General features: G+C 70.3%; 37 protein-coding genes and 1 pseudogene. 20 read left to right on the forward strand and 18 right to left on the reverse strand.

What is annotated here, in order from left to right; translation table 11 throughout:
* The first annotated feature begins 144 nt into the window (after positions 1 to 144).
* The gene (locus J7I94_RS00490) at positions 145 to 1134 is read left to right on the forward strand and encodes an ABC transporter ATP-binding protein (protein ID WP_215164406.1); all 990 of its coding nucleotides are present in this window, start codon (positions 145 to 147) and stop codon (positions 1132 to 1134) included.
* A 178-nt stretch (positions 1135 to 1312) separates the two neighbouring features.
* Here J7I94_RS00490 and J7I94_RS00495 read toward each other — a convergent pair whose 3' ends face one another.
* The 7 genes from J7I94_RS00495 to J7I94_RS00525 form a co-directional block, all read right to left on the reverse strand.
* The gene (locus J7I94_RS00495; protein ID WP_215164407.1) at positions 1313 to 2458 is read right to left on the reverse strand and encodes an ABC transporter ATP-binding protein; all 1146 of its coding nucleotides are present in this window, start codon (positions 2456 to 2458) and stop codon (positions 1313 to 1315) included.
* Positions 2451 to 3509: an ABC transporter ATP-binding protein gene (locus tag J7I94_RS00500; protein ID WP_215164408.1), complete on the reverse strand. Its 1059-nt coding sequence runs from the start codon at positions 3507 to 3509 to the stop codon at positions 2451 to 2453. The genes J7I94_RS00495 and J7I94_RS00500 overlap by 8 nt, the downstream gene beginning before the upstream one ends.
* An 11-nt stretch (positions 3510 to 3520) precedes the next feature.
* Entirely contained in the window at positions 3521 to 4465 is a 945-nt protein-coding gene (locus J7I94_RS00505; protein WP_215164409.1) for an ABC transporter permease, read from the reverse strand.
* Positions 4458 to 5384, reverse strand: coding sequence for an ABC transporter permease (locus J7I94_RS00510; protein WP_215164410.1), 927 nt, complete (start codon positions 5382 to 5384; stop codon positions 4458 to 4460). The genes J7I94_RS00505 and J7I94_RS00510 overlap by 8 nt, the downstream gene beginning before the upstream one ends.
* A gap of 164 nt (positions 5385 to 5548) precedes the next feature.
* Positions 5549 to 7156 (reverse strand): ABC transporter substrate-binding protein, encoded by a 1608-nt coding sequence (locus J7I94_RS00515; RefSeq protein WP_215164411.1) that lies wholly within the window; start codon positions 7154 to 7156, stop codon positions 5549 to 5551.
* 533 nt (positions 7157 to 7689) lie between these two features.
* The gene (typA, locus tag J7I94_RS00520) at positions 7690 to 9606 is read right to left on the reverse strand and encodes a translational GTPase TypA (RefSeq protein ID WP_215164412.1); all 1917 of its coding nucleotides are present in this window, start codon (positions 9604 to 9606) and stop codon (positions 7690 to 7692) included.
* Between the two features lie 135 nt (positions 9607 to 9741).
* Positions 9742 to 12054: an ABC transporter family substrate-binding protein gene (locus J7I94_RS00525; RefSeq protein WP_215164413.1), complete on the reverse strand. Its 2313-nt coding sequence runs from the start codon at positions 12052 to 12054 to the stop codon at positions 9742 to 9744.
* 309 nt (positions 12055 to 12363) lie between these two features.
* Between J7I94_RS00525 and J7I94_RS00530 the strand changes: the two genes are divergently transcribed.
* The 4 genes from J7I94_RS00530 to J7I94_RS00545 are packed head-to-tail and all read left to right on the forward strand — an operon-like array spanning position 12364 to position 16236.
* Positions 12364 to 12657 carry a hypothetical protein gene (locus J7I94_RS00530; RefSeq protein WP_215164414.1) on the forward strand — a complete coding sequence of 98 codons (294 nt, stop codon included), beginning with the start codon at positions 12364 to 12366 and terminating at the stop codon, positions 12655 to 12657.
* 38 nt (positions 12658 to 12695) lie between these two features.
* A complete protein-coding gene (locus J7I94_RS00535; protein WP_215164415.1) occupies positions 12696 to 13532 on the forward strand; it encodes a hypothetical protein in 837 nt (278 codons plus the stop codon).
* A complete protein-coding gene (locus J7I94_RS00540) occupies positions 13532 to 15466 on the forward strand; it encodes a fumarate reductase/succinate dehydrogenase flavoprotein subunit (protein WP_215164416.1) in 1935 nt (644 codons plus the stop codon). The genes J7I94_RS00535 and J7I94_RS00540 overlap by 1 nt, the downstream gene beginning before the upstream one ends.
* Positions 15463 to 16236, forward strand: coding sequence for a succinate dehydrogenase/fumarate reductase iron-sulfur subunit (locus J7I94_RS00545; protein ID WP_215164417.1), 774 nt, complete (start codon positions 15463 to 15465; stop codon positions 16234 to 16236). The genes J7I94_RS00540 and J7I94_RS00545 overlap by 4 nt, the downstream gene beginning before the upstream one ends.
* On the opposite strand, the gene J7I94_RS00550 is transcribed toward J7I94_RS00545, so the two are convergent.
* The 8 genes from J7I94_RS00550 to J7I94_RS00585 form a co-directional block, all read right to left on the reverse strand.
* A complete protein-coding gene (locus tag J7I94_RS00550; RefSeq protein ID WP_215164418.1) occupies positions 16214 to 17599 on the reverse strand; it encodes a glycosyl hydrolase family 18 protein in 1386 nt (461 codons plus the stop codon). The two genes, J7I94_RS00545 and J7I94_RS00550, sit on opposite strands and share 23 nt — an antisense overlap.
* 109 nt (positions 17600 to 17708) lie before the next feature.
* Positions 17709 to 20543 (reverse strand): SpoIIE family protein phosphatase, encoded by a 2835-nt coding sequence (locus J7I94_RS00555; RefSeq protein WP_215164419.1) that lies wholly within the window; start codon positions 20541 to 20543, stop codon positions 17709 to 17711.
* Positions 20544 to 20739: 196 nt separating this feature from the next.
* Complete coding sequence (locus J7I94_RS00560) at positions 20740 to 21147, reverse strand: ATP-binding protein (protein WP_215164420.1); 408 nt, start codon at positions 21145 to 21147, stop codon at positions 20740 to 20742.
* Between the two features lie 191 nt (positions 21148 to 21338).
* A complete protein-coding gene (locus tag J7I94_RS00565; RefSeq protein WP_215164421.1) occupies positions 21339 to 21758 on the reverse strand; it encodes a (deoxy)nucleoside triphosphate pyrophosphohydrolase in 420 nt (139 codons plus the stop codon).
* A gap of 171 nt (positions 21759 to 21929) precedes the next feature.
* On the reverse strand, positions 21930 to 22118 hold the full coding sequence (locus J7I94_RS00570) for an SPOR domain-containing protein (RefSeq protein ID WP_215164422.1): 189 nt from the start codon (positions 22116 to 22118) through the stop codon (positions 21930 to 21932).
* Positions 22119 to 22503: 385 nt separating this feature from the next.
* Positions 22504 to 23256 (reverse strand): GntR family transcriptional regulator, encoded by a 753-nt coding sequence (locus J7I94_RS00575; protein WP_215164423.1) that lies wholly within the window; start codon positions 23254 to 23256, stop codon positions 22504 to 22506.
* 160 nt (positions 23257 to 23416) lie between these two features.
* Positions 23417 to 24529, reverse strand: coding sequence for a DUF4190 domain-containing protein (locus J7I94_RS00580; RefSeq protein ID WP_374198339.1), 1113 nt, complete (start codon positions 24527 to 24529; stop codon positions 23417 to 23419).
* A gap of 183 nt (positions 24530 to 24712) precedes the next feature.
* A complete protein-coding gene (locus J7I94_RS00585) occupies positions 24713 to 25294 on the reverse strand; it encodes a TetR/AcrR family transcriptional regulator (protein ID WP_215164424.1) in 582 nt (193 codons plus the stop codon).
* A gap of 157 nt (positions 25295 to 25451) precedes the next feature.
* Here J7I94_RS00585 and J7I94_RS00590 point away from each other — a divergent pair, with 157 nt between their 5' ends.
* The 4 genes from J7I94_RS00590 to J7I94_RS00605 all read left to right on the forward strand — a co-directional run bounded on the left by J7I94_RS00590 (position 25452) and on the right by J7I94_RS00605 (position 27307).
* Complete coding sequence (locus J7I94_RS00590) at positions 25452 to 26027, forward strand: hypothetical protein (protein ID WP_215164425.1); 576 nt, start codon at positions 25452 to 25454, stop codon at positions 26025 to 26027.
* Between the two features lie 77 nt (positions 26028 to 26104).
* Positions 26105 to 26494, forward strand: coding sequence for a CPCC family cysteine-rich protein (locus J7I94_RS00595; RefSeq protein WP_308114465.1), 390 nt, complete (start codon positions 26105 to 26107; stop codon positions 26492 to 26494).
* Positions 26491 to 26754 (forward strand): hypothetical protein, encoded by a 264-nt coding sequence (locus J7I94_RS38045; RefSeq protein ID WP_251074449.1) that lies wholly within the window; start codon positions 26491 to 26493, stop codon positions 26752 to 26754. Before J7I94_RS00595 ends, J7I94_RS38045 begins: the two co-directional genes overlap by 4 nt.
* A 361-nt stretch (positions 26755 to 27115) precedes the next feature.
* Positions 27116 to 27307: a hypothetical protein gene (locus J7I94_RS00605; RefSeq protein ID WP_215164440.1), complete on the forward strand. Its 192-nt coding sequence runs from the start codon at positions 27116 to 27118 to the stop codon at positions 27305 to 27307.
* Between the two features lie 183 nt (positions 27308 to 27490).
* Here the strand turns inward: J7I94_RS00605 and J7I94_RS38050 are convergent.
* Positions 27491 to 27740: pseudogene (locus J7I94_RS38050) on the reverse strand (ATP-dependent helicase); the annotation flags it as partial.
* A gap of 336 nt (positions 27741 to 28076) precedes the next feature.
* Here J7I94_RS38050 and J7I94_RS00610 point away from each other — a divergent pair.
* The 5 genes from J7I94_RS00610 to J7I94_RS00630 all read left to right on the forward strand — a co-directional run bounded on the left by J7I94_RS00610 (position 28077) and on the right by J7I94_RS00630 (position 34157).
* On the forward strand, positions 28077 to 28328 hold the full coding sequence (locus tag J7I94_RS00610) for a hypothetical protein (protein WP_215164426.1): 252 nt from the start codon (positions 28077 to 28079) through the stop codon (positions 28326 to 28328).
* Complete coding sequence (locus J7I94_RS00615) at positions 28328 to 28720, forward strand: DNA-binding protein (protein ID WP_215164427.1); 393 nt, start codon at positions 28328 to 28330, stop codon at positions 28718 to 28720. Before J7I94_RS00610 ends, J7I94_RS00615 begins: the two co-directional genes overlap by 1 nt.
* A gap of 327 nt (positions 28721 to 29047) precedes the next feature.
* Positions 29048 to 29620 carry a CPCC family cysteine-rich protein gene (locus J7I94_RS38055; protein ID WP_308114466.1) on the forward strand — a complete coding sequence of 191 codons (573 nt, stop codon included), beginning with the start codon at positions 29048 to 29050 and terminating at the stop codon, positions 29618 to 29620.
* 65 nt (positions 29621 to 29685) lie between these two features.
* Positions 29686 to 33228: an ATP-binding protein gene (locus J7I94_RS00625; RefSeq protein WP_215164428.1), complete on the forward strand. Its 3543-nt coding sequence runs from the start codon at positions 29686 to 29688 to the stop codon at positions 33226 to 33228.
* Positions 33225 to 34157 (forward strand): hypothetical protein, encoded by a 933-nt coding sequence (locus J7I94_RS00630; protein ID WP_215164429.1) that lies wholly within the window; start codon positions 33225 to 33227, stop codon positions 34155 to 34157. The genes J7I94_RS00625 and J7I94_RS00630 overlap by 4 nt, the downstream gene beginning before the upstream one ends.
* A gap of 44 nt (positions 34158 to 34201) precedes the next feature.
* Here J7I94_RS00630 and J7I94_RS00635 read toward each other — a convergent pair whose 3' ends face one another.
* Both J7I94_RS00635 and J7I94_RS00640 read right to left on the reverse strand, forming a co-directional pair.
* Positions 34202 to 34732: an NUDIX domain-containing protein gene (locus tag J7I94_RS00635; protein ID WP_215164430.1), complete on the reverse strand. Its 531-nt coding sequence runs from the start codon at positions 34730 to 34732 to the stop codon at positions 34202 to 34204.
* 1 nt (position 34733) lies between these two features.
* Positions 34734 to 36089 (reverse strand): tetratricopeptide repeat protein, encoded by a 1356-nt coding sequence (locus J7I94_RS00640; RefSeq protein ID WP_215164431.1) that lies wholly within the window; start codon positions 36087 to 36089, stop codon positions 34734 to 34736.
* Between the two features lie 223 nt (positions 36090 to 36312).
* Here J7I94_RS00640 and J7I94_RS00645 point away from each other — a divergent pair, with 223 nt between their 5' ends.
* From J7I94_RS00645 to J7I94_RS00670, 6 genes are all read left to right on the forward strand, one after another.
* On the forward strand, positions 36313 to 37062 hold the full coding sequence (locus tag J7I94_RS00645; protein WP_215164432.1) for a hypothetical protein: 750 nt from the start codon (positions 36313 to 36315) through the stop codon (positions 37060 to 37062).
* Between the two features lie 77 nt (positions 37063 to 37139).
* Entirely contained in the window at positions 37140 to 38051 is a 912-nt protein-coding gene (locus J7I94_RS00650; RefSeq protein WP_215164433.1) for a phosphotransferase family protein, read from the forward strand.
* Between the two features lies 1 nt (position 38052).
* A complete protein-coding gene (locus J7I94_RS00655) occupies positions 38053 to 38745 on the forward strand; it encodes a bifunctional 2-polyprenyl-6-hydroxyphenol methylase/3-demethylubiquinol 3-O-methyltransferase UbiG (protein WP_215164434.1) in 693 nt (230 codons plus the stop codon).
* A 35-nt stretch (positions 38746 to 38780) separates the two neighbouring features.
* On the forward strand, positions 38781 to 39326 hold the full coding sequence (locus J7I94_RS00660; RefSeq protein WP_215164435.1) for an HAD domain-containing protein: 546 nt from the start codon (positions 38781 to 38783) through the stop codon (positions 39324 to 39326).
* A 629-nt stretch (positions 39327 to 39955) separates the two neighbouring features.
* Positions 39956 to 42199, forward strand: a complete 2244-nt coding sequence (locus J7I94_RS00665; protein WP_215164436.1) for a hypothetical protein — start codon at positions 39956 to 39958, stop codon at positions 42197 to 42199.
* Positions 42196 to 42639, forward strand: a complete 444-nt coding sequence (locus J7I94_RS00670; protein ID WP_215164437.1) for a hypothetical protein — start codon at positions 42196 to 42198, stop codon at positions 42637 to 42639. Before J7I94_RS00665 ends, J7I94_RS00670 begins: the two co-directional genes overlap by 4 nt.
* The last annotated feature ends 381 nt before the right edge of the window (positions 42640 to 43020 follow it).

Here is a 43020-nt window from a genome sequence, read left to right on the forward strand (position 1 = left end):
ACCCGACGCGCACAGCACCCCCATCACCCCCGCACAGCCACCAGCCGCCGACAAGGACCAGGCACCCCCGCCCGAGAAGCCGCCCCCCGGCGCCGGCCGGACCGCTCCCGGCGGAGCACCGGCCGACCCCACCGGAAGGACAGCATGACGACCGCGCCCCCTCCCCCGCTGCTCGGCGTGAGCGACCTGCGCGTCACCTTCCCCGGGCGGCACGGCGCCCCGCCGGCCCGGGCCGTGGACGGGGTCGGCCTCACCGTGCGGGCCGGCGAGATCGTGGCGCTGGTCGGCGAGTCGGGCTGCGGCAAGAGCACCCTCGCCCGGGCCCTGCTCGGACTGGTGCGACCGGCCTCGGGGCGGATCGAGTTCGCCGGGCGGCCGTTGGAGTACGGCGCACGTGCCCTCAAGGCCCACCGCAAGCGCGTCCAACTGGTGCTCCAGGACCCCAGCGGCTCGCTCAACCCCCGGCACACGGTGTACGAGGCGGTCGCCGAAGGGCTGCGCGTCCACGGGTACGCCGGTGACGAGAAGGAGGCCGTCACCGGGGCGCTGGCGCGGGCGGGACTGCGCCCGCCGGAACGCTTCCTGCTGCGCCACCCGCACGAACTCTCCGGCGGCCAGCGCCAGCGGGTGGTGATCGCGGGCGCGCTGGTCCTCGCGCCCGAACTGCTGGTCGCCGACGAGCCGGTGGCCTCGCTGGACGCGTCGGTGCGCGGCGAGATCCTGGCGCTGCTGCTGCGCCTGCGCGCCGACCTGGGGCTGGCCGCGCTGATCGTCACCCACGACTTGGGGCTGGCCTGGAACGTCGCCGACCGGGTGGCGGTGATGTACCTGGGCCGGATCGTGGAGACGGGCGAGGTCGAGCAGGTGCTGACGGCACCCCGGCACCCCTACACCCGGGCCCTGTTGTCGGTGCTGCCGGACACCCCGGGGGACCCGGTCGTGCTGTCCGGTGAGCCGCCCGACCCGTCCCGGGTTCCCTCCGGGTGCCGGTTCCGGGTCCGGTGCCCGGTCCTCGCGGACGGGGAGGCCGAGCGGGCGGGGGTCGCGGAGCGCTGCCACGGCGAGGACCCGTCCCTCACGGACGACGGCGCACGGAGCCGGGTCGCCTGCCACTGGGCCGCCGCCCGCGCCTGACGGGCAGCGGTCGGCGGGCTGACGGGCGGCGATCCGCGACTGACGCGCGGCGATCCGCGACTGACGCGCGGCGATCCGCGACTGACGCGCGGCGATCCGCGACTGACGCGCGGCGGCCCCGGAAAACACCGGTTCCCGGCACCTGGGGCAGGTGCCGGGAACCGGGGGAAGAACGGGATCAGGCCGCGTGCACGACGTCCTTCTCCTCGGCGAAGTGGCACGCCGACTCGTGCGCCGCCTGCGAGTTCTCGCCCTTGAACCGCTCGGGGACGGCCAGCAGCGGTGCCTCCTGCGCGCACTTGTCCTGCGCCTTCCAGCAGCGGGTGCGGAAGGAGCAGCCCGACGGCGGGTCGGCGGGCGAGGGCACGTCACCGGTGAGGATGATGCGCTCCCGGTGATCGCGCGACTCGGGGTCGGGCACGGGCACCGCGGAGAGCAGCGCCTGGGTGTACGGGTGCGTCGGGTGGTCGTAGATCTGCACGTCGGTGCCGATCTCCGCGATCTTGCCGAGGTACATGACGCCGACCCGGTCCGAGATGTGCCGGACGATGGACAGGTCGTGCGCGATGAAGATGTAGGAGAGGTCGAACTCGTCCTGGAGCTTCTCCATCAGGTTGATGACCTGGGCCTGGACGGACACGTCCAGCGCCGACACCGGCTCGTCGCAGATGATGATCTCCGGGTTGAGCGCGAGGCCGCGGGCGATGCCGATGCGCTGGCGCTGACCGCCGGAGAACTGGTGCGGATAGCGGTTGATGTACTCCGGGTTCAGGCCCACCACGTCCAGCAGCTCCTGCACCTTGCGCCGCCGGTCGCCCTTCGGAGCCACCTCGGGGTGGATGTCGAAGGTCTCGCCGATGATGTCGGCGACCGTCATGCGTGGGTTCAGCGAGGTGTACGGGTCCTGGAACACCATCTGGATGTTGCGGCGGACGGCCTTGAGCGCGCGCCCGGACAGCTTGGTGATGTCCTGGCCCTTGTAGAAGACCTCGCCCGCGGTGGCCCGCTCCAGGTTCATCAGGAGCTTGGCGACCGTGGACTTGCCGCAGCCGGACTCGCCGACGATGCCGAGGGTCTCGCCCTGGTAGAGGTCGAAGGAGACGCCGTCGACGGCCTTGACCGCGCCGACCTGCCGCTTGAACAGGACGCCCTGGGTCAGCGGGAAGTGCTTCTTGAGGTTGCGGACCTGGAGGATCGGCTCGCCCCGGTCCACCGGCTTGTCCAGCGCGACGACCGACGCCTCCTCGGTGGCCGCGTCGACGACCTCGACGTCCGTGACGTTCGGCGTGGCGTCCACGGCCTCGTCCTTCTTGATCTCAGCCATGGATCGTCTCCTTCCAGAAATGGCAGGCGCTGCGCCGGCCCGGCAGGGCGGAGCCGTCCCGCTCCGTCACCTCGAACAGGGCCGGGGTGTCGGTGCGGCAGATGTCCTGCGCCTTGGGGCAGCGCGGGTTGAACGCGCACCCCGACGGCGTCCTGAGCAGGTTGGGCGGCAGTCCCTTGATCGCGTACAGCTCCTGGCCCTTCTGGTCCAGGCGCGGGATCGAGTCCAGCAGCCCCCGGGTGTAGGGGTGCGCGGGGCGCTTGTACAGCTCGTGCACCGGGGCCTGCTCCACGATGCGGCCCGCGTACATCACGGCGATCTTGTCCGCCACGTCGGCGACGACGCCGAGGTCGTGGGTGATCAGGATCAGACCCATGTGGTACTCGCGCTGCAACTCGGCGAGCAGGTCCATCACCTGGGCCTGGACCGTCACGTCGAGGGCCGTGGTCGGCTCGTCGGCGATGATCAGGTCCGGTTCCAGGGCCAGCGCCATGGCGATCATGATGCGCTGGCGCATACCGCCGGAGAACTGGTGCGGGTAGTCGTCGACGCGGGCCGCGGCGGCCGGGATCTTCACCCGGTCCATCAGCTCGATGGCCTTGGCCTTGGCCTCCTTCTTGCTCATGCCCTGGTGGACCCGGAACATCTCGCCGAGCTGGTAGCCGACGGAGAGGACCGGGTTGAGGGACGACAGCGCGTCCTGGAAGATCATCGCGATCTTCGCGCCGCGCAGCCGGCGCCGCTCCTCGGCGTCCATCCGCAGCATGTCCTCGCCGCGGAACCGGATCTCGCCCTGCGGGATCTTCGCCGGGGGCATGTCCAGGATGCCCATGATGGCCTGCGCGGTGACGGACTTGCCGGACCCGGACTCGCCGAGCACGGCGAGGGTCTCACCCGCGGACACGCTGTAGTTGACGCCGTTGACGGCCCGGACGACGCCGTCCCGGGTGTGGAACTCGACGTGCAGGTCGCGCACTTCGAGCAGCGGCGCGTCGTCGGCGCCGCCGTCGGCCGGTCCCGGTACGGAAGCGGTCTGGTCGATGATGGTCACGTACGCCTCCCTCAGCGCTGCTTCGGGTCGAGGGCGTTGCGGACGGCCTCACCGAGCATGATGAACGCCAGCACCGTGATGCTGAGCATGATCGACGGGTAGAGCATGATGTACGCCGCGACCCGGATCTGGTTCTGGCCGTCGGAGATGTCGTTGCCCCACGAGGCGCCCTCCAGGCCGAGACCGAGGTACGACAGCGTGGCCTCGGCGCCGATGTAGACACCGAGCGCGATGGTGGCGACGACGATCACCGGGGCGATCGCGTTGGGCAGCACGTGCCGGAAGAGGATGCGCGAGGTGCTCGCGCCCAGCGCCTTGGCGGCCTGCACGTAGTCCTGCGACTTGACCGTGATCACCGAACCGCGCATGACGCGGGCGGTCTGCGTCCAGCCCAGGAAGGTCAGCGCGAGGATGACGATCGGGATGGACCGCTCGGTGAACGAGTTCAGCATCACCATCGTGCCGAGCAGGAACGGGATGCCGAAGAACATGTCGGTGATGCGGGAGAGCACCGCGTCGATCCAGCCGCCGAAGTAACCGGCGAGCATGCCCACCAGACCGCCGAAGACCGTGACGGCCAGGGTGGTACCGCCGCCGACCAGCAGCGAGGCGCGGGTGCCGTAGATGGCACGGGCGTACACGCTGCGGCCCTGGGCGTCGTACCCGAGCCAGTCGGCGCCGAAGATGTGCCCGTACTCGGGCTTCTGGAGGTAGTGCGCCGCGAGGTCCTTGGCGTCCGGGCTGGCGCTGGTGAACAGACCGGGGAACAGCGCGATCACGAGCAGCAGCAGGATCAGCACCGAGGAGACGATGAAGATCCAGTTGGTGCGCAGGTCGCGCCAGGCATCGCCCCACAGGCTGCGGGCCTTCTCCTGGCCGGCCTCGGGCAGGCGCCGGCCGTCCGGGGCGGCGGACGTCGCGGACTTCTCCGCGGAGGTCTTGGTCAGCTCAGGCATAACGGATCCTCGGGTCCAGGACCGCGTACAGCAGGTCGACGATGAGGCTGGTGACGAGGTAGACGAGGACCAGGACCGTGACCAGGCCGACCAGTGTCGTTCCCTCGCGGCGGGTGATGGCCTCCGCGATCGTGCCGCCGACGCCCTTGATGTTGAAGATGCGCTCGGTGACGATCGCGCCGCCCATCAGGGCACCGAGGTCGGTGCCGAGGAAGGTGACGACCGGGATGAGCGAGTTCCGCATCAGGTGGACACCGACGACCCGGCGCCGGGGCAGACCCTTGGCGATGGCCGTGCGCATGTAGTCGGACCGCATGTTCTCGGCGACCGAGGTCCGCGTCAGCCGCGCCACATAGGCCAGTGAGGCGCTGGCCAGCACGATGGCCGGCATCAGCATCTGCCCGATGTCGGTGTCGTCGTTCACCGAGGGGGCGCCGCCCGCGTTGGTGACCACCGTCTGCAGGATCAGGCCGAGCACGAAGACCGGCACCGAGATGAGCAGCAGGGTCAGGATGAGGATCAGCGTGTCGGCCGTCTTGCCGGCGCGCATGCCGGAGATCAGGCCGAGGATGATGCCGAGGGCGGCCTCGATGGCGAAGGCCAGGCCGGCCAGACGCAGCGTCACGGGGAAGGCGTCACCGAGGATCTCGGTGACCGGCCGGCCGCTGGCGATCTGGTTGCCGAAGTCGAAGTGAAGGACGATGCCCTTCATGTAGTCCAGGTACTGGACCATGATGGGCTTGTCGAGCCCGTACTCGTGCCGCAGGGCCTGCAGCACTTCCGGGCTCGCGCCCTTGTCCCCGAAGAGTCCGCGCACGGGGTCGCCGGGCAGCGCGTAGACCATCAGGAAAATCAGCAGAGTCGTCCCGATGAACACCGGGATCATCTGGAGCAGTCGTCGTATGACGTAGCGCCCCATGGTGCCTCCATGTCAGTTACAGCGGCAGGCCCTTTTCACCGCGCACGCCTGACGGTTCCTCGCGGACGTCCCGTACGTACCCGGTGAAAAGGGCCCCCCGGCCGACCGGCCGACACCGTGCCGCACCTGATGAGGTGCGGCACGGCACACGCTGTGATCAGCGGTTACTTCGTGACCTGAACGCCGGTCAGGATCGGGTCGCCGTCCTGGGCGTACTTGACGCCGGTGACCTTCTCCGAGTAGCCCGCGTTGACCTTGTAGTACCAGAGCGGGATGCTCGGCATGTACTCGGGAAGCTTCTTCTCGATCTCCTGGTAGAGCTTCTCCGACTCCTCCAGCGTGGCGGCGCTGTCGGCCTGCTCGATGAGCTTGTCGATCTCCGCGTTGGAGAAGCCGCCCTGGTTGCCGTCCGACTTGGTGCCGAACAGGTCCCGGATGAAGTTGGCGATGAAGGGGTAGTCGAGCACCCAGCCGGAGCGGTACAGCGACTTGACCTGCTTCGCGTCACGGGCGTTGGTGTCGGCCTGGAAGTCGGCCTTGGAGTCGCCGGTGCAGGCCACGCCGGTGGCGTTGGTGATGGAGCCGCAGACGGCCTCCACCCACTCCTTGTGACCGCCGTCCGCGTTGAACTGGATGGAGATCTTGTTGCCCGGGACGCCGCCACCCTCCTTGATGAGGGCCTTGGCCTTCTTCGGGTCGTACGTGGTGACGTCCCCGGCGGCGTTGTCCGTGTAACCGAGCACGCCCTTGGCGACCCAGCCGGTGGCCGGCTCACGGGTGCCCTGGAGGACGGTCTTGGTGATGGTGTCGCGGTCGATCGCCATCGACAGGCCCTGGAGGACCTTCGGGTCGATGTCCTTCCACTGCTTGGTGTAGAAGGCGACGGCGAGGGTCTGGATCGAGGACTGCGACTGGTCCACGGCGCGGTCGCCGAGGTCCTGCTTGTACACCGGCAGGTCACGCGGGGCGACCTGGCGCATCACGTCGAGGTTGCCGGACTTGAGGTCCTGGTAGGCCGTCTCCAGCTGGGCGTAGTTCTTGAAGATCACGCCGCCGTTCTTGGCCTTGTCGTCACCCTTGTAGTCGTCGTTGCGCTCGACCACGATCTGCTTCTTGTGGTCCCAGCTGACGAACTTGTAGGGGCCGTTGCCGACCGGCTTCTCACCGGCGGCGTCCGGGTCCTTGTAGAAGGACTCCGGCAGCGGGGAGAAGACCTCGTAGCCCAGCTTGTAGACGAAGTAGGGCAGCGCCTTGCTCAGCTCGATCGTGAAGGTGGTGTCGTCGACGGCCTTCAGACCGGACATCTCGTCGGCCTTGCCGCCGGAGATGTCGTCGTAGCCCTTGATGTCGGAGAACCAGAAGCTGTTGGTCTGCTTGTTGTCCGGGTTCGCGGCCCAGTTCCAGGCCTTGATGTAGGACTCGGAGGTGACCGGGGTGCCGTCGTGGAACTTCCAGCCCGCCTTCAGCTTGACCGTGAAGGTCTTGTTGTCCTTGGTGTCCACCGACTCGGCGTTCACCATGGTGATGTTGCCCTTGGAGTCGTAGTCGACCAGGCCCGAGAACAGCGAGTTGATGACGATGCTGCCGTTGGACTCCATGGTGTTGGCCGGCTGCAGCGGGTTCTGCGGCTCACCCACCTCGACGGAGAACGTGCCGTCCGGGTCGATCGCGGCCTTGCTGTCGCCCTCGTCGCCGCCGCCGCCACAAGCGGTCGCGCTCAGCGCCACAACCGCGGCTATCGCGACCCACTTGGCGCTCTTCGCACCGCGCATGGATTCCTCCTAGGAGACCAATGGTTCATCGCACGGGCAGGCCCGCGACACGACACCGTCACCGGTGCCTGAAAAGGTTGGGTGCCCGTCACTCGTGAGTCGGCGCCGCGGCTGCGGACGCCCCGCTCGATCGAGTTCTACGCGCCTAACTATCTGCCATCCCCCACAGCCGAACCACACCCCAAAGGTCTCGGTTCGATCACACCTGGCGCTAACTTCTTCCAAAATCCGGACAAACCCTTTGCAGAAAGATCCCTGCGAAACGGACTTGTTACACATCTATCGAGGGAAGGTGTCCGCATTGCGGACACTCGGGCACAGAAATCCGCTTGCCCGAACGTGCGGAACATGCGGTGTGCGAACCGTCGGTGACCGGACGCGTGCGCAACGGGGTGTGGGGCAACTCTCGTTCCCGTCGCGTCCCCCTGGACGGGACTCCGCGGGAGCCGTGAAACGGCGTCGGGCACCCCTGTCCGTGACAGGGGTGCCCGACGCTCGTCCGTGGTCCGGCGGCCGAGGCCGCCAGAAGGGGATCAGCCGTGCTTGGCGCGGCTCGCGGCGCGGGCGCGCTCGCGGGCGTCCAGGTTCACCTTGCGGATGCGCACGGCCTCCGGGGTGACCTCGACGCACTCGTCGTCGCGGCAGAACTCCAGCGACTGCTCCAGCGACAGCTTGCGCGGCGGGACGATCGCCTCGAAGGAGTCGGCCGAGGACGACCGCATGTTGGTGAGCTTCTTCTCCTTGGTGATGTTGACGTCCATGTCGTCGGCGCGGGAGTTCTCGCCGACGATCATGCCCTCGTACACCTCGGTGCCGGGCTCCGTGAAGAGCACGCCGCGCTCCTGGAGATTCGTCATGGCGAACGCGGTGACCGCGCCGGAGCGGTCGGCGACCAGCGAGCCGTTGTTGCGCGTGGTCAGCGTGCCGAACCAGGGCTCGTGGCCCTCGTGGATGGAGTGCGCGATGCCAGTGCCGCGGGTCTGGGTGAGGAACTCGGTACGGAAGCCGATCAGACCGCGGGAGGGGACGACGAACTCCATGCGGACCCAGCCGGAGCCGTGGTTGGACATGTTGTCCATGCGGCCCTTGCGGACGCCCATGAGCTGCGTGACCGCGCCCATGTGCTCCTCGGGCACGTCGATGGTCATCCGCTCGACGGGCTCGTAGGTCTTGCCGTCGACCTGCTTGGTGACGACCTGCGGCTTGCCGATGGTCAGCTCGAAGCCCTCGCGGCGCATCTGCTCGACCAGGATGGCCAGCGCCAGCTCACCGCGGCCCTGCACCTCCCAGGCGTCCGGGCGCTCGGTGTCCAGGACGCGGAGCGAGACGTTGCCGATCAGCTCGCGGTCGAGGCGGTCCTTGACCTGGCGGGCGGTGACCTTGCGGTCCTTGACGACCGCCTTGTTGTCCGCGCCCTTGCCGGTGGCGCCGCGGCCGACCAGCGGGGAGGTGTTGGTGCCGATGGTCATGGAGATCGCGGGCTCGTCCACCGTGATCAGCGGCAGCGGGACCGGGTTCTCCGGGTCGGCCAGGGTCTCGCCGATCATGATGTCCGGGATACCGGCGACGGCGCAGATGTCACCGGGGCCGGCCTTCTCGGCGGGCTTGCGGGTGAGCGCCTCGGTCATCATCAGCTCGGAGATCCGCACGTTCTGCGTGGATCCGTCGCGCTTGAGCCAGGCGACCGTCTGGCCCTTCTTCAGCTCGCCCTGGTGGACGCGGAGCAGCGCGATACGGCCGAGGAAGTTGTCGGCGTCCAGGTTCGTCACGTGGGCCTGGAGCGGCGCGTCCTCCTCGTAGGTGGGCGCGGGGATGTGCTGGAGGATCGTGGAGAAGAACGGCTCCAGGCTGTCGGAGTCGGCCGGGACCGTGCCGTCCTCCGGCTTGGTCAGCGAGGCGACGCCGTCGCGGCCGCAGGCGTAGACGATCGGGAACTCGATCTGCTCCTCGTCGGCGTCCAGGTCCAGGAAGAGGTCGTAGGTCTCGTTGACGACCTCGTCGATGCGGGCGTCGGGCCGGTCCGTCTTGTTGATGCACAGGATGATCGGCAGCCGCTGGGCGAGCGCCTTGCGCAGCACGAAGCGGGTCTGCGGCAGCGGGCCCTCGGAGGCGTCGACCAGCAGGACCACACCGTCCACCATCGACAGGCCGCGCTCGACCTCGCCGCCGAAGTCGGCGTGGCCCGGGGTGTCGATGATGTTGATGGTGATGACGTCGCCGCCATCCTTCGGGTGGTACTTGACCGCCGTGTTCTTGGCCAGGATCGTGATGCCCTTCTCACGCTCCAGGTCGTTCGAGTCCATCATGCGGTCGTCGACGGAGTCGAGCTGGTGGGCGGCGAAGGCACCGGCCTGCTTCAGCATGCCGTCGACGATCGTGGTCTTGCCGTGGTCGACGTGGGCGACGATGGCGACGTTGCGGATGTCGTGACGCGTTACGGACACAGCCATGTGCGGCGTACTCCCGGAGTGGTGAGGACGGCCAGGTCTGCTGCGCTGGCCTCGCCGGGCTGGTGACGCCACGGCCTTTTCCCTTCCATGGTACGGGGCTGACGGCAGTGGCCTTGTTCGACCCTGTGGGGACGGTCACGAGGACGGGGCCGGGGTCGGGGTCGCGGAGCGCTGTCCGCCCTGCGCGCCCTTCTTCAGGAAGCCCATGTCCTCGTAGACCGGGGTGGCGAAGCCGAAGGCGCCCGCGTTGGCGAGGTTCTCGCGGGCGACGGTGAGCTGGGGGCGCTGGTAGAGGGGGAGGGAGCCGGCCGCCGCCCAGATCCGGGAGTCGGCCTTGCGGATCAGGGACCGGGCCTCCTTCTCGTCCAGGGTGGCGATGGCCTGCTCGAAGAGCTGGTCGACCTGGTCGGTGCCGACCCGGGTGTAGTTCTGTTCGACGTTGAGGGAGCCGTCGGCGGCGGGGACGGGCTTGGCGTAGACGGGGCGGGCGTCGGTGGCCGGGAAGGCGGTGCCGGGCCAGGAGTAGAGCGCCAGGTCGTAGTCGCCGCCCGCGATGTGGTCCCGGAAGTAGCTCTCGTCGGGGACCTTGGTGATGTCGGTGCGGATGCCGATCCGGTCCAGCATGCGGCTGATCCGGTCGGCGACGGTGCGCAGCGTGCCGGAGCCGGGGCCGGAGGGGAGCACGAAGCGCAGGGTGAGCGGCTTGCCGTTCCTGGCCAGCGGCGCCGCGGCGCCGGCCGGGGCGGCGGTGCCCTTGGGGGCGTAGGCACCGGGGGCGCTGCCGTTGGCCTTGTTCTTCTCGCCGTCGCCGTTTCCGTGGCCGTTTCCGTCGCCGTCGCCCTCGCCCTTGCCGTCGCCGTTTCCGTGGCCGTTTCCGTCGCCGTCGCCCTCGCCCTTGCCGTCGCCGTTTCCGTCGCCGTCGCCCTTGCCGTCCTCCCCCACGATGTACGTACCGTCGTCGCCGCCCGGGGAGTCGCTCTCGGACGAGCTGCCCTCGCCCTCCTCGGCGCCGGCCGCCTCCTCCGCCTCCCCTTCCTTCTCCTTGTCCTTCTTCACGGGCCCCCCGGGCACCCACCCCGCGTCCGCGAGCAGCGCCCGCGCCTCCTTGACGTCCGGTTCGCCGAGCGCGCCGCTGCCGTCGGCGTAGGCGTCCTGGCCGGCCAGCGCGAGGTGGCTGCCGAGGGGCTCCGCCGGGAGGCCGAGGGGCTTCAGCACCGCCTCGGCCAGTTCCTCGCGGTCGACGGCGCGGGCGACGGCCCGGCGCACCCGTTCGTCGGCGAGGGGGCCGTCCGCCCCGTTGAGGGCGAGCTGGGTGTAGGCGGGCTCCAGCGACTTGCGGACCTCGAAGCCGCGCAGGGCGGCCCGCCGGCGTTCGGCCCGGGCGAGGGCCGCCCGCCGCTCCTCGCGGGCGAGCGTCTCCTCGTACGCGGCCTCCTCGTCGGAGCCGTGGGCGACGGCCCAGGAGCGCAGGGCGTCGGCGGCGGACCGCCCCTGGCCGCTCTCCGGACCGGAGAGGGATGCGGCGTCCTCGGCGGCGGTGGAGCCGAGCGGGTTGCCGGTGCCGGGCGGGGCGCCGGCCCGGCCGACCTCCCGGGCGGTGGCCGGGTCGACCTCGGCGAGGTCGAGCTTGCCGGCGGTCAGGGCCGCGGTCCGCTCGCCGCGCTCCACGGCGCGCAGCACGATCCGGGACAGCTTGGCCGGCTCGCCCCACCAGCGCGGATTGCGCCCGAGGACGACCTCGTCGGCCTCGCGGTCCACCTTCTGGACGGCGAACGGCCCGGCGGTGATCTTGAGCTTGCGCCGCGCTCCGTCGTTGAAGGCGTCCGGGGTGCCCATGACCTCCCTCGGGTACAGCGGCGTGAACAGGGAGCGCCAGTCGGCGTAGGGGCGGCGGAAGGTGACCTTGACCTCCAGGTCGTTCTTGCCCCGCTCGATCTTCTCGACGCGGTCGTAGCCGGCGTTGCGGGCGGTCCAGTAGGCGCTGTCCTTGCCGGACAGGGCACGCCACTGGGCGGCGAAGTCGGCGGCGCCGATCTCCCGGCCGTCGCTCCAGACGGCCTGCTGGTTGAGCTTGTAGAGCACGACCTGTCTTGGCTCGGTGGCGACCACCTCGGCGGACTCCAGGTAGTCGGGGTTGCGCACCGGGCGGCCGGTGGCGTCCATGCGGAACATGGAGGGCAGTACGGCCTGGGCGACCCGGGTGGTGGTGGCGTCGGCGTCGGACTGGAAGACGTTCAGCGTGTCCGGCACGGAGTCCGCCGCCCAGCGCAGGGTGCCGCCGTCGGCGATCCGGGCCCGGGCCGCGACGGCGGTGTCGGGACCGGCGAGCGGCTCGCCCGCGGGGTCCTCGGAGCTGCACCCGGCGAGGACGGGGACCGCGAGCGCGCCCGCGGTGAGGAAGGCGACCGAGCGCGTGCGGGCGCGTGGTCCGACGCCGACGTGGGACATCTGTCTACCTCCGGAGAGCCGCGGGCGTTGTGTTCACTTCTGGCGGTATATGGAGTTGATCATTTGTATTCAGACGTATGCGCCCACTGAAGAGGAATCGGTTCGGCAACGACCGGCGACACGTCGGCCCCGCTCCATAAGCTCACCCGCCCGGGGGAACGCGCGCCCGGGGGTGCGCCCGCGCGCCTCGGCCAATCGCTGCACGTCCCTTCACAGGGACAGGTGTGACGCGCGACACTCTCAGGCGCATGAACGTCGCCATCCCAGGCCGGCCGGTGTGGCCGCGTCCGACGGAAGTGAGGTCACGTCATGTCCGTGCACGACGAACTGACGACGATCCGGCGCTGCCTCGACGATCTGTCGCGGGCCGTGAGCCGGCTGGAACAGCGGATCGGCCGCGACGGTCTGGAGGTCCGGCGGGTCCGCACCGACGCCGGTCACCTGCGGGAGAGCGTCGCGCTGCTGCACGCTGCCGCCGCCGCGGGGGACGCGCCGATACCGCGGCCGGACCTCGTCACCATCTCCGACGCCCCGTACGACCTCACCCTGTGGACGGACTCGGACGACGAGGGACTGGGCGCCCGCGACCGGCGCGCCCCCTGACCCGACCGCATCCGACCGGACCCCACCGGAGTCGCCCAGTGGCCACTGGAACGGAACCACCCCCCACCGACCCCCGTCCCCGGCGCGGCGGCGTCCACGCCCCGGCGCGCGCCGCGATCAGCGCCCCGCACCTGCGCACCGACCGCTGGTGGCTGGCCCCCGCCGGCACCGCCGCCGGGCTGCTCGCGTTCATCGTGTACTCGACGTGGCGGGCGTTCGCCGACGCCGACTACTACGCGGCCCCCTACGTCTCGCCGTTCTACTCCCCGTGCCTGGCCGAGCGCTGCGCGCCGATGCGCTCCGGGCCCAACTGGGAGGTCTTCGGCGCCTGGTGGGGCATCTCCCCCGCGATCATCATCCTGGTCTTCCCGCTCGGCTTCCGGCTGACCTGCTACTACTACCGCAAGGCGTACTACCGCGGCTTCTGGGCCTCGCCGCCCGCCTGCGCGGTGGCCGAGCCGCACAAGAAGTACACCGGCGAGTCCCGCTTCCCCCTCGTCCTCCAGAACCTGCACCGCTACTTCTTCTACGCGGCGCTGCTGGTGGCGGGCATCCTCACCTACGACACGGTCCTCGCCTTCCGCGACGAGCACTACGCGTGGGGCCACATGGGCCTGGGCACCCTCGTCTTCCTGGTCAACATCGCGCTGATCTGGGCGTACACCCTGTCCTGCCACTCCTGCCGGCACATCGTCGGCGGCAAGCTCAAGCACTTCTCCAAGCACCCCGTGCGCTACCGCGCCTGGCAGTGGGTGGGCCGGCTCAACGCCCGGCACATGCAGCTCGCCTGGGCCTCCCTGGTGAGCGTGGCGCTCGCCGACTTCTACGTGTACCTGGTCGCGTCCGGCGCCTTCGACGATCCGAGGTTCTTTTGATGTCCGTGGTGGACCGGCAGGAGTGGGACGTCGTCGTGGTGGGCGCGGGCGGCGCCGGGCTGCGCGCCGCGATCGAGGCGCGCGAGCGGGGCGCCCGTACGGCGGTGATCTGCAAGTCGCTGTTCGGCAAGGCGCACACGGTGATGGCCGAGGGCGGCATCGCGGCGGCGATGGGCAACGCCAACGAGCGCGACAGCTGGCAGGTCCACTTCCGGGACACCCTGCGCGGCGGCAAGTTCCTCAACCAGTGGCGGATGGCCGAGCTGCACGCCAAGGAGGCCCCGGACCGGGTCTGGGAGCTGGAGACCTGGGGCGCTCTGTTCGACCGTACGAAGGACGGCCGGATCTCGCAGCGCAACTTCGGCGGCCACGAGTACCCGCGCCTGGCCCACGTCGGCGACCGCACCGGCCTGGAGCTGATCCGCACCCTCCAGCAGAAGGTCGTCGCCCTCCAGCAGGAGGACCACCGCGAGACCGGCGACTACGAGTCCCGGCTGAAGGTCTTCCAGGAGTGCACGGTCACCCGCGTGCTGAAGGACGGCTCACGTGTCTCGGGCGTCTTCGCCTACGAGCGCGAGACCGGCCGTTTCCTCGTCCTGGAGGCCCCCGCCGTGGTGATCGCCACCGGCGGCATCGGCAAGTCCTTCAAGGTGACGTCGAACTCCTGGGAGTACACCGGCGACGGGCACGCCCTCGCCCTGCTCGCGGGCGCGCCGCTGCTGAACATGGAGTTCGTGCAGTTCCACCCCACGGGCATGGTCTGGCCCCCGTCCGTGAAGGGCATCCTGGTCACCGAGTCGGTGCGCGGGGACGGCGGGGTGCTCAGGAACTCCGAGGGCAAGCGGTTCATGTTCGACTACGTCCCGGACGTCTTCAAGGAGAAGTACGCCGAGTCCGAGGCCGAGGCCGACCGCTGGTACGACGACCCGGACCACAACCGGCGTCCCCCCGAACTGCTCCCCCGCGACGAGGTCGCCCGCGCCATCAACAGCGAGGTGAAGGAGGGCCGGGGCTCCCCGCACGGCGGTGTCTTCCTCGACGTGTCGACGCGGATGCCCGCGGAGGTCGTCAAGCGGCGGCTGCCGTCGATGTACCACCAGTTCAAGGAGCTGGCCGACGTCGACATCACCGCGGAGGCGATGGAGGTCGGGCCCACCTGCCACTACGTGATGGGCGGCATCGCCGTCGACTCCGACACCGCCGCCGCGCGCGGGGTACCGGGGCTGTACGCGGCGGGTGAGGTGGCCGGCGGGATGCACGGCTCCAACCGGCTCGGCGGCAACTCCCTCTCCGACCTGCTGGTGTTCGGGCGGCGGGCGGGGTGGCACGCCGCCGAGTACGCGCTCGGCCGGGAGCGGCCCCGCACGGCCGAGGAGGACATCGGCTCGGCCGCCGCCGAGGCGCTGCGCCCGTTCTCGGCGGAGTCGGAGCCGGGGGAACCGGCCGGCGGGCCCCCGGAGAACCCGTACACCCTCCACCAGGAACTCCAGCAGACCATGAACGACCTGGTCGGCATCATCCGCCGGGAAGCCGAGATGGAGCGGGCCCTGGAGAAACTGGCCGAGCTGCGGGTACGGGCCCGGCGGGCCGGCGTCGAGGGGCACCGGCAGTTCAACCCGGGCTGGCACCTCGCCCTGGACCTGCGGAACATGCTGCTGGTCAGCGAGTGCGTGGCGCGGGCCGCGCTGGAGCGCACCGAGTCGCGCGGCGGCCACACCCGCGAGGACCACGCCGCGATGGACCGCCGGTGGCGCAACGTCAACCTGCTCTGCCGGCTGACCGACCCGACGGGCGGCCTGGCGGCGACGGACCCGGTGCGCGGCCAGATCACCCTGCACCGGGAGACCACCGACCCGGTCCGTCCCGACCTGCTCGCCCTGTTCGAGAAGGAAGAGCTGGCCAAGTACCTCGCCGACGAGGAGCTGTACCGATGAGCGGTTACGAGGCGCGGTTCCGGGTGTGGCGGGGCGACACCGGGGGCGGCGCGCTGGAGGACTTCACCGTCGAGGTGAACGAGGGGGAGGTGGTCCTCGACATCATCCACCGCCTCCAGGCCACCCAGGCCCCCGACCTGGCCGTCCGCTGGAACTGCAAGGCCGGCAAGTGCGGCTCGTGCTCCGCCGAGATCAACGGGCGGCCCCGGCTGCTGTGCATGACCCGGATGTCGGTCTTCACCCGCGAGGAGACGATCACCGTCACCCCGCTGCGCGCCTTCCCGGTCGTACGGGACCTGGTGACGGACGTCGGCTTCAACTACGCCAAGGCCCGCGAGGTCCCGGCCTTCGTGCCGCCCGCCGGGGTCGGTCCCGGCGAGTACCGGATGACGCAGGAGGACGTGGACCGGCCGCAGGAGTTCCGCAAGTGCATCGAGTGCTTCCTGTGCCAGGACACCTGCCATGTGGTCCGGGACCACGAGGAGAACAAACCGGCGTTCGCGGGCCCGCGCTTCCTGATGCGGGTCGCCGAACTGGACATGCACCCGCTGGACGCGGCCGAGTCCAGCGGTCTGGACCGCAAGAAGACCGCCCAGGACGAGCACGGCCTCGGCTACTGCAACATCACCAAGTGCTGCACGGAGGTCTGCCCCGAGGGCATCAGGATCACGGACAATGCGCTGATCCCCTTGAAGGAGCGGGCCGTCGACCGCAAGTACGACCCGCTGGTCTGGCTCGGCTCGACGATCAGGAGGCGCCGGGAGCGCTGACCCAGCCCTCGCGGTACGCCCGCCAGTCGGCCTCGGTCGCGGCGAAGTCGACGTACAGGGCGACGCCGAAGTTCTCCCGGCCGGGGTCCGTGCGGGACAGGCCGAGGCGGACGCCGCGCACGGCGGCGGGGACGGTCTCGGCGTGGCCCCAGTGGGAGGGGTCGCTCTCGTAGTAGAAGGGCAGGCCCATCAGCAGGTCGGTGGTGGGCGGGGTGACCTCCAGGGCGAGCGAGGTCTGCCGGGCCACATAGCCGCCGTAGGTGCTTTGCAGGGGCTGCGCGGTGTCGTACGACATGACGGCGATCTGGTCGACCCGGCGGGCGACCTGGCCGAAGTACTCCTGCGACCACCACTTGGGGTGGCCGGTGAGGGCGCCGGCGACGGAGTGCAGGGCCGGCAGCGGGTCGATCTGGTGGGCGGCCACGGAGAGTACGACGTTGCGCGCGTCCGTCACCCGGCGCACGGCGTCGAGGAGGGCGAGGTAGCCGCCGTTGCCGGAGCGGGCGGGTTCCAGGTCGAAGTGGACGCCGTCGAAGCCCTCGTCGAGGATCTGCCCGGCCGAGCGGACGACGGCGGCACGGGTCCCGGCCCGCTCCAGCCGCATGCCGTCCGGGGTCTCGGTGGCGAGGACGTCGCCGAGCCAGGCGTGCACGCGGACGCCGGGCAGTTCCTCGTGGACGGCGTCGGTCAGCCAGTGGGCCTTCGGGTAGCGGCCGCGGGGGAGGGTGCCGTCGTGTTCCAGGGGGCCGGTGTGGACGTAGAGGTCGCGGATGCCGGTGGTGGCGAGCCGTCGGCCGAGGGCGGCGAGGTCGGCGTCCGTCTTCCGCCCGTCGACCCAGGCGTGACCGAGCCAGACGGCGTCCTGGTGCCGGGTCCGGGTGCCGTCGGCCGGGTCGCCGGCGTAGCTGACGCGCAGGGCGGCCTGGGTGGCGAGGACGGGGACGAGGAGGACGAGGGCGAGCACCAGGGCGGTACGGCGCAGGCGGCGGAGCCAGGGTCTTCGGGGGGTGTCGGGGGTGGGGGCCTCGGGCTCACGGGCACCGGGGGTGTCGGGCTCGCACGCCTCGGGGGTGGGGGCCTCGGGCTCACGGGCACCGGGGGTGTCGGGCTCGCACGCCTCGGACTCACGGACCACGGAGTCACGCGCCCCGGACTCACGAACCACGCACTCACGGACCACGCACTCACGCGCCCCGGACTCACGGACCTCGGACTCACGGACCACGGACTCACGCGCCCCGGACTCACGGACCTCGGACTCACGCGCCCCGGGAACCTCGGTCTCCGTGGCCTCGGCGGGCGCGGGCGCCTCCGTCCGCTGTCCCCGGCGCGGGGTGCCCGTGCCGTCGGTCGGCTGTTCCATGCCGCGCCCTCCGTCGCCCGCCCCGGTGGCAGGTGTCACCGGCGGGGACGACGGACGCGGCGGTACCGGTTGCGGCCCGGGACACGGCCCCGGCGGGACCGGCACCGGCTCAGAACAGGCTGAGCAACGCCTCCGCCGGGTCCGGCAGGCCGGAGTCGCCGCCCGGCAGCGGGAGTTCGAACCACACCGTCTTGCCGCGCGGCGTACGCCGTGACCCCCACGCGGCGCTGAGCAGCCCGACCAGTTGCAGGCCCCGGCCGCCCTCGTCGGTGTCGCGGGCGCGGCGGCGGCGCGGCTGGACCAGGCCCGAGTCCCAGACCTCGCAGACCAGGGTGCGGTCGAGCAGGAGGCGGAGCCTGATCTCGCCCTCGCCGTACCGCAGGGCGTTGGTGACCAGTTCGCTCACCAGCAGTTCCGTGGTGTCGACGAGCGGTTCCAGGTCCCACTCGGTCAGCTGGGCGCGGGCGTACTCCCGGGCCCGGCCCACGCTGCGCGGCTCGCGCGGCAGCGCCCAGTCGCCGACGGACTCTGCGGGCAGCCCCTGCACCCGGGCCATGAGCAGCGCGATGTCGTCCTCGCCGTGGTGCGAGTCGAGGGTGTGCAGGACGTGGTCGCAGACGTCCTCCAGGTCCCGGTGGGTGTTGGCGCGGGGCGGCGCGGCCGAGGGGCGGGCCGGGCCGGTCAGCGCGCCGACGAACGCCTGGAGCCCTTCGTCCAGCGGGTGGTCGCGGCTCTCGACGAGTCCGTCGGTGTAGAGCGCGAGCAGGGCGCCCTCGGGGAGTTCGACCTCCACCTCCTCGAAGGGCTCCCCGCCGACGCCGAGCGGCAGCCCGGGCGGTACGTCCAGCATCAGGGCGGGCTCGCCCGGCTCGACCAGGACGGGCGGCAGGTGCCCGGCGTTGGCGAAGGTGCAGCGCCGGGTGACGGAGTCGTAGACGGCGTAGACGCAGGTCGCGAGGTACACCTCGGAGAGGTCGGCCTCGCGGGGCCGGCGGGCGGACCGGGTGGCCTGCCGGACACCGCCCGCGAACGCCTGCGAGGGGCCGCCGGGGGCGCCGAGACCCCGGGCAATCTCGTCCAACTGGGCGAGGACCTCGGCCGGTTCGAGGTCGAGCTGGGCCAGCGTCCGTACGGCGGTGCGCAGTTCGCCCATCGCGACGGCGGCCCGCAGCCCGCGGCCCATGACGTCGCCGACGACCAGCGCGGTGCGGTGCCCGGGGAGTTCGATGACGTCGAACCAGTCGCCGCCGACCTCGCTGGGCCGGCCGGTGGCCGCGTTGCCGGGCAGGTAGCGGCAGGCGATGTCGAGGCCGGACGCCTCCGGGTCGCCGGGCGGCAGCAGGGACCGCTGGAGTATCAGCGCCCGCTCGTGCTCGCGGCGGTAGAGGCGGGCGTTGTCGATGCAGACGGCGGCGCGGGCGGCCAGTTCCACGGCGAGCCCGCGGTCGCGGTCGCCGAACGGCTCGCTGCCCTTGGTCCGGGCGAACTGCGCGAGGCCCACCACCGTGTCGTGGGCGACCATCGGCACGGCGAGCGTGGACTGCACCAGGCCGCCCTCCTCGGCCGGGACGGTGCGCGGGCGGCCGGTGCGCAGGGCGTCGGCGCAGGGCGAGGTGAAGGGGTAGTGGTGGACGGCGCCGACCTGGACACGCGTCCCGGTGCCGAGGAAGGGCACGTCGGCGACGGCGCTGGCGTAGGCGACGCGGCGCAGTTCGGCGCTGCCGTCGGCGAGGCCGGGCGGTGTCTCGTCGCCGGTCAGCAGGCCCTGGTAGAGGTCGACGGTGGCCAGGTCGCAGAAGCCGGGGACGACGACGTCGAGGAGTTCGCGGGCGGTGGTCTCCAGGTCGAGGGAGGTGCCGATGCGGGCGCCGGCGTCGTTGAGGAGGGCGAGGTTGCGCCGGGCGGCGGCGGCCTCGCGGGCGGCGGCGCGGCGGGCGGTGATGTCCGTGCCGAGCCAGGCGACCCCGATGGGGCGGCCCGAACCGCTGTGCACCCGGTACAGGTTGACCGACCAGTGGCGGCGCTCGTCGGAGCCCGGCCGGAAGCCGGTGACGTGCATGTCGGTGATGGACTCGCCGGTCTCCAGCACCCGGCGCAGGGTCGCGGTGACCCGGTCGCCCTCGCCGCGCGGCAGGTAGTCGTGGACGCCCCGGCCGCGGTGGTCCTCGGGGGTGCCGCCGAAGACGGAGGCGAACCGCTGGTTGGCCCGGCGCACCTTCAGTTCGGGGTCGATCAGCAGGAATCCGAACGGAGATTGGCCGAAAATGGACTGCGAGGCGGCGAGGTCGGTCTCGATGCTGCGCAGGGTGCGGACGTCGACGACGATGCAGACGGCGGCCTTCTCGCCGTCCCGGGTCCGGGTCGGCATGACGTAGACCTCGGCGAGACCGCGCTTGCCGCACTCCCCGCCCTCGCCGTGCGGGACCCGGAAGGGGACGACGCCGGTCCACTCGCGTCCGTCGAGGATCTCGGCCATCTTGCGCTGGCCGCGCTCGCGCAGGTCGGGGTCGATGAAGACGTCGATGGGGTCGGTGCCGAGGGCCCGTTGCGCGGGGATGCCGAAGAGCTGCTCGGCGCGCAGACTCCACTGGTCCACCAGCCCGTCGGGCCCGATGGAGAAGGAGGCGACCTTGATGTAGTCGTAGATGGAGCCGGGCGGACTGCTCTGCCACATGGTGTCGCCGGGCAGGGTCTCGTCCCGGCCCGCGGACACCCGGCCCGCGGACACCTGTCCCGCGGACACCTGTCCCGCGGGCGCCACGGCCTCGCCCGCGGCGCCGGGCCGCACGCCGTCCGGCGCGCCCTCGGTCTCCTTGGACCCCTCGGACACCATGGGTTCCTCGGGCGCCTTGGACACCTTGGGCGCCTTGGACCCCGTGGCCCTCGCTGGTATCTCGCTCACGCGAACCGTCCCCTCCAGCTCACCGCGTCCGGCACCGGTCACCGGGGGCGGCTGTCCGCAGTATCCAGCACTACGGCGCCGCACAACACGGTGTTCACGATCACAGCACGGTCCCTGTGCTTTCCGGACCGGACCGTGACAACACTTCCAGTCTTCTAACCAGCGGACACGTCATCGAACCACGTACTTCGGCAACGGTGGGTGTCACGGGCGCACCGATACGGAGCGTGACGGGCGCTCACCCGGTCGGGGCGAGTTCGAACCACACCGTCTTGCCCGCCGCCCCCGGCCGCGTTCCCCAGCGGCGGGCGGCGGTGGCGACCATGTGCAGGCCCCGGCCGCTCTCGTCCTCGGGCCGGACGGGCCGCTCGTGGGGCAGGTCGGGGAGCGGGTCGGAGACCTCCACGCGCAGTACGCCGTCCGGCCCGTCGGGCGCCACCAGCCGGACTCCGATGGGGCCGGTGGCGTGCCGCAGGGCGTTGGTGACCAGTTCGCTGACGAGCAGGACGGTGATGTCGCCGACGCCGTCGAGGCCCCAGTCGCTCAGCCGGCCGCGCACCAGGGAGCGGGCGGCGCCGACGGCGTCCGGTTCCGCGGGGAAGACCCACTCGGCGCAGTCGCCTTCGGTGCCGATCACTCCGCTCACTCCCCGGCCACTGGAGACCCACTCACGTCCGTCCGTTTTCGTGAGGTTAGTGGGCCCATACCCGATTTGCCGCGTCGAGTACCGCCCGAAGGGGCGCACTGTGGCACGGACGGCGTAGGGGGCACGCCCCGGATCGCACAGGGGGCGCCCACCGGGTCACACGAGGAGTACGCGAGAGGGTGCGCGCCGGATCACGCCGCGCCGGACTCCCCCGGCGTCCCGAGGTGGGCGAGCACCCGGCGGACGGCCGGCACGTCCTGGTCGAGCCAGGGCACGTCCCAGATCTCGGCGGATGTCAGCCAGCGCAGTTCGTCGTGGTCCTGGAGCGGCTCGGGGGCGGCGGAGCCGGGGAGCAGGTGCGCGGTCCATACCTCCAGGACGTACGGGGATCTCAGCGGCCACCGTCCCGGAACCCGGTCACCGGTCCGGACGTCCACACCGAGTTCCTCGCGCAGTTCCCGCACGAGCGCGGCCTCGGGCGTCTCGCCCTCCTCCACCTTGCCGCCGGGCAGCTCCCACCGTCCGGCGAGTCCGGCCGGCGCGCTGCGGCGCGCGGCGAGCAGGCGCCCGCCGTCGAACAGGGCGGCCCCGACCACGATCCGTTCCGTCATGCGCCGGAGCCTACGGGAGGGCACGCGGCCCCCGTGCGCGACCGGCGACGCGGGGCCACGCCCGGCCGGCGTCACCGGGCGTGACCCACCGGCACCTCGGCGCTCGGCCGGTCGGCATCGTGGGCCCCGTCGGCCGGCCCTCGCCGGTCAGCCGTCGTCAACCGGCGGCCGTCAGTCGGCCGCGGTGCCGTTCTGTCCGATCCGCTCGACCCAGTACATCTGCTGGGCGCCGCGGCCCCCGAGGCTGTCCGCGATCTTCTGGGCCTCGGCCCGGGTCGCGTACCTGCCCACCCGGTAGCGATGGCCGTTGTCGTCCTGCCGCACGACAAGCCAGGGGAGAGTGACCGTGCCGTCATTCATCGCGCCCCTCCACTTCGCGCCCATGGCTGTGCCGCACCCCACCCGCCAAGGAAACCGCAGTCCGCATATGCCCGACCTTACGCCCTACCTTCACGCACCGAATACGGCTTTTTACAAAGAGGTATGCGACCGGCCAGGACGCGGGGGCGTGCAGCGCCGAACGCGCCCCGGCCGGGCGTCGGCGTATCGGATCGGGGTGTCCGCCGGGCCCGTCGGGCCCACCTGCGGGAACGGCCGGATCGCCCCGTCGCCGCCGGGAGCGGCGGGCCTCAGCGAGGCAGGGACGGCACGCCTCGAAGGGGCGCGAGAGGCGCGGGCGGCGTGCGCCATCTCACACCGGCGCCCTGGACGCCGTACGTCCCGTACGTCCGCCCTCGGAACGGGGCTACTTCACCGGCAGGTGGTACGCCACCCGGAACCGGTCCGCCAGGACCACCACGTCGGCCGTCTCGACCGCGAGGCCGGAGGCGTAGAACGTGCGCTGGACGACCAGGACGACATGGCCGGGGACCCCGCCCAGGGTGAGCAGTTCCTCCGCGAGGCCGGGGCGGGCGCCGACCTCCTCGGTGACGTTGTCCACGACGATGTCGATGGCGGCCATGCGCTCGACGACGCCCATCCCGCCGAGGGGACCCTCCTCGGGCAGCATCACGGGCGTGCGGCCGGTGACGGCGAGCGGCTCCCAGGAGGTGGAGAGCATCACCGCGTCGCCACCCTCGCGGAAGACGTACTTGGTGCGCATCACGCGCTCGCCGGGCTTGATGCCGAGCCGATCGGCGACGCCGACGCCCGCCTCGGTCTGCTCGCTGCTGGACTCCCAGGTGCCGCGCACCTCGGCGTCGGCCTGCTCCTGCCGGTAGGGCGTGGCCCCGCCGGCCGGCCGGTAACCGGAACGGGCGATGCGCCGGGGCACCGGACGCTCGCGCACATACGTCCCCGAGCCGGAGCGGCCCTCGACCAGGCCCTCGGCCATGAGGACCTTGCGGGCCTCCAGCGCGACGGTGTCCGAGACGCCGTACTCCTCGCGGATCCTGGCCTGGGAGGGCAGGCGGGTGTGGGGCGGCAGCAGGCCGTCGACGATCTTCTTGCGCAGATCCCCCGCGACACGCAGATACGCCGGCTGCTCACCGAATGTCACTGGCCGCTCTCCCATCAGGTTGTACAGACAGCAACAGCGTGGCAACCGTAGGTTGTACCAGGCAAGCAAAGGCCAGAGAATCACTCGATGTGATGACATACGGCGGCGACGGGTTTTGCCCAGGAGTTTCCCGGGGGCCTCGCCCGTCCCCCTCCTGGTCTCACACCTCGAAGCCGGGGTCGTCCCCGTCCGTCCCCTCCCCCGCGTCGCCCTCCTGGTACGCCGGCGGCGTGGTGGCCAGCCCCAGGGCCTCGCGCGCGGCGACCGAGGCGGAGGGGACGATCAGGTCGTACCCGGTGTCGTAGTGCTCGTAGAAGGTGTCCGCGTCGGAGGCCTTCGCGGCTTCGGCCCATTCCTCGCGGGCCGCGTCCAGGTCCTCGGCCAGGCCGGCGACCGGCCGCTCGGCGCCGGCCGGCCAGGTGTGCCCGCGCAGCCGCCGGCTCTGTTCGCCGAGCGCGCTCTCCATCCGGCCCGCCCACTCCCGGTGAGCCGGCAGGTCGTCCTCGATGTACGCGGTCGCGGGCTCGGACTGCAGTGCCTCGTCGAGGAGTTCGGCCGCCTTCAGGAAGGTGACCTGGTCGGCGTCGAGCGTCGTCTCGTCGTTGCGCAGGGAGCCGGTCAGGACGTCGCCCTCCTCCGCGCCACCGAACAGACAGGTCACCTCCCGGTCACCCGCCCGCCAGCTCTGCCGGGTCGGCGTGAGGTAGTAGATGTCGACGTTCGCGGGCACGGCCCAGGCGTCCATGGCGTAACCGGTGCGCAGCGCGTAGCACTTGTCGTCAGCCGTGCGCGTGACCGAGTCGTCCCCCGGGAAGGGCCCCTCGGCCAGGTCGAAGACGGCGAACACCTCACCGTCGTGCGCACCGGCGCAGGGCACCTCGTCGATGTCGTACGTCACGCCGCCCAGCGAGCCGTCGGGGGTGTCGAAGCACTGGCCGGTGTCGAGGGAGTACGCGGTGCCCTCGCCGCTCGCCGCCTCCCTGAAGCCCTGCCAGAAGGCGGACGCCCCGCCCGTGGTGAGCGCCACCGCCCACAGCACCAGCCCCACCGAGGACACCACCGCACCGGCCACCGCGAACCCCGTGCCGCGCTCGCCCCGCCGCCTGATCTGACTGAGCGCGATCAGCCCCAGCACCAGCCCGACGGCCGGCAGGAAGCACAGCAGGCCGAGCACGAGGGCGGAGATGGCGATCCCGTTGACGGGCGCCGGGCGGGGCGGCGCGTAGGGCCGGCCCCAGGCCGGGTGCGGGTGGGGCGGCGGCGGTATGGACACGTACCGTGCTCCTGACTCGGACGGCGGCGCGCAGGCGTCCGCGGACATGCCGTACCGCTGCCTGCCGTACGGCTGGGCGCATCGTAAGCGCCCGGCGGCGAGCACGCGGAGTCGTTTCCCTGGTGAGGGCGGCGGAACGGGCCCCTCCGGAGCGGAGCGGGAACCGGAGCGGGAGCGGCGGCGTCACCGCGAAGCCCGCAACAGCCCTTCCACTCCTTGCAGGAAGGTCTCGCAGACCAGCTCCGGATCGAAGAGGCAGCCGGCCGCCATGGCGCCGTCCCGGAGCATGACGAGGTGCCGGCCGGCCGCGTCGGCGGGCCGGTGGCCGTTCTCCGCCAGCAGTTCCGTGACCGTGTCCAGGAACCAGGCCCGATGGGCCAGTACGGCCTGGTGGATCGGGTGGGCGGGGTCGGGGTACTCGGCCACCGCGTTGAGGAAGGCGCAGCCGCGGAAGCCGGGGGACCGGATGCCTTCGGCGATCGAACGGCTGACGGCCCGGATCCGGTCCTCCGCCGACCCGCCGCCCGCCCGCGCGGCGTCCACCTGCGCCCGGATTCCCCGGTCGGCCTGGTCGAGGTAGGCGAGGACGAGGTCCTCCTTGCCCGCGAAGTGCCGGTACAGCGTCGCCCGGGTCACCTGCGCCTCCGCGATGATCCGGTCGACGCCGACGGAGTGGATGCCCTCCGCGTAGAAGACCCTCGTCGCCGTACCGAGCAGCCGGGCCCGCGCCTCGGACGTGCTGCCGCCTTCTGTGCCCTGCCGCATGGCTCCGAGGCTACCAAACCGAGGAGGGAGAACGTTCGGTCTTGACAGGGGTCGCGGAGTCCTCTTGAGTGAGAAAAGAGACCGAACGTTCTCCCTCTCGCCGTACGTTGGGAGCCGTCCCGTCCCGCGCCACTTCCCTGTCACTGAAAGGCACCCGATGAACTCCCGCCTCGGCACCACCACCGCCGTCACCCCCGCCACCGACGTCTCCTCAACACTGCGGAAGCTGTACCTCCTGCGCTTCGCGTTCGCCGCCGTCTGGGCCGCCCTGCTGTTCGCGACCGCCGACGCCCTGGGCCCGCTGAGCGTGCCGCTGCTGGTGCTCTATCCCCTGTTCGACGTGGCGTGCGCCGTCGTCGACGTCCGGTCCGCCCGCGCGAACGACGGTCCCGTCCGCGGCCTGTACGTCAACATCGCGCTCAGCACCCTCACCGGCATCGGCCTCGCCGTCGCCGCCACGTCCGGCATCCCGGCGGTCCTGCGCGTCTGGGGCGTCTGGGCCGTGACGGCGGGGCTCGTCCAGCTCGCCGTCGGCGCCACCCGCCGCCGGCTGGGCGGCCAGTGGCCGATGATCGCCGGCGGCGCCATCTCCACCCTCGCCGGCGCGTCCTTCTTCGCACAGGCGGGCAAGGACGGCGCCGGCCTGAGCAGCCTGGCCGGTTACGCCTTCCTCGGCGGCGTCTTCTTCCTCGCCTCCGCCCTCCGCCTGAGGCGCGCCGACGGCGATGTCTGACGCCGGCCGAGCTGACCGAACTGGAGAGGCGGAGAAATCCGTGGCGCACCGGCCGGCCCCGCGACGAGACTGCGCGAGTGAGCAACGACCTCTGCCCCTGTCCCTGCTGCGGGCACCGTGTGCTCGACGCCATGCCCGGCTCTCACGGAATCTGCCCCGTCTGCTTCTGGGAGGACGACCGGGTCCAGTTCCGCTGGCCGACCGTGTCCGGCGGAGCGAACCAGGTCTCCCCGGTCGACGCCCAGCGCAACTACCAGGACTTCGGCGCCTGCGACCAGCACGGCCGACGGTACGTCCGCCCTCCGTCCGCCGACGAGCCGCTCGACCCCGCCTGGCGCCCCATCGACCTGACGCGCGACTCCTTCGAGGCCTGGGACGCCGAGGACCGTGCCCCCTGGCCCGAAGACAGCTCGGCGCTCTGCTGGTGGCTCCCCACCTTTTGGCGTCGCGACCGCCCGATGCCATGACCTCCCGCATCGAGCGACTCGTCCAGCAGCTCGACGGCGAAGCCGGCGAGTCCTACGACGCCCGCGCGGAGCTGATCCGGATCAGCTCCGACGTCGTCCCCGCCGTCATCGACGGGCTTCCCTCCCTCGGTGCCTTCGGTCAACTGACCGCCATCGAGGTCTTCGAGGAGGTGGGCGATCCCGTTGCGGTCCCGCTCTCATCGGCCTGCTGGACAGCGACAACCCGACCGTCCGCGAATGGGCGGCCATGGCCCTGGTGAGCCTGGAGATCGACGGCGCCATCGAGCCCCTGCGCCGCGCCTACCGCACATGCCTGGAACGGGCGACCCCACCGGATTGGACCGAGTCTGTCGGCATCCGCTGGACGCTGACCGAACTCGACGCCCGTAGCCCTGTCTCCCCCACTCACCGCGCGCCTGCGGGCCACCGCCGCAGATGATGCCCCTGGTGGGCCCACGGCCCACTTCACCGCGATCATCAACGACCTCGCCGACCACACCCAGGTGATCCTCTACTCCCAGTTCTGGCGCGTGGACACCGGCCGCACGTACGGCGTCTCCGACACCGGCCTGGCCGTCTCGCTCCCCGGCCCCGGAAGGCCCGCCGTTCACCGACCCGGACGTGGCTCCCGCTGCGAGTCCGTTCGCGCCGAGGACGGCGGAGGGCAGCGCGAACATCGGGGACCGGCGCCAGGATCGATGGGAGACGAGCGAGGACGACACTCCGTCTCCCCACTTCTGGGACCCGTCGCACAGCCCGCGCCGGACCGCCGAACCCAGTCCTTGGGACGAGGACGAGGAGAACGGCATGTGATCCGGTAGACGGTCGACTCTCCGAGGCTCCCCTTCCCTGCACGCCGCGGCAGGGAAGGGGAGCCCTTCCTGTCTCGGGACTCATGCAAGCCCATCACCGAGTTCGCCCCCAGGCCCCTTGCGCACAGTCGCGAGAAACGGCAATGCGAAGACGGAGGTCCGAGGAGATCGAACAGACGGGTCTTCTCACCATGTGTTCATCCGCTCCTCCCGGTGGCGAGAAGGCGATGCACGTGCACCGGCCTGACCCGGCCCATGCGGCGGGCCCTGGCCGCTGCCTGGTGTTCGATGGTCGGCTTGATCTGTGGTTCGCAGATGATCACGGCGGAGGCAGCCTGCGTATTGAGGCCGACAGTGGGACGTACAGCGAGCGCCGCCTTCACCACGCCCAACACTTTCTTGAAGTGGGAGACGGCTCTGACGCCGCCCGCACCGCCTCGACCCCTCCACGGTCACCGGCCACTGCCCGCGCCGCCTCGTACAGTCACGCTCCCCTCGCAACCGTGTCCAGCTCACTACACCCCGCGCGTTGCACCCCCCTCTCGCAGTCCCCGCGTCCTCTCACCGCCCGATCCGGCCGTGGACAAGGTGTTCGTCCAGTCCGGACAGGATGCCGAGGTCCCACCGGACGGATGCCTATGACCAGGGCTTCTGCAGGTCAGAGGCCGTTTTTCCGAACTTCGGGACATGGGAGGAGTCGGCACAGATCGGTCGGGCCTGCATGAGATTTTCACCACCGAAGCATTACGACCGCCGGTAGGCTCAATAGCATGAGCGGTAGCAAGAAGTACTCCATCAGCTTGCCCGAGGACCTCGCCGAGGCCGTACGCGCCCATGTCGGCCCCGGCAGCTTCTCCGCCTACGTCGCTGAGGCACTCGAACAGCGGGTCGCCATGGACAAGCTCCGGGAGATCGTCGCCGACTTCGAGACCGACAACGAAGCTCTCGCCCGCGACGAGGTCGAGGCCGCCCGGGCGCTGCTGCGGCACGACCACCGGCAGCCCGGCGGGGCCGCCGCCTGATGCCCGGCACCCTCCTGCTCGACAGCGAAGGCCTCTCGAAGCTCTACCTCAAGGACCGTACCGTCGTGGCCTTGGTCCAAGCGGCCTCGGAAGAGGGCATCCGCGTCGCCACCAGCGCCATGACCACGCTGGAGGCCGACTACGAGCGCATCCACCCGGCGCGTATCAAGTGGATCCTCTCCCGCGTCGACGTTCACGACGTCACCAAGGAGATCACCGACCAGGCCGCCGCGCTTCTGCGCGCCGATCACCTCCACGGCCACAAGCACGCCATCGATGCCGCCTTCGCCGTCATCGCCCGCAACACACCCCGGCCGGTCACGGTCCTCACGTCCGACCCCGAGGATCTGACACTCCTGTGCGGCACTTCCGTCGAGGTCGTCAAGGTTTGAGGCGGTCTGACGCCGACAGGCCCGTCACTGCCCCTCATCGAGAGGGCGAGGCCTCCCTGCGGACAAAGACTTGTGCCCGACCCACCAACAAGCGCGTCGGACACAGTTCTCGACGAAACGTCACACGTTGAAGCGGAATGTCTGGGATCTGATCCTGACCTGCGGCGGAGCCCTCTTCCGGGCTCTGACCTGGGATGTCTTGGTTGGCATGCGTTGGCTGCCGACGGCCGTTTACGGGTGTCCTGCGGACTGGCTGCGGACTGGCCGGGGGTGCCGTGGCAGAGAAATCCATGGCACACAGGCGGGGCCTATTAGGAGACTGCGCAGGTGAGCGACTCCTACCCCTGCCCGTGTTGTGGGCACCGCGTGCTGGGCGTGGTGCCCGGCTCGTACGAGATCTGCCCCGTCTGCTTCTGGGAGGACGACGGGATCCAGTTCCGCTGGCCGACCATGGCCAGCGGGGCCAACAAGGTCTCCCTGTTCGAGGCCCAGCGCAACTACCAGGACTTCGGCGCCTGCGACCAGCACGGCCGGCAGTACGTCCGTCCTCCGGTCGAGGACGAGCCGCTCGACCCCGCCTGGCGCCCCATCGACCCGACGCGCGACTCCTTCGAGGAATGGGGCGTCGGGGACCGGGCTCCGTGGCCCGACGACCACTCGGTGCTCTGCTGGTGGCTCCCCACCTTCTGGCGCCGGGACCACCCTGACCACCCGCATCGAGAGACTCGTCCAGCAGCTCGACGACTCGACCGGCCCGTCGTACGACGCCCGCGCGGAACTGATCGCCACCGGCTCCGACGCCATCCCCGCCCTCGTCGACGGGCTGTCCGCACTCGACGGCTTCGCGCAGCTGACCGCCATCGAGGTCTTCGACTCTGCCCCTCAACTTTCCTACTCTAAGGCAGAATTACCGCTGCACGCTGCGACTGCGTCCAGCAGCACACCTGCACAGTCTTGGAGACGTCATGCACGTGGGAAATCAGGCTCTGCTCGAACGCTTGGACCGTGGGCCGTGTTTCCTGCTGCTCGGCCAACGCTACCTGTCGATCGAGACCGGCTCCGACCCCCTGGCTGGTCCACTGGTCAGGGCTCTGGGGGTCAATGGGCCTCAGCAGAGTGTTTACCAGGCGGTGCTCGGTCTCGCCCCAGGTCAGCGTCAGGCTGCGGCCAAGGCGCTGACCGAGGCCGGGCGTGCGCTGGTGCTACCACCCCCTGTGCGGACCACCCTGGAGTTCCCTTGGAATGGGGTACTCTCCTCGGCCGTGGACCCGGCGTGGCGAGCGGGCCTGCAGCGTGAGTGGCGAACCATTCAGCAGATCGTCCCACAGCGCGATCGGACCCGGGTCTCGCGCAATGCCTTCGACGTCCAGGCGCTCATGCTCTTCGGCGGAGTGGACCAGCCCGCCGACGACCAGCCTCCCGCGACCAGACCCGAGCTGACCCGCCGCCGGGCGATCGCGGCCGAGGCGCTCGGCCGTGTGGTGTCCGACGCTCTCACCCCCAGAGGGCTTCTGGTGATCGAGGGCTGGGGTCTCGACGACTGGCTCACCCCCGAAACGCTGTACGCACAGATCTGCGACGCCGTGCCGGGCCAGGTGCACCTGTTCTCGGCCACCGACGAAATCCTAGCGGACGACCACATCCAGGAGGCCATCGATCTTCAGGTTCTCGTCCCACACCGGGAATCCTTCGCATCGGTCGTGGTCGAGGCCCGCAGTACGGGCCGACTGAGCGAGGAACGTCCGGCGACGGCACTCACCCGGGCCCTGCGCGTAGGTGACCGGCTCCTGACGATGGACCGGAGCCGTTGGCAGCGCATCCTGCCGCACGCCCGTCCCATGGACGTCGACCTACTCGACGATCCGCCCGCCGAATCGTCCGAGCGCCGATATCAGAAGTTTCGGGAGTTCCTCGGCACGAGCGACGGCTCACCGGCGTGGTGGGCCCATGCCCGGGGGTTGTCGTTCGAGCGGTCCTTCGAGCAGGCTCTTTCGGACCTCGTGGAGCAGTCCGCCGGCGCCCGGGAGCAGAGGGGCCCGCTCATGGTCGTCGGGCAGTCCGGCACGGGCAAGAGCGTCGCGCTGGCCCGGCTGGCCTTCCAGACGGCACGCAGCGGACGACGCGTCGTACTGCACATCCCCAGGCGCTCGACCCGACCTGAGTATGAGGCACTCGACGACTTCTGTCTCTGGGCCGAGGAACAGACGGGCGGTAACACGCTGATCGTCTGGGACGGCATGATCGAGCCGCAGGAGTATCGAAGGCTCTTCGACTATCTGCGCAGCCGTGGTCGGAAGGTCGTCGTCGTGGGCAGCTGCTACTGGGACGCGGACCTCTTCGCCGGCCCCTACAAGCGCAGACAGCGGCCCTCTGGGAAGTCCTCGCCAGCCAACTCCCGTTACGTACCCGGGCGGGACTTCATCAAGGCTCCCGCGACACTCGCTGGCAAGGAGCTGCAGCGCTTCCTGCGCTACCTGGGAGATTTTGACGTCCGGCTCAAGCCCGGCGACGAGCAGGCCGTATCGCGCGACGGGTCGTTTCTCGCGGCGCTGTACCGACTGTTGCCCGAGGTGCACGGCTCGCTGTCCAGCGGGCTGGCCCTGGAGCTGCGCCGGTCGGAACATCTGCTCAACACGGCCGCGCGCACGCGTATGGACTTCCGGGCGAACAGCGCCATGGCGGACGCACTCGAAAGAGCCGGACTGCTGCACGGTCTGGAGGTGGTTCTGGACCACAACGGCGACACCCTGGCCTCCGCGGAGAACGACCCATACGAACGGCTACTGGGCCTAGTTTTGCTGATTCACAGTCACGGTCTGCGCATACCCCTTGAGTTGGCCCTGCGGACCATCGGCCGGGACGGTGTACGCAACCTCCCCGACCTGCTCAGCGGCATAGACATCATCCGCTGGGACGAGGACGAGGTGGGCAACTACACCCTCGGCGGCCGCAACCAGCTGGAGGCCCGGCTGCTGACGCAGGCAAGGGGCTCGGGAAAGGGGCGGGAGGCATCCCAGATCGCCGAGGTCCTCGAACTCGTACGCCCCGACGCACGGGCACGGGGCGGCGGCCCCGAGATCGACTTCGCCCTTGAACTACTGACCCGCATCGGACCGCAGGGCGACCGCGACCAGCGCCTCTACGGGGCGCACTACCTCGAATTCGCCGACTCCATCGCGGAACTGTGCATGCGCGTGGCCGACCCGGTGGTCCACGCCAGACTCACACACAAGGAAGTCAATCTGCGCCGGGAGTGGGCGGTCCGGGACCAGCGCCGAGAGGGTACCGACCCCGACATGCGCATGGCCGCTCTGGAGGCGGCTCAGGAAGCCGTCGACGAGGTTCTCCGCTCGGCGGAGGACGTGGGCCTGAGACCGCAGATCAGACTCAACCTCTACGTCGAGCAGGCCAGTGTGCGAGGCTCGCAGCTGTACGAACTTCTACACTCGAACTCGGACGGCCAGCTGCCCTCTTCCCCGCCCTCCGAGGCGTACATCACCGACAAACTACAAGTCATTCAGCGAAGCGTGCAGTCCGCGCTGTCCTGTGAGGGGACCAACTACTACCCGGTCGACGTCCTGTGCTGGGTGTGCCTGAACACGCTCAAGGCTGGCGTCCTGTCCGACGAAGCCTCCGCCACCCTGCTCGGGAACTGCCTGTCGATGCTGACGGCGATCGACCCGGACACGCTCGACCCACGCCAGGCGGCCCGCTATCACAGCAAGTTCGAGGAGATTGCGACCCTGGCCGGGGACACGGTGCTGGCCGAACAGCAGCTCAAGAAGCTCGAAGCGTACGACGAGCCACTGGCCGCCTTTTTCTACGCCCTCAAGGTGAGCGGCTTCCTACAGAAGAACCCCCAGCAGGGGGGTGCCCGGCGGGCGTTGAAGCATCTCCGCGAGCGGCCGGACCGGCTCCAGGACGAGAGGTGCATCCGTCTCGCGGTTGATCTGCAGTGGTTCGCGCGGACGGGCGAGCGGTTCATGTCTGGCGAGCGTCAGACGCTGCCTCTGGACAGCGCAGCCTGGCAGGAATGCCTCGATCTCACCGAACTGGCGACGATGCACGACGTGGTGAACTCACTACGCGTAATGTTCATGCGGGCGCTGGCCTTGTTCCACATGGGCAGGGTCGAACACGCACTGGACGCCTTCCGCGAGTTGGACCGCCTGTCCTTCGAACAGCGCGACCGCAGGCGGGTCATCAACGTCTACGTGGCGAGTTCCGAGGACGGCATGCCCAGAGTGTTCCGCGCCCGGGTGCTACGGGTGGACTCGGACTCCCGTAGCGGTCGCTGCTGGGTCGAGGACTACCAGCGGGAGTTTCCCTTCGACCCGGTCAACTTCGGTGCGGACCAGGCGATCGTCGGCCGAACGTTCGACGCCTACGTGGTGTTCAACATGCGTGGCCCCTGGCTTGAGCCCCCACGGGAGCCCGGAGAACGGCGCGGCCCTACGCTTCTCGGTCCCGCCGGGGAGAGTCACCACGAGACGAGGGGGGTCCAGTGACGACGCCACCTGCCGTTGCGCCGGAGGCCGCCTGGAACCGGATGACCCGGTTGCACATGGATCTGGACCGGCTGACCCGCCGTCTCCTCGAACGGCAAGCAGGCATGGACGTCAGCCTCCCGCCGCCGGACTTCTCTCATCCACAGACTGCGTTCTTCGCCACAACCGTCTGGACGAGTGCGTGGTACAAGGAAGCATGGTCGGTGAGCCACGGCTGGCTGGAATCCCAGGCGAAGGCTCTGGGACACACGGTGCCCGACGCGAAGTTTGTCCATGTGCTGGGGCGGCTGCGTACCTTCCTCGTCCACCACGTCGACCGAAGTCGACCCAAGGACGAGAAGACGGAGAAGACCTGCGTCGAGTGGTTCGAGGCAGCGTGCGGATCGGCAGTACCGCACGCTGCCGACGAGTGGCACGAGTGTTTGGCACGATTGCTCGCTCAGAATGAGGCGCACACTCAGTTCGTCTTCGACACCGCCAAGTCGGTGGAACGGAGCGCCGATCGGGACACTCTTGTCGACCAGTGGCGCTCGGTTCTCGAGCGACGGGACTATCCGAGATACCAGCGCAGCCTCCAGGAGGCTGCCGGCGATCTGGGGCTTGAACGGCTCGACGACCGGCAGCTCAATGTCATCCACGACCAGTACCGCGCCCGCTGGGAGAAGGCGATCTCCCAGCTGCCGCACGAAGCTGATTTCACGAGTGCCATGCGGCTCATGGCCGAGTGGGCCCTGCTCGCCGACACTGGTAGATCACTTGCCGTGGGCGCGGCCGATGTAATACGCACGCTCGGTCTGCCACCGGGGGTGAAGGTGGCTCAGGCACTGCGGCTCGCTCAGCTGCTCCATGAGATCCACCCGGACGACACCACCGACGAGCTGCTGCGCCGCCTGTCGTGGCACTGGAAGGGGTTGTTCACTCCAATGTGAGCCTCTCCAAGCAAGCCGCCCATCTTCTGTGCCGGGATGAGGGCTCAGACCCATCCGCTAAGAGAAACGGGGTATCCGCCAGACAAGTACTGACGGAGAGCGCTGGCTGTGGTGTCCACGAAGGCATCGGGGATTGCGCCAGCGCCGACCCACCGGACCTGGGAGTGCTTGCGGGGTTCGCGGTTTTCGGGTTCGCCGGTCCATTCGTGGGCGACGAAGACGACGGTGAGGAAGCCGTTGGGGGCCTCGACGCCCCAGGCGCCGTGGATGATGTGGGCGACCTTGAGGGACTCGGGCTTCACCGTGAGGCCGGTCTCCTCGTAGAGCTCGCGGACCGCGGTTTCGGTGATGGGCTCGCCCGGCTCGCTCTTGCCGACGGGGAGGTCCCACAGGCCCTGGGCGAACTTGGCGTTCTCACTGCGCTGGAGCAGGACCACGCGGTTGGTGGCCTTGTCGTGGACGATGACGGCGGCGACCAGCAGGGTCATGGATTCGAGCGCCGGCTTCAGGGCCTTCGGCTGATCGTCGGTCTGCTGGGCCACGGTGTTCCCTTCGTCGGACGGGTTGTTGGGCATGTTAGGCGAGGGCCTCGCGGGCGCGGCGGGCGAGATCGGCGGCACCGGGAACACGGCGGCGCTGGTAGACCGCGAGGGTGGAGCGGATCGAGGTGATCGCCTTGCGGGTGCGGTCGGACGTCATGCCCTCCATCAGGACCAGGGCCTGGGTCCAGGCGGCGACGGCCTCGTCGGCGCGGGCCTGGGCGGCCAGGCTGTCGCCGAGGTCTGCGTGGGTGAGGGCGTGGACGCGCTTGTACTTCTCAGGGTCCCAGCAGGTGAGGGCGTCGCGGTGCTGCTGCTCGGTACCGATGTGGTCCGCGAGATCGGTCAGGGTGCGGGCGGTGTGGCTGGCCACGGTGCCGGCGGCCGGGCCGCTCACACGGGAGTAGCTGGGCTGGGGACCGTCGTCCCGTAGGAGGGCGTCCTCGGCGGCGAGCAGGGCGCACGCGGCCTGGGGGTTCTCGTTCACGGCGGCGTAGGCGCGGGCGTGCGTGATGTGGAGGAGAGCCTCGGTCTGGCCGTCGACGTGGCCGAGACCCGTGCGGAGGGCTCCTTCGACGAGGTCGACGCAGTGGTGGGGCTGTTTGAGGCTGAGGGCCTGGTGGGCGAGGGCGCGCATCATCCAGGCTGCGTGGCCGTGAGGGTCGGCTTCGCAGGCGAGCTTGTAGCCGACCTGGTAGTAGCGCTGGGCGGCGCCTTCCTGGCCGAGGTCGTGGTGCTTCCACCCTGCGAGGTAGGCGAGTTCGGCGACGGCGCCGAAGGCGGCCCGGCGTAAGGCTTCGCTGGGGAAGCGTCCGCGCAGCATGGGGGCGGCGGTGTCGGCGAGGTACGCGGTGACGGTGGTCAGGCCGTGCCCGCCGCCGAGGCGCTCGTCAGCGGCGCTGAAAGCCGCGGTGATCTGGCGTACGACGTCCACGTCCTCCGTGCCGACCAGGGACGTGCCAGTACGGGCGCGAAGCATGCGGGCGGTGGCCTCGTGGTCGTAGCCGAGCGGCATGGCGACGCCGGCGGTGGTGAAGGCTGCGATGGCGAGGAAGCGGCGGCGCTCGACGTCGGCCCGGCCCAGGTCGGTGACCGCGAGGACAGGGTCGGATTCCGCCGGCTCTTCTTCATCACCAGCCTGGAGGGCAATCTCGCTTTGAGTGACCGTGCGCCCCGCTCGGCGGGACAACGCCTCGGCCAGGTACTGACCTACCCGGCCCGACGGAGCACGGGTCCCGTTCACCCAGTGCGAGATGGCCGACTTGTTGGTCTGGAGGATCTCGCCGTTCTCGGCGGCGATGCGCCGCACGTCTCGGGCGAGGGCCTCGTAGGTGCAGCCGACCGCGTCGATGGCATCGCGCAGACGGGAGTTGGGTTCTCTCTGCGCCGCCACGATCGCCTCCGTTCTGGAGCTGTAAACCGCGTATACCGCTTCAACTGCCTTCCACCGTACCCACTGAGCGTGACCACCGGTTCACTTATCAGCAGCCGCCCGGAACGGCGCGACCGTGATCCAGGCTCCCCCTTGGTCCGGGCGGCACCCCGAAGTTCCGTACGCCCACACCGGGCTCGGGCATTCCTATGCCCGAACCTGGCCGATCAGAGACGGAGACACGGTGACCACCATCGACACCACGGCCATCACGGTCGAGCTGCCCGAGGCGTTCGACCCGCGCTGGAGCCGCCTGCCCGGCATCCAGGTCGACGGCCGGCGCATCACGATCGACCCGGCGGAGTACTTCTTTCGCTTCGAGTCCAACTCCTGGCTCGTCGCCGACTGGGAGCTGGTCAAGGCCCAGCTCCTGGACGTGGATGAGACGACCGAGAGCGCGGTCGAGCAGCTCGCGCTCGACTTCATCAAGCAACACAGCGAATCCACCTCCGACGCGGCCCGCGTCGTGGCCACCGCGTACGAGGTGTACACGTACCTCTTCCGCGAGGAGCACCTGGTCGGCCTCGGCCTGCCGCAGATCACCGCCGACCACCTGCGGATGCTCCGCGAGGCCGCCACGCTCATGGCGCTCAACAAGGTCGAGCTGGACGGGCACATCTCCAACGTCGGCCCGTGCTGGTTCTTCCCCGCCGCCACCTCCGTCGTCTTCGACCTGGACGACGAGATGGGCGGGATGCTCGACGAGGTCTACCACGGCGGCTGGTTCAACGAGCACCGCCGGATCGAGTCCATCAAGGCCCACGCCGCCCTCGGCGGCCGGCTCGTGCACGGCTGCCAGTCCGTGCCGGACCAGTCCGGCGGCGTGGTCGCGCCCTACGGTGCCTCGATGGCGAACTTCCGCGACGACCTCGCCGCGTTCAAGGCGGGCTGGATCGAGCAGGTCTACGCCCACCGCGTGAACCCCGCCGCGTAACCACCCCCCGATCAGGCTCCGGGGCGGGCCGGCTTCCCTCGCCCACCCCGGACGCCACCGTCCCCCGGAGCCCTCCCGTGACCACAAACCCCAGCGCCGAACTCCTCGACAACCTGCTCACCGCGACCGGCCAGACCACCGCTGTACGGGAGGAGGTGCGCGTGTGGTCCATGTCCGGCGTCGAGCGCGTGACCTTCCCCGACGGCACCACGGCCATCTTCAAGTACGCCAAGAAGCCCTTCGACAGCGAGGACCAGGCCCTCCGCCTGGCGCACACCCTCGGCGTTCCCGTCCCCCAGGTCCACGCCTCCGCCGTCCTGGACGGCTGGCTCGGCATGCTCATGGACGACCTCGGACCATCCGTCCGCGAGGCCGACGACCTCGACGGCGTCGCCGCGGCCGTGGTCCTGCACGGAACCCGTACGGCTCCGCCCTTGCCCGTCCTCGACCAGGACCGGCTGCGCGCGCTCCCGGCCCGGGCACTGGAGCACCTCGAACGGCTCCGCAAGGCCGACCGGTGGCAGGACGCCGACGACGTCGAGGACGCGCTCGACCGGATCGCCCAGGCCGCCGAGGCCCGCTCGGCCGGAGCGACGCTGGAACCGTTCGGCTGGGTCCACTCCGAGTTCCACCCCACCAGCCTCCACATCGGCGAGCGCGGCTGGCGGCTGCTCGACTTCGCCCGCGCCTTCACCGGCCCCGGCCTGCTCGACCTCGCCGGCTGGCACGGCACCATCGAGCCCCCGCACCCCGTACGCCTGCGCGTCTTCCTGGAGCAGTACGTCACCGCCGGCGGCACCCCCGACGCCCTCGCGCCACGCGGCGGGCTCGCCGCCGAGAACTGGGCCCTGGGCTGGCATCGCATGTGGGCCGTCGAGTGGTTCATGGCGCAGTCCATCCGCTGGATCAACGACCCGGCCACCGACCCCGCCTACACCAAGGTTGTCCGCCGCCACCTCACCGACGTCTTCCACCTCCTGGAGATCTGACGTGCTCGCCCAGGCATCCCCCTGGCACGCCCACGCCCTCCAGCGCACCGCCGCCGGACTCGCCGAACCCCTTTCCGTGCCTGCCCGGATGGAATGGACCACGAGACCCGGCCAAGGGCCCGGCGCCGACGTTCTCGGCCCCGACCTGCGCGGCAAGCGACTCCTGGAACTCGGCTGCGGCCCCGGACACAACGCCGCCCACCTCGCCACCCGCCACGGCGCCCACGTCACCGGCATCGACCTGGTCGGCCTCCAAGTCCGCCGCGCCCGCTCCCACTACGGACGGCTGAACAACCTCACCTTCGCAGCCGGCCACGCACTGCACTACCTGCAAGCCTCCGACGAGCAGTTCGACGCGATCTACTCCGTTTTCGGAGCCATCGGCCTCGTCGCCCCCGAGCTCCTCCTGCCGGCCATCGCTCAGCGCCTCACGCCCGGCCGGGTGCTCGTCTTCTCCGTCCCTCACCCGCAGCGCGGCGGCCGAAGCCCCTCGGGTGACGACCGACCTCGCCGCGACCACGTCACCCTCCCCGACCACACCCGGCTCCCCATCGCCCGGTGGGAGTTCTGCACGGACCGCTGGGAGAAGCACCTCAGTCGAGCGGGTTTCTGGCTCACCTCCGCCCAGGAGTTCCACGACCCCCACATGGGCCACTGGCCGACCACCCTGCTGATCCGCGCCCGCAAGCTCTGACCAGCCACCCGCCCGGCTTCCCCCCGGAGGAACCGATGCGCCCGCCCTACCTGCTCCTCGACGTCGACGGCGTCCTCATACCCTTCCCCCACCCGGACGGCTCGACCCCGGCCACCCACGCCCGCCACGACGTCGTCCCCGCCGGCCGCAGTGCCGACAACCCGGTCACCGTCTGGCTCAACCCCGACCACGGCCGCCTTCTCATGGACGTGATCCGAACCGGCCTGGTCACCCCCGTCTGGTGCACCAGCTGGCGCCAGGACGCCACCACCCTCATCGGGCCCCTTCTCGGCCTCCCGGCCCTGCCGCACGTCGACCTGCCGCGTCCCCAGATCACCACCAGCCACCCCAACGGCTACCTGTGGAAGCGCGACCACGTCGACGCCTGGCTAGGCGACACCCCCGCTGTGTGGATCGACGACGACTTCACTGGCCTCGACCACACCTGGGCGGTGGAGCGCACCGCCCGCGGAATGGCGACCCTCCTCGTGCAGCCCGACCCACACGACGGGCTGCAGCCCGGGCACCTGACCGAGCTCACGACGTGGGTCTCGCAGGCACCCACAGCCCGCGCCGCCTGACGACTGATGCCCTCGCTGCCACGAGCAGCGAGGGCATCAGGGTGCGCTAGGGGCTCTGCCCTCCTGTGATGGATCTGGGAAAGGCTCTGCCCAGAGTTTCGTGAACGATCTTGAGCCTCTGGACGGACTCGGATGCGTGCAACAACGACTCCAGAGTCTCCCGGCAGTGCTCGGTCAGATTCGCATCCCCGAGTTACCGAGAGGCCCTGTCTTTATGCGCGCGCAACGGGAAGATCACTCCGGCGGAAACCTGTTCCACCCGCCCGTTCCGTGATCGGTTGAGACGCGACCCCTTGCGTCATATCAACTGTGCTGACTGTCATCTCAGTTGGGTACAGTCGTCTCTGGCTGCTCAGCGCTAGCGAGTCGTAACTGCCTTCCGCCGTACGGCGGGTCCGCCTCATGGCGGTGAGCCGGCACAGCGAGCCTTCGGGCCGTCCACTGGGCCTTTATCAGAGCAGTGCGTCCTTGTGACTGCGCGACCGGGTTGGCTGCTCGCACCACGTGCGGGGCAGTCTGCACTGTCGTGGGACACCCCTGTCCCGAGCGGCGGCCCACCAGGGCCACACTCCCGCCCGCGCACTTCCGGACATCACCGGAGCAGCGCCCACGACAGAAGGCACATTTCTGTGACCATCTCCGCTACCTTTCTCCCGCCCGGTGCCGAGACCGATGACGACGATGTCTCCCTGGGCGTGGTCGGCAAGTTGACAGCCGAGCAGACAGCGTCGATCGCCGCCGGCCTGATGGACATGGAGCCGATCCCCGCTCCCAGCGAGATGAGCTACCTGACCACGGCAGCAGGCGGCCACCCGTCGGTGACCTGTGGCAAGGACGCTGTCCAGGTGCTGCTGGCCGGTGCCACCCACCCCGAAGTCCTGGACCAGCTCACCCATCCCGACACGATGGCGGAACAGTTGTTCAGCTCCCGTGGGCGTGGCCGTAAGAACGCCCCGAAGCGGAAGGTGTCCAGGCTCGGCCGGCTGAAACAGCTCAGCACCGACACCTGCTACGCGGCGGTCATGCACAGCCCGTTCCACCAGATCGCCGGCGTGAAGGTACTTCCGGTCAATCCCCGGTTCCTAGCCATGGTGCAGCACGCCTTCACCAAGGGAAGCGTCACTGATCCCACCATCGAGGGCCAGACACCCGGACGACTGGAGATCCACCTGCCGACGCAGCAGAGCCTGCGGGACATGATGGTCCAGACCGTCGAGCACCACCTCATGGACTACGACTGGTCCGACTCCATAGCCCGAACCGGCACTCAGCACCCGCTGACGTGCATGGTCATGATCGTGCACTACGACGATGGCACCAGTGAGCTGATCGTCGTGTGCATCGATGGCCAGTCCCGCCTGGTGTCCGCCTGGCGGAACATCCTGAACATCAGCGGCAAGCCGCTCAAAGCTCCCGAGGCGCGCGAATACGCCGAGAAGATCGTGGGCCGGATGTTCGCCCACGACGCCATCGCCTCTTCCCGCAAGACCGTCAACCATGCGCTGCACACCGCAACGACCCGTTCGTGGACCGCCAGCGAGATGCGCGTTCTCCACTCGCACCTCGCCCCCACCAACCTGGTGCTCGGAACGTTCTCCCGCACGGGCGAGCCCTGCGACGCCTCCCAGTGGTTCACCGAGCACCTGACGCAGATCCACCTGCGTACCAGGTCCTGGGGCGGCGGCAGCGACAAGGAGAAGGCCGTTGCCGACGCCCTGACCGAGGCCGTCCGCAAGAACCTGCTCACCCAGCAGAAGTCCGACGCCCTGTCCGGACGCCTGCACGGCGAGGCGTTCGCCAACGCCACCAAGCTCCCCTTCCACCCCGCCTTCGCGCGGGCGGCGCTGTTCGCCACCGCGCTGTCCGGGGAAGCCGGCCAGTCCATCCGGACCTCCATCGCCGAATACCTCTCCCTTGACCCCAACGACGACAGCTTCCCCAAGAAGCTGCTGGAGATCCTGGCGATCTTCTCCACCCGCTTCCTCCGCTCGGACAACAAGAAGGTCTTCCCGCAGATGGTGAACACCTGGGGCGACGGCGGAGCCATTACCAGCCCGATGTGGCACCGTGTGGAGAACGGCGAACCCGCGTTCACCCTGACCTGCCTCCAGGATGACCTGCTCCACCTGGACCATCGCACGGCCGCCCAGCAGCTCACCGCGCAGTTGCGCGAGCGCGCCAAGAACGGTGACACCGAGGCCCTGGACGAGCTGGCTGTGCTGGGCGGTGACGCCTTGATCGTGGCCGACGCCCTGAACCGTGACCGTGGCTCTAAGGAGGACCTGGTTTCGGAGGGTCCGGTGGACAAGAAGACCCCATACCGGGCCAAGCCCCCCACCATCGTTGCGGCGCTCACCAAGACGGCGGCTGGCCAGCTCCTCCTCGGCGAGGCCCTGTCCAACTGGGTCGATCAGGTCCCCGGCTTCCCCGAGGACTACTCCCGCGGCTTCATCGTCCCCCAGATCAAGACCGACCTCGACGGGACTCCTAAGGTCGCCACCTCCTACGGCATGGCCGACCGCGCCTCGGAGTGGCACGTCTTCGAGATCGCCGAACCGGGCCTGCCCAGCAGGCGGCGCAATCAGATTGAGATCCGCCGGAACGCCGCCCGTGCCGAGGCTGCCAAGAACAACGCCAAGAGCACAGGCAGCGCCGCCACCATTGCCACGTTGCAGACCGACATCCACCGTGTCGAGCGGACCATCGAGAAGATCACCACGAGTACCAACCCGCCTTGCTTCGATGACGAGGCGCAGCGCGAGGCGATCCAGCAGCTGCTGTGGAAACTGGGAGGGGAGATCAAAGAGATCCCCGTTGCTCCCAAGCCCGTCGTTGGCGACCCCTACGCCGTGACCGACCAGGACGACGAGTGAGCACCGGATGGGCGCTCAGCGCCCAACTCGCCGCCAGCGTCGCGGCCATCCCCGGCCAGCGCCTGGCCGTCGCCACCGAACAGCTCGTCACCTGCGTATACTCGCTGCGCGAACGTAACGGCACCTTCACCACCCGGCGTCTGCCGCCATGGTCCTCGGCGATCTACGTGGCTCTCGATGAGCACCGACGCTGTCTGTACACCGGCATCGTCCAGCGCGGCACCACCAAGTACCCCGACCTGCTTGCCGTCAAAGACCGCACCGCCGAGCACTACCGCAACAACGAGCCAATCGAGACCCGTGCCACCTGGCACCACCTGTGGGTTATCCCGCTCCACCACGGCGTCCCGCGCCCCCAGCTCGAAGCATGGGAAACCCGGGTGCGGCAGCAGACCGCATCCCCGCAGACCCGCAAGAGCCGGCTACGCCCCGTGGCGTAACGCAACCATCAACGCTGGCCCCCGTACCGCACTGGGTACGGGGGCCAGCTCGTTGTACAGGGAGCAGTAGTCGGACGGAAGGAGCACTCCATGGATTTCGCGCCACCGAAGGATGCGTCGGCCACGTACCGGCCCCGGTGGGCCACGGCCCTGGACTCCATCGCCCTGGAAGCAGACCGCCGTGGAACCGACCCCAAGGCGCTGCGCAGCACCGCAGAAGGCCCAGGCCACACACGTGGTGCTCCGCCTGCATCGCTGGACCGGGCATCTGACCGGGGTCAGCGGTGCCGACTGTGCTCTTCGGGCCTCGTGTCCACTGGTGTGGCCGGAGGGCGCGGCGTGGCGGGCATGGACGACGTTCCGCTAGTGTCCTGCGCCAGT

Origin of the sequence: Streptomyces sp. ISL-12 (assembly GCF_018614415.1) — a bacterium.
Taxonomy (GTDB): Bacteria; Actinomycetota; Actinomycetes; order Streptomycetales; family Streptomycetaceae; genus Streptomyces.

What these genes read in the sequence shown, in the direction of transcription:
- J7I94_RS00490 (WP_215164406.1), top strand. Translation starts at nt 145, where the DNA reads ATGACGACCGCGCCCCCTCCCCCGCTGCTCGGCGTGAGCGACCTGCGC.
- J7I94_RS00495 (WP_215164407.1), bottom strand. Translation starts at nt 2,458, where the DNA reads ATGGCTGAGATCAAGAAGGACGAGGCCGTGGACGCCACGCCGAACGTC.
- J7I94_RS00505 (WP_215164409.1), bottom strand. Translation starts at nt 4,465, where the DNA reads ATGCCTGAGCTGACCAAGACCTCCGCGGAGAAGTCCGCGACGTCCGCC.
- J7I94_RS00510 (WP_215164410.1), bottom strand. Translation starts at nt 5,384, where the DNA reads ATGGGGCGCTACGTCATACGACGACTGCTCCAGATGATCCCGGTGTTC.
- J7I94_RS00515 (WP_215164411.1), bottom strand. Translation starts at nt 7,156, where the DNA reads ATGCGCGGTGCGAAGAGCGCCAAGTGGGTCGCGATAGCCGCGGTTGTG.
- typA (WP_215164412.1), bottom strand. Translation starts at nt 9,606, where the DNA reads ATGGCTGTGTCCGTAACGCGTCACGACATCCGCAACGTCGCCATCGTC.
- J7I94_RS00525 (WP_215164413.1), bottom strand. Translation starts at nt 12,054, where the DNA reads ATGTCCCACGTCGGCGTCGGACCACGCGCCCGCACGCGCTCGGTCGCC.
- J7I94_RS00530 (WP_215164414.1), top strand. Translation starts at nt 12,364, where the DNA reads ATGTCCGTGCACGACGAACTGACGACGATCCGGCGCTGCCTCGACGAT.
- J7I94_RS00540 (WP_215164416.1), top strand. Translation starts at nt 13,532, where the DNA reads ATGTCCGTGGTGGACCGGCAGGAGTGGGACGTCGTCGTGGTGGGCGCG.
- J7I94_RS00545 (WP_215164417.1), top strand. Translation starts at nt 15,463, where the DNA reads ATGAGCGGTTACGAGGCGCGGTTCCGGGTGTGGCGGGGCGACACCGGG.
- J7I94_RS00550 (WP_215164418.1), bottom strand. Translation starts at nt 17,599, where the DNA reads ATGGAACAGCCGACCGACGGCACGGGCACCCCGCGCCGGGGACAGCGG.
- J7I94_RS00565 (WP_215164421.1), bottom strand. Translation starts at nt 21,758, where the DNA reads ATGACGGAACGGATCGTGGTCGGGGCCGCCCTGTTCGACGGCGGGCGC.
- J7I94_RS00570 (WP_215164422.1), bottom strand. Translation starts at nt 22,118, where the DNA reads ATGAATGACGGCACGGTCACTCTCCCCTGGCTTGTCGTGCGGCAGGAC.
- J7I94_RS00585 (WP_215164424.1), bottom strand. Translation starts at nt 25,294, where the DNA reads ATGCGGCAGGGCACAGAAGGCGGCAGCACGTCCGAGGCGCGGGCCCGG.
- J7I94_RS00590 (WP_215164425.1), top strand. Translation starts at nt 25,452, where the DNA reads ATGAACTCCCGCCTCGGCACCACCACCGCCGTCACCCCCGCCACCGAC.
- J7I94_RS38045 (WP_251074449.1), top strand. Translation starts at nt 26,491, where the DNA reads ATGACCTCCCGCATCGAGCGACTCGTCCAGCAGCTCGACGGCGAAGCC.
- J7I94_RS00610 (WP_215164426.1), top strand. Translation starts at nt 28,077, where the DNA reads ATGAGCGGTAGCAAGAAGTACTCCATCAGCTTGCCCGAGGACCTCGCC.
- J7I94_RS00615 (WP_215164427.1), top strand. Translation starts at nt 28,328, where the DNA reads ATGCCCGGCACCCTCCTGCTCGACAGCGAAGGCCTCTCGAAGCTCTAC.
- J7I94_RS00625 (WP_215164428.1), top strand. Translation starts at nt 29,686, where the DNA reads ATGCACGTGGGAAATCAGGCTCTGCTCGAACGCTTGGACCGTGGGCCG.
- J7I94_RS00635 (WP_215164430.1), bottom strand. Translation starts at nt 34,732, where the DNA reads ATGCCCAACAACCCGTCCGACGAAGGGAACACCGTGGCCCAGCAGACC.
- J7I94_RS00660 (WP_215164435.1), top strand. Translation starts at nt 38,781, where the DNA reads ATGCGCCCGCCCTACCTGCTCCTCGACGTCGACGGCGTCCTCATACCC.